Source organism: Pseudomonas sp. 10C3, assembly GCF_036346185.1.
Lineage (GTDB): Bacteria > Pseudomonadota > Gammaproteobacteria > Pseudomonadales > Pseudomonadaceae > Aquipseudomonas.
In genome coordinates, this window is the sequence record NZ_JASJVE010000019.1 from 1 (window position 1) to 57671 (window position 57671).

The window sequence follows — 57671 nt, forward strand, 5'->3', positions numbered from 1 at the left end:
AGATGTGTATAAGAGACAGGAACCAGGGGGCAGCAGGTCAGCTTTATCCAAAGCTTGGCACCGACCATTTGAGGCCCTGGCGATTTCAACGCCTCATTAGAGTCAAGGCGTACGAGGTTTTCCAGCGTCCTCACGTTTTTTGCGAACTTCACCGTCCTGGTTTCGAGAGCGTGGTTGGTCACCACCACCTTTCTTCGGAACGGTCACGTTTGGATTCAACGGTCTTCTATCGGTCATGCAATCCTCCTTGGAACCTAATGGCACGGCTGGATGTAGATAATGGCACTAGATTTAGAAAATGCCACTATTAGCCACAATTCCATGCTCGTGGTCGCTGCGCCGGATGCACCCTGGTAGCCGCCCGCGCCCGCACGTGCTGGGAATCAACAAGGCTGCTAAATGTAATCGTCCGGCAAACACACCTTAGCTACCGAAGCAAATCATGCACCTCGCGGTATGATGCCTCTTCACGAAATTTTGGTGCGGAGTTATCAATGAACCTGAGCGTTTTGTATGCGTTGGCGGCCGCTGCGTTATTTGGTGCCAGCACGCCGCTTGCCAAGCTGCTTGGTGTCAACGTTCCTCCTGTATTACTCGCAGGCCTCCTCTACTTGGGCAGCGGTTTAGGTCTGACAATTGTCCGTCTTGTGCGTGACCAAGGCTGGAAACAGGCCGGCCTCACGGCGTCTGAATGGCCTTGGCTTCTAGGCGCAATTATGTTCGGGGGAGTGCTCGGGCCCGTTGCGCTGATGTTCGGATTAACCAGGACGTCCGGCGCAACCGCTTCTTTGATGCTTAACCTAGAAGCTGTGCTTACGGCGTTATTAGCTTGGGTCGTGTTCAAGGAAAACGCTGATCGGCGCATCGTGTGGGGCATGATGGCGATCATTGCCGGCGGTATGGTTTTAACTTGGCCTCTGGAAACCATGCAGGCTCATGACTGGCTAGGGCCGTTGGCGGTCTCTTTAGCCTGTTTGTGCTGGGCCATCGATAACAACCTGACACGTAAGGTTTCTGCGTCAGACGCGCTTTTTGTGGCAGGTTTCAAAGGCTTGGTAGCTGGGTTGATCAATTGTTCGTTGGCGTTTCTTCTGGGATCCAGCCTGCCTGATTTTTCGGTGCTTGCGCCGACGCTAGTGCTTGGTTTTCTGGGATATGGCGTCAGTCTGGTGTTCTTTGTCTTGGCTCTGCGTGGCCTCGGTTCAGCGCGAACAGGGGCGTACTTTTCAACTGCGCCCTTCCTCGGAGCTGCCATCGCAATCTTAGCGATGGGCGAGCCTGTATCATTGTCGTTTTGGGCCGCCGCTGTCCTGATGGGAATTGGGGTATGGCTACACCTCACTGAAAGCCACGCGCACGAGCACCAGCACCTACCTCTGACGCATGGGCATCGCCACGTTCACGATGAGCATCACCAGCACGAACATTCGTTTGAGTGGAGCGGGACTGCTGCACATAGCCATGTTCATGGGCATGCGCAGATCCAGCATAGCCACCCACACTTTCCGGATATCCACCACAGGCATTCCCATTAAGGTAGGCGTCCTCCTGATTCGCCTTGCGAAAGTCAGGAAGGCACCCACAGATGCGGCAGCAATTGTCCGATTTCACTCGCCCGCTGCATCGGCAAACGCGTAAGGACGTCCTTCAAATAGGCATACGGATCATGCCCGTTTAGCCGAGCCGACTGGATCAATCTCATGATCGCCGCCGCACGTTTTCCGCTGCGCAGTGAGCCAGCGAATAGCCAGTTTTTGCGACCTAAAGCCCAAGGCCGGATCTGGTTGTCGGGTAGTCAGACGCGGTTACCCGCGTCCAACCCCCTAAGAACCGTGCATGCGAGTTTCCCAGCACACGGCTCAAGCCTCTGCAAAGGCACTGTTAGGCATGGTTTTCACCTCACGGTTCGGAGTAGACGAAAACACCGAAGGCGCTCAAGTGCTCAAGATGTTCGGTCGAATAGGCGCAAGGAAAAGTGAAGATGGCCAGCTTGAGTTATTGGCAACCGATTTCATGCAGGCCGCACCGGAACAGCGGAATTCGCTGACAGCGCTAGAGGCGTTTGCGGCGATGATTCGAGATGGGCTTTCGATCGAAGATGCAATGATCGAGGCAGCTAATCGCAATCCCGAACTTCTCCGGTAATTCTGGGGTGGACAGCTGCTCGCTTTATTCCTGAGCAACGTTGTCCAACCTCTCAGATTTGCTGCGTCAGAGAAATGCAGGCTGGCAAAGACGCGCATCACCTTTGCGGGTAGGACGGAAAATGCGCTTTACGCTTGACTGATCTATCAGACTAACGACTCACAGGGCCGTTGAGGGGTGAGCCTCCGGCTTTCAGGTCTGGCTGCCGAGCATTTCTTCGCTTGCATTGGTAGCCGGAATCAACTGCTTTGGGCGATCGATAGCCTGGAAGGCAGAAGGGTCGAGCGGTCTTTTTCGCAGAGTTCCTGATTGCTTGATAACGTGAAGACATCACTGGGAGTGGTACGCACCCAGAGAATTATCCGACCCCATTGGGGTTGGATATTTGTGAGTGGCGAAAGCTCGCAGCCTCACGACGAGACGGGAGGCCAATGTTAGCAGCGATCGTTGGGCGACAAGATTTACGTGTGGAGTACATGCAGCATGACGGGGTTAGGCATCGCCTTTACCCCTTCAATGGGCAATAGAATATACGCTTCAACCCTTAACGCACACACGATTGTCCCGAGGAAACCGGCTTTCCTGGGAGGCGTTGCAGCGTGGTCATCAGTGATCTAAGAATCTGGGCGCATCCCACGGTGCCTCCGATTTACCCCTTATGACGTACTGCAGGCGTTCAGTGGTCGCGTCGCGCTTGGGTACCTTCTACTGCCAGTAGGTGTAGTTGAAAAGAGCGTCGAGCTCAGTGAGATTTGCAAGACCGAGGAGCTTTTGCACGGTTATCGCATCTTCGCAATAGCGCGCGTACAGGTCACCGTCTACGTCGTTCTTGTCAGGCTTGGTGGGATATCCATTAAACCCGGCTAGCATCATTCCCGCCACCGCGTTTTGGTTCATCACTGCATAGCGCTTATTGTCGACCGCGTGCAGAATCTCGGTTAGCCCGTTCACCCCGGTATATTTGATCGCAAGAAAATGTTGTCGAAGCACGTCGTACGCGGCACCAGCCGACAAATCAACTCTTCCAACGATATCCCTGATTGCCGCGAGAAACTGATCCGAATTCTCCGCAATGCGAGTCTTGCCGCGATGCAGGCCGCCGGAGTGGAACTGATTTATGAGCGCTTCATACCGGGGCAAAAAATCCTGGGATGGAGGAGAGGCAGGTGACGCAAGCGAGCGGAGTTCGATCTTGGCTTGCACCAGATTATCCCGACGTTGCGCTTTTTGAGCCCGGAATCCGGTGTGAGATTTGTCTTCCTTCATCCGCGCTAAGTGGTCGGCCAGAAGGGCGATATCGTGCGTCTGATAGTGAATGACTTTATCAGCGCGGTGCTTCGCCATCTTGCGCCAGGCGTCGTGAAGAGCGTATTCCAGAGCGTATTTCTCGATTTGAGAGATGTCGGCTTGGATAAGCTTTCTAGCGTGAATCATTTCGTCGAAATGGGCTTCAACTGACGCAGCCAGAGTTTTGTCTTTGTCGTCAACAATGACTGACGCTTCAGAGTTGCCAGAAAGTCCTCCGGAGGTAAGGTTGGCTGAACCGATGATGACTTTGCTCTGCCGTTTCCTACGGATCACATAGATTTTTGGATGAAACGTCTCATCAGCGATGCTCAGAAAAAGGGACAGCGAGTGATGTTTACTCAATTCGAGCAGCGCGTAGAGCATCGAAGGCTCAGTCAAATGAAAGCTCAATCCGACGGCAATCCTTGCGGTCATACCGCGTTTAAGCGCGGCCTTCAAGGGTTTCAGGAGCGTTTTCAATGCCGACGACTTTGCGAATGCAACCATGCATTCGAGATGAGTTGCGTCGTCGAGCAATGCTACTAACGCATTTCCGTGCGATTGCTCTGCGGAGTTGAGCAACAATTCGACAGGCTTTTCTACTTTCAATTTCCGTTCATTCCGTTGGCAGGTTAAACGCACTTGAGCGCATATTGAGAGCACACATACTACGCGATTTCAGGGCGAATACTGGCCAATTGCTTTCAAGCGAATCGAGCTTGAACCTATTCGTAACGAGAAGGATCGCGAGCAGCAAGTATGGTCAATAAGGTGGTATCTCGCGTGATAAAGGGGGGCGGAAGGCAGTGCTATTGCCTGCGCCTATCTGAGGCAAGATGTTGATCGCAGCCCCTCTACAACTGGCTAAGTTGGACAGCTACAACACTCTGTTGAAGCAAACAGCTTCTCTTCCAAAACAGCCCCGCCTTACATATTCTTCGAATTTTCTTCCAAGATGGCCTCAGCAAACTCGATCAGACTTTTGAAATCTCCCACACCGATTCTATTAAGAAGAAAACCTCGCACGCCTGCTGCGCGTGCTCCGGCTTTATCGCATTTGGGCGAGTCACCAATCATTAGCACGCGATCCGAACCGAAATAGTCGTCAGCCCGGGCTCCCGCAAGCTCACAGGTGGCACGGTAGATACGCTTATCCGGCTTCATCATCCCCAATTGAAAACTGAAGCCGTACGCATCTAGGTTCGGATACAACCGCTTTATGGGCGCAGCGTATGGCGCCGCAAGGTTAGAGCAAACGGCCACTCGAACGCCTTCTCGCTGCAACATTTCCACAGCCCTCAGGCCATCCTCAAAAGCTTGGATGTTTTCTAATTCTGCGTCGAGTGCTTGCTGAATGCGTATTTCGGCCCACCGTGACCGGCCGTTTCGGTACATCGTGACCGACCATTTCGCTAACGCGTGACCGCTCATTTCGCTAACAACGTGACCGATTTTCCGCGTGTTCCGAAACAGCCGGTCACGCCCTTACCGAAATGAGCGGTCACGTTGTTAGCGAAATACCCTCCACTGCGTTGCGCATGACCAGACCCGCCGCCACCCTCAGTCCCATTTCGGGGAATCGAAGGATGGCGGCGCAGCGAGTGACCATGCGTAATATCAAAGAATGCCTGCGCCTCAAGTTCGAGGCCGACCTGTCCCACGAGAAGATCGCCCGCGCCTTGCAACTGTCCAAGGGCATCGTCAGCAAGTACATCAAGGCGGCGCGCGACACCGGCGTCGAGTGGCCCGCGCTGGCTCTACTGGATGAGGCGGCGCTTGGCGCCGCTCTGATGCCAGCCGCCAACGTCGTCCACACACGCGGCGACCGCGTGTTGCCCGACGTGATCACCTTGCACCGCGAACTACGTCGCAAAGGCGTGACGCTGCAACTGTTGTGGGAGGAGTACACCGCCGCTCATCCCGACCAGCCGACCTACCGCTACACCCAGTTCGTCGAGCATTACCGCAGCTACGCCCGGACGCTCAAGCGCTCGATGCGCCAGCAGCACCGCGCGGGCGAAAAGCTGTTCATCGACTACGCCGGGCCTACGTTGCCGGTGATCGACGCCGCCACCGGCGAGATCCGCCAGGCGCACATCTTCGTCGCCGCCCTTGGTGCCTCGAACTACACCTACGCGTGCGCCACGCCGAGCGAGACCCAAGTTGGACTGGCTGACGGCGTTGAGCCAGTCCCTCAGCTACTTCGGTGGCGTCCCCGAAATGATCGTCCCGGACAATCCGCGCGCCCTGGTTGCCCGGCCCGACCGTTACGAGCCGGGCCTGAACCGCGCCGCGCTGGAGTGCGCCCAGCATTACGGCGCCATCATGCTCCCGGCGCGACCGCGCAAGCCGCAGGACAAAGCCAAGGCAGAGGTCGCGGTGCAGGTGGTCGAGCGCTGGATCATGGCGCGGTTGCGGCATCAGCAGTTCTTCAGCCTGCATGCGCTCAATCAGGCCATCGCCGTCTTGCTGGAGGACTTGAACCGACGCCCGTTCAAAAAGCTCGACGGATGCCGACGGGACTGGTTCGAGCAACTCGACCAGCCGGCGCTGAAACCGTTGCCGGCGCATCCGTATGAGGTCGTGACCTTCAAGCGCTGCAAGGTCAACATCTTGTGTGGCCAAGCGATTTCTGTGGTTGACCACAGAACACATCGACTACCACGTCGAAATCGACGGCCATTACTACTCGGTGCCTTATCAGTTGGTGAAGCACCAACTTGAAGTGCGCCTGACGGCGCAAACGGTGGAGTGCTTCAACGCCAACCAGCGCGTGGCCAGCCATCTGCGCTCCCTGCACAAAGGCCGCCACACCACGCAAATCGAGCACATGCCCAAGAGCCACCGCGAGCACGCCGAATGGACGCCGCAACGGCTGATCCGCTGGGCGGAGCAAACCGGGCCAAACACCGCTGGCGTCATCGCCTACATCCTCGAACGGCGGATCCATCCGCAGCACGGATTTCGCGCCTGCCTCGGCATCCTGCGCTTGGGCAAACACTACGGCGAAGACCGGCTGGAAGCTGCGTGTCAGCGTGCTCTGGCGCTGGGCGCGTGCAGTTACAAAAGTCTTGAGTCGATCCTGCGCCAAGGTCTTGAACGGCTGCCACTGGGCCAACAGAACCTACCGCTGTTACCCGAAGAACACATCAACCTGCGCGGCCCCGGCTACTACCACTGACCTGAAGGAGCACCACAGTGTTACCCAATCCGACCCTCGACAAGCTGCAAACCCTGCGACTGCACGGCATGATCAAAGCGCTAGGTGAGCAACAGGCAACGCCCGATATTAACGATATCAGCTTCGATGAACGTCTTGGTCTGATGGTTGACCGCGAGTTGACCGAACGTGAGAACACTCGCCATAACGCTTGCCTGGAAGACATCGATTACCGCAGCCCCCGTGGCCTGGACAAGTCACTGATTTTGCAACTGGGCAGCGGCCAATGGCTACGAGACGGACTGAATTTAATCATCGGAGGCCCCACTGGCGTAGGCAAAACCTGGCTCGCTTGCGCACTGGCCCACAAGGCCTGCCGGGACGGTTACAGCGTGCGTTACCTACGTTTACCACGGCTGATGGAGGAACTGGGCATGGCTCACGGCGATGGTCGTTTCGCCAAACTAATGGCCAGCTACGCCAAGACAGACCTGCTGATCCTTGATGACTGGGGCTTGGCTCCGTTTACCGCCGCGCAACGGCGCGACATGCTGGAACTGCTCGACGACCGTTACGGCCATCGCTCCACGCTGGTGACCAGCCAGATGCCGGTGGACAAGTGGCACGAACTGATCGGTGATCCGACCTTGGCCGACGCGATCCTTGACCGGTTAGTACACAACGCTTACCGCCTCGAACTGAAGGGCGAATCGCTGCGCAGACGCTCGACGAAATTGACGACAGCGGGTACTTCAGACTAACAATGCAAACCTGCGTCGCTTCGCTCCGACTGCCCGGCCGGATGAGCGTGGAATAAGTGGCCGGATGTTAGTGGAATGGGTGGCCGAATGGCGTGGAATCCGCAGTGTAGCGCAGGATCTGTGAAACTTGACAATATCCAGCTACACCCTTTGGCTTTTGCCATAGGTGAATCTTTGATAGCGTGCCTGCGCTTTGCCATCTGATCAGTGATTGCAGAAGGATGAGAACATGTTGATGGCTAGGAAGTAAACTCCAAGCTTCGTAAGTCACAGTGAAGTCGTAGCCAAGCGATACGCGCGTCGTCTGGTATGGCCGGGGCGGCTCGGCTGCCTTCTGCTTTTACTTCCCTTAGCCCAGTGGGTGCCTGCTCTGATACGCATACGGGGTATACACGCTAGGCCTTCGAGAGGTAGCAGCTAGTCGTTCTAGACCCAGCCAAGCGTGACGTACAAGCGTGCCGCATGGTCATGACGGAAAGTGCGAGCAGTTCCATGATTCAACTGTTCCACAGCCCTGCAACCGTCGACTTCGCAATCTTCAGTTTGTCTGCCGTTTGACGTTGGGTCAGGCCAGCGGCCTTGCACGCCTGAATCTCAGTGCGCTCGACTCGCCATTGTCCCCGGCTCAACACTCGTTTTGCGAAACGAGCGTTCAGATGCAAAAGGGAAACGACCTCAACAAGCGGATCAGCCGTGGCCGGTCGCCTGACAATTTAAACAGCAGTTTGGACTACATAGAATCCGGCTTATGTTGCCTGTCTTGTCACCGTTTGCATGCGGAGTGTCCCTATGAAGACAATAATGATTACAGGCTGCTCGTCAGACTTACCGTATCAACTGCGCCATCGATAGTGTCCTATAGCTAGAAGTTGTCTAGTGGCGTCTGGACTGCCGGGAAGCTGCAGTCCAGCTGGTTAACCTGGTCTTTGGAGACCTCCTTGCCGTGAGCGTCTGGGCGTCCATGCTCGTTGATGTAATGGAGGTGGAACAACACCGCATCCTTCGTAAGCCCTTCAAAGATTCTTCCCAGGGTTTCCCAGTCCTTACTCAGCAGCTGGATAATCTCCAAGAAAAACAGCGGTGATTTGGTTCGATCTAACAGATCATTTAGAGCCGTACCCGCGAAGGTTACTCTTCGATGTCCTGGGAGAGCCGCTAGAACCCTTTCAGTCGCCTTTGCGGTGCCATGCACAGATTTCAGAACGGTTTTGAACGTGTCCCTGAGGTCTCGCTCCAGTTTGTTTCGCAACCCAGAGATATGGGAGACCTGCTGATCGTTCGTCTTCAGAAGCGAGATTTTTCGCTCCTTCTTGAGGACGTAATCTCGAAGGATTTCCAAATTGAACTCGTAGCCCTGCTGGCCGCGTTGGATCAGTCCATAGCCCATCAGATGCCTGACCAGCTCCGGATACTCCGCTGAAATCTCACTGAAGGTGTCGTAGTCGCCGCTGGCCAGGTAGACCAGCATTTCGTACTCCTCGTAGAAGCTTTCGCGCAGTACCCCTATCATCATTTCTAGGAACTCCTCAGCAAAGAGGGCGTACTCAGTCCCAGAGACTCGGTAGACCGATCTGTCGACTTCGACCGGCCGATCGCCTTTGATTTTCTCGTGGATATGACTGCACATCAATCGGATCAGGAAGGGGTGTCCTCCAAATTCAGAGGTCAGCCTGGCACAGATATCCGTCGAGAATCGAAGCCCCATGTAGGCTCCCAGGCCTCGAACCATCTCCGATACTTGGTCGACGTCGAAGCAGGGGATATACCTAGGTGGTATAGAGGCGAAAATTGGGTTTTCGTGGCCTAGAAGGCGAACCTCCTCTACGCTTTTCGGATTGGTGCCAACCACCAAGTAGGTGAGCACCTCAGTATGCAACTGGTAAAACGCTCGAAGCGTTTGCCAGAAATAGATGAAGTCTGGCTGGTCATTCCAGTGTGCGGACGCAGCTGTCCCTGGAGTAATTCGCTCTATTTCGTCGAAAATGAGCAGTGTGCGAATACGTTTTTTTGAGTTGTAGATTGCGAGCATATCCTGCGGGAAGCTCTCCGCAGCATTGGATTCCGTATAGCGGCCGGTGAAATCAATTTTGACGGTCGATTCGCGGACATCCTTATATTTCGAGACGACACGCTGCAGCAGTTCATACCAGCGAAGACCATGGGTCGCAGGTGTTTCACAGTCAAAGCCTACACTGATGAAGCCCTGATAGCTCAGTGCCCGTTCAATCGCGTATACGATCGACGTCTTCCCGCTCTTACGCAGCCCGAAGAGGCCGGAATGCTCGCCAGATTTGTGCCGATCGACAACGTCATTCACGATTTCTGAGCGACCGAAGAAAAATATCTCTTTCTTCAGTGGATTCCGATAGTCGAACAGGTTTCTGGAAAAATAACTCGTCCGGAATTTGTTGGAGATGACGTTCTCGTTGTAATTCTCGTACAGCTCTGTGTACGTGAACGGAATGACTAAAGGGCTCTCGGGGTCTTCGTCGACCACCTTGTCGACTTTCTCGGACACGTCCGGATCTTGGCTAACCAGAATATGGCAGACGTTTTCGAGCCGCGCGCCGCTGTGCATCGCATGGATTTGGTCAAAGACGTCTATGGTGCGTGGCTCGAACTGGGCGTACTCACTGAATACGCACAAGATTTCCCTGTCGATGTTGAACATCTCGGAGAACTCTTTCAGGGGCTTCATCAATAAATAGGAGTACCGGGCATTAGCCACCTTGATCTCGCCCCCGGAGCGGGTGAGGTACCAGTGCTGTGCCAGCTTCCTGAGGATGCCCTGTTCCGATTTCCGGAATTTTTCGATCTGAAAAGACTTATGAAATCCCGCCTGCACTTCGATGACCATTTTCAGCATCCATTCTGTTTCGGACAAATACTCGATTCTATTGCGCGTGACATCAATTAGCCAGCAACCCGTCCAGAGATCCCTACGCTTGTATACCCACAACTACTCCGGTGGCCGACCTCTAGCTCAACTTGCACGGATGTGACTCCCCAGGCGCCGAAACGTTGAGGACGTAATCTCGGTAGATCTCCTGCATTAATTTCAATACCAAATCCTTCCCGAGAATGTCCGCACTTCGAACGGCGTCCATGAGTATCTCAATCGTCACCTGATCCATCGCTTTCATGGAGAGTGGGCATAGCTGAGGTGCCGAGGTTCTTGATACACGCCCCCGTTATCACGCTGGTAAGGTCGGAAGAATCCATATTCAGCGATGTGACGGTCAAGCCACTGGTGTAGCGGGAAAAACAGTCCTCCGGGAGCTACCTCGTGCGGCAGCGATTGGGGCACATAACCAGGAGACAAAACAGCGCCGTCGACAACGTCAATTTCTGTGCCCCAATGGTGACGACTACCTCCAGGGAGAGCTGACCAATTGAGTATGCAGCTGATGATTTCGGACTCCGAAAGACGAGTGAAATCGCGAGCTTTTCCGTTGATGTCAAACAGCGGTTTTGCTCCGCAAAATTTTGAGTTCCAGATGCGTAGCTGTGTCCGGAAGTCCCGGAAGCTGCTGTATGGTGGTAAATCAACTCCAGAGCGACGTGCATCCGATTGCATGTCGAGAAATGCAGCCGCAACCTCCGGTTATGCAGCAAACCGCGGTTCGGAAAATTACGCGATATGGGTTCTGGATCGGCCTGTCAGCTCCAGATCGGTAAGCATAGGTTTACACGCTCATGGGCTCATGGGCTCATGGGCGAGTGGGCGACGGGCGAGCTGTCAGTTAAGCGCCAAGCGAAGGCTGAGCGTAGTGGCCGGGGCTCGCTCTGTCCAAGCCTATTCATAAGTTGAAGGTGCTGGGTCAGACGTGAAGCGGATCACCCCGAGCTCTACATCGAAGACCTAGCAGGCCTTGAAGACCCGGTAGTCCTCCAGCTCTCAACCCCGTCCAACCTAATCGCATTGTCGTGTTTCGACCTCTGGCATTTGGCCTCAATAGGAGGTACAGCCAGCTCACTGCCTTCGTACGCGTGTGGCGCGGTGAACAAGGCAAGTCTCTGCGTGCCTTTGTACCGCTGACGTTTGCACTCGGTGAGGCCTTCCAATTTGATTGGAGCGAAGAAGGTCTCCTGATTGGTGGCCTGTTTCGGCGCATCCAGGTCTCCCACATGAAGCTGTGCGCCAGTCGCGCATTTTGGTTGGTTGCGTATCCCAGCCAAGGCCACGAGATGTTGTTTGATGCCCATACCCGCTCGTTTGGCGCGTTAGGTGGGGTTCCGCGTCGCGGCATCTACGACAACATGAAGACCGCTGTCGACAAGGTCAACAAGGGTAAGGGCCGCACGGTCAATGCCCGGTTTGCCGTGATGTGTGCCCACTACCTGTTCGACCCGGACTTCTGCAACGTGGCCTCCGGCTGGGAAAAAGGCATCGTTGAAAAGAACGTCCAAGACAGCCGGCGACGCATCTGGCTCGATGCTCAAGACTGCATGTTCCACACCTTTGAAGAGCTGAATGCCTGGCTTGGCCAACGCTGTCGTGCACTCTGGAGTGAGCTGCTGCACCCGCAGTACAACGGACTGACGGTGGCAGAAGTCCTGGAGTTGGAACGAGTGGAGATGATGCCGATGCCCACCGCCTTTGACGGCTACGTCGAACGCACCGTGCGGGTCTCCAGCACCGGCCTGATCAGCGTGGCGAGAAATCGCTATTCGGTGCCGTGTGAGCGGGTCGGCCAGTGGGTCAGCAGCCGTCTGTATCCTTCACGGATTGTAGTCATCGCTGATGAAACGATGATTGCCAGTCACGAGCGCCTCTTTGATCGAGATCAGGTCAGTTTTGACTGGCAGCATTACATCCCGCTCATCGAACGCAAGCCCGGAGCGCTTCGTAATGGCGCTCCGTTTGCCGATCTGCCGAAGCCGCTGCTGCTTCTCAAGCGCGACCTGAGACGTCACACCCATGGTGATCGAGTCATGACGCAGGTACTGGCGGCTGTTCCCATCGCCGGGCTCGATGCCGTGTTGGTGGCTGTGGAGTTGGTACTTGAATCAGGCAGCTTGAGCGCCGACCACATCCTGAATGTCGTAGCTCGACTGACATCTACAGCAGCCCCTCCGTCCGCCGAGACCAGCCTTCAACTCAAGGTAGCGCCTGTTGCCAATACGGCACGCTACGACCGGCTTCGTACCACCGATGAGGAGACCCGCAATGCGTGATCTTATGGCGGAACTCAAAGAGCTGCGCTTGCATGGCATGGCCAACGCTTGGGACGAATTGGCTTCCCAAGGAGAAGCCTCGACCGCTTCGTCAAAATGGCTGCTTGAACATCTGCTCCAGCAGGAACAAGCAGATCGCGCCATACGCTCGGTTAACCATCAGATGAACATGGCCAAACTTCCCATGCATCGTGATCTGGCCGGCTTCGACTTCAGCTCTTCCAGCGCAGACGCCCGCCTGGTCAGGGATCTGTCCAACCTGGAGTTTACAGACACCGCGCAGAATGTCGTGTTCATCGGCGGGCCTGGAACAGGCAAGACACACCTGGCCACCGCCTTCGCCGTGTCCGGGATCACGACGCATAACAAACGCGTGCGCTTCTACTCCAGGGTTGATCTGGTCAATCTGCTGGAGCGCGAAAAATACGATGGTAAGGCAGGCCGAATCGCTCAAGGGCTGCTTCGGACAGACTTGGTGATACTCGATGAACTGGGGTATTTGCCCTTCAGCCAGAGCGGTGGAGCTCTGTTATTTCACCTGCTGTCCAAGCTGTATGAGCACACCAGCGTGGTGATCACGACCAACCTCAGCTTCTCGGAATGGTCGAGTGTGTTTGGCGACGCCAAGATGACCACTGCGTTGCTGGATCGGCTGACGCATCACTGCCACATCGTCGAAACGGGCAATGAGTCCTACCGCCTGCAACACAGCAGCTTAATTAATAAGACGAAGATCAAGTCACGTGAACGTAAGCGCAAGGACGATGATGGTACGGAGGCAGACGAGCCGTTTTGACTGGTGTTGAAGAAATACTCTGCTGCATAACTGCATGCGGCAGGTCTTCAACGGCTCATGTCGTCGGCAGGCTGCTGCTAAGGTTATCCACAATTGCTGATACAAAAATCAGCAATCCGCCCTGGGTCAAATTTCAATCGGCAGGGTGGGGGTCAGTTTTCAATCAGCGCCGACATTTGAGTATGGTACTCAAGGCCCAGATCACCAAAGTTCAATAATTGTAGGTGAATGCCCTTCAAGCCCGCTTTTTCTCGCCATGCATTTGCCTATTTGTACGAGTACTGGGCGACCATCGCCTTCTATATATAGGTTGATGGCGGTCTGACCGCAGCCTCGTGATGAAGCGAAAATCCGCGCACCATTAAGCACATCACTCAGGAGCAGCCGTGAGTCAAATAGGTCAGCCGGTTACGGTTTATCGATGCGAGCATGGGGATGGCAACGTCAAAAAAAGACAAGCCCATGTCGATGTGATAGCAATCTGATCTCATTCCCGTCATCATCCCTATATCAGCAAGATGGAACTGACGCAGCCGTATGTTGGGTCGACCACCTTGCAATGCGCAATGCCAGGGAACGGAACAGTGTCGTCATCGCCAGATACACTCAGTGCTGTCATAGACAAGCTTCTAGATGAATCGCCTCTCGACGACTTTGTCCGGTGCGTCCTCGATTTTTCCGGCCAACCGTCCGACATGGTTCCGAAGGTAGCTTTACTTCATGTCCGATTTCAGGAGGATATTCCTAACACGAGTTCACTAGCCGATTTTTTGAGTAACCAAGCGGTGAACTACGCCCTGAGCCGGAGGCGGCGGGATGCATATGTGGCGGAGCTGACTGCCGGAAAAAACGGCGACTTATCCCTTGTAACGCAGATCAGCAAGGCGGTGAGAGGTGCGTTCATTCAGTTTCGGAAGGAATATCCGTCACGGGCAAGCGAGGTAGGAGAGGTACTGGCGTACTGCGTAGCCGTTCATCATCTAAAAGCTGCTCAACTGGTCGCGAAGATGTCATTGAAGACAGCGGGGAACATGCCAGTCCATGGGCTTGATGGCATCCATGCTTCGGTCAAGGATGGTGTTCTAAACGTGTTCTTCCTAGAGTCCAAGCTAGCCGGAAGCGCGGCAAGTGGTACCGCTGATTACGCGGAATCAGTTTTGGGTTTTGGTAACAATAAAAAACAATATCTCCAAGAGTATGGGTTAGTAAGGGATCTGGGGAATCTTGATACTTTAAGTAGCTCGGATAGGGAGCATCTGATGGCGTACTTGGATGTTTATTCTAAACCGAACTCGCAAAGGAGGGAACGTTCAGTAGGTGTAATTTGTTATTCTGAAACAAAGCATTTCGCTAATAAGGTGCTGGTCGATGATGGGCCGCTGGATAAACATGAAGTGCACTTTGGTAAGTTGTTAACTGAAGACCATGGCCGGCATCATAAGAACGCGAGCAATCAGTTAGCAACGCAAGGTTTAGATGCCAGCAAATGCATGCTTTTTCTAGTGGCAGTGCCGGATGTTGATCAGTTGAGGGAAGAGTTCTATGAAGCGCTAGGGCTTCCACCTGCACCGCTGGACTCAACCTTAACTCAGACCACATCCAGTGAGGATGAATCAGAGTGAGCAGCTTTGCATCCGAACTGTCCGCGAGATTTCTCAAAAATTCGAGTTTTTTGAACGCACTTGATCATCTTCAGTCAGCCGGCGCCGCAAATACGTTGCCCAGCAAGCTGGAAAGGTCAACGCAGGATCCTGACGAGGAGGCTTTGGGCAAGCTTTTGTATTGCGCATCTGTTTTTGCTCAGTCAGAGGTGGAAGGTCATATAGGATTGGCCCAAGCTATTGCGTTCAATGCAATGCTGGTCAGCCAAAATCAAACTATCTTGGATCGCTGTACTACCATATTGACTGATTTGGGGAATTTCCCTGGTCTTAAGTATGCCGAGCTCACATTCAAATCGAAGATTAGCAGCTTGGTTGGAATGATTCAGCGAAACGTGGTAGAGCACCTTAATAGCATCTATGTTCATGGTCAGAAAATTGCGTTAACTGATTACCAAAAAACTGTGTGGGATTGGTTGGAAGGTGGCAGATCACTGGCAATCTCCGCGCCGACGTCGGCAGGTAAATCTTTCCTGGTTATCGAGCATCTTTGTCGCCGAGCTATCACGGGAAATGATTTTACTTTCGTATATATTGCTCCGACTCGTGCTTTGCTTTCCGAGGTTCACATTAAAATTAGGGAGCGGTTGGCCAGCGATCCTGAGATTCGCGTTACTGATATTCCAACCTTTGAAAAAGTTTCTAGGCAAATATTTGTTTTGACTCAGGAGAGATTGCAAGTATTGCTATCCACGACGTCGGTCAAGATTGATCTACTCGTCGTGGATGAAGCACAGAATCTGTCCGATGGTGCGAGGGGGATGATTCTTCAGGATTGCATCGAGCAATGTTTTGAACGCCACGCCCGTACCCACGTTGTTATGTTGGCACCTGGCGCCGAGGGCTTTAAGCAAGCCATAGAAAGCTTAGGATTGCCTGAGATTTCAGAAATATCTACGACCGTATCTCCAGTCCTGCAAAACAGGATCGTTGTGACGAAAACCACTAGCTTTAATAAGCTCGAATTCAAGCTCCTATCGAGTCACAAAGCGACGCCTGTAGGTTCTATGAGTTGTAATATCGGGCTGTCTTCACCGGAAAGCCGTCTCGCCGCTGTGGCTCTTGAACTAGGGAGTAGTGACGGTTCTTTAGTCTATGCTAAGACTCCGACAGAGGCTGCGAGCTTGGCCAGCACCATAGCGATTGGCGTCACTGATGAGAACGCGATAGGTAAGAATGACGAGCTAGTCACTTTTATAAAAGAGCATATCCACCCGGAATACCACTTGATTAATATGGTCTCGAAAGGGGTCGCGTTTCATTATGGGCAGATGCCATCACTCCTTCGTGAAGCGATAGAGTCAGCATTTCGTAACAGCACGATAAAATTCCTAGTTTGTACAACTACCTTATTCCAAGGTATTAATCTTCCTGCGAGAAACGTATTCATTAATACTCCCGCGCGAGGCAAGGGTGCAAAGCAAATCCTTGACCCTGCCTTGCTTTGGAATTTCGCGGGAAGAGCGGGGCGGATGGCTAAGGATATCGTGGGTAACGTATTTTTGGTCGATTATGATTCATGGAGCGACCAGCCCATGGATAAGTTTTCGAAATTCACGATCAAGTCTGCGTTGTCCGACGCCATCTCACAAAACGTGAGCGACGTGCTGAAGGTTCTCCACGGTAATGCACCTCCGGGAAAACCTCGGGACGATGCTAATCGAAATGCGATTGCCTCAGCCGGTATGTTGATCACGAAGGCTCGACAGGGAATAGTCCAAGACTTTCTAAATCGCGTGGCGCCTGATTTGGATGTTTTGGACTCTCGCCTGCTTCGGGACGCGTCCATGAGTGCGTCGGATAATATATCCTTGCCGTTGAACGTATTAAGCTCCAATTGGACACTTGACCTGTTTGCTCTCAATGAGCTGATGCTGTTTATCAATGCGCAGGTAGAGGCCGGATCTGTAGATGAACTCATTCCTAAAAATCCGGCTGATCTTGGGAAACGATCTTTTTCATATTATCGCGATATATTTAATATCCTATTCAAATATATTAAGGGCTATGGCGGAAATTATGGTGGATATGTATCCAGGATTGCCGTTAGATGGATGGAAGGCAAACCATACCCGTTCATCCTAAGGCGGGAGATTGAGTCTAAACAGGATGAAATTCAGAGAAAGCGCGATATCGAAAGTATGAATGTCCGTACGGTGCCGGGCTACAAGGCCAAAAAGATAGCGGCTCTCAATCCAAGCAAAGTGATCAAAGACACCTTCGATACTATTGAGGACGTTGTGCGTTTCCAGTTGGTACAAATGGGGAAGGCCTATATCGATATTTTGATTCATGTACTCGTACAGCAAGGGTTAAGTCACAGGGTACCTGAAATCTTTGATTTTTCTTTGGCGTTGGAATTGGGGGTCAGCACGCTAACCGGTCGTGCATTCCTTGAACTTGGCCTATCACGAATCGCGGCATCTGAGCTTCAGAAGGTATTTCCAGACAGCGATCTAGACGTCTCAGCCGCTCGAAAACTACTTTTAGATTTTGATCCTAGTCCTCATAAGTTGAGCCAAGTCATCGTTGATGAAATTAGCAGAGTGCAGGCTGCCATAGCCGGTGTAGAGCTGCTTGCCGGTTAGTGCTATACAGCCCATGAAGACTTGCTGGTATTGGCCTTAATAGATAAATACCAAGAATTCTGAATTGCCATGCTCAGCCGTGGCGAGTTCAACCGCCCATTCTAAACTATCATTCAACTGCTCGTATATTGCCCCATGGATCCGTTACCTACTTTGGATAGTTATACTATGCATTCGGATCGGAGCATGAGGAAAATTATTGAGTCGGGAAAAATGAGAGAGGAGGGTGGGGGCTAACGTCAGCCGGACTAGACTACATCCCATGTTGGAAAATTAGGTTGGGAGTAAATACGGAAGTTATCAGCGGCCCGAACTGCAGATGCTCTTGACTAGCACTTATCTGTCAGTCATGTGAAATATTTCTGATTTTAAAGAGCTGCCGTGCAGACCATCAAAGTCGGGAGTTTAATATAGGCTAAAGGTCTAATATTTACGTGTCCTTGGTGGCAGTAGATCAGGATTTAGCAGATTTGTTGGATTGCTGCAATAGTCTTCGTGTTTTTTATTTCGTATGCCGTATTTAGATCAAAATAATGGCACGCCAAATCTGTTCTTCGTTTGATAGACTTGTCTCGCGTCTTGGCACAAGCCGAGCGTCACTGGTTCGCCAGTGTTCCTTTAATCGTAAGAAGGGTGACCTTATGACGAGACCTAACTTGAACGGAGTACAAAAGAATGGGCACAAGCGACGAAGACCATAAACACATCGAACAACTAATTCACGGGCTGCATAAGGACGGCAAACTTCCAGTGAAGGTAATCCCAGCGGGCTCAGTCGCTTTTAGAGTGCAAGAGACCGGATACAAGGGTGCTGCTTACTTCGGATGTCCTAAAAAGCCCCAAGAATTGGGAAGGTATAATGATCCTGGGGAGCTTTTCCAGGTCTGGTACGGAGCGGAGCACCCCAGTGGTGCGTTGGCTGAGACCTTTGGGCGGCTGCGACCACCCGACATGAAAGGGTTGGGTATCGTCTTAAGCACGACGGATCTCGAAATGCGCGATATGTGCACAGTCGAGGTGGTGAGAGACCTGAAATTACTAGATCTCAAGCCCTGCCTTTCAAAGCTGCACCGCACTGTAGATGAGGTGACCGGCCCTGAATACACGCTGACGCAAGCAATTGTGAGTTTTGTGGCTAGGCTGACACCAGAGTCTTTTGACGGCATTGCATACGAGTCACGCCATCACCCAGACGGGCGTAGTTGTTATGCGCTTTGGGTGGCACCGGATGGGAGCCCTACGGTGTCAACGGTTGAGATGACAAAGCTTTCGGAATTCGAGCATTACGGCGAAACCCCGGATTACTTTGATGGCGATGTAATGGATGCTGAAGAGATCCTGACAGAAATCTTGGGATATAGGGTAACGGCTCCATAAGCTTCAACATTCAGACAGCGCCCCACTATTGGGTGCGCTGTTTTTAGCTGGGTACACCAGTCATGAAAAGCGCAGCTTCGCGTTTGATAGCGCTTAACTCTTCCTTATCTGCTCCCTTTTTTAGGAGCCTGTACGGCATCTCATACTTGCCTTCCGTGACGGTAATGGGGTTAAGAAAGAACGTGCAGATGCTCTCCGGGCTAGAGCCCTTCAATATCCCCAGAATCTCTTCCAGATGCGGTAGCTTTGCCTTCTCAACGAACTGGAAGCCTGGAAAACAGTAGTCCTTGCCTTCCTGTATAGCGATTAGCGTCCCTTTTGATACATGAGTGCTCACGGTTTGCCGAGTGACTCTCAAAATCTCTGTGACTTTTTTGCTCTTGTAGAGCCCACCGAACTCTTCAAGCTTCTCGAAGAACTCGATTTTTGCTTCGGCGCGACGAATGAGCTTTCGCGTTTCTCGGGTGTTGAGCGCGCCTACCACGGCACTGCTGACGGTAAGCGCGCGAAGCAGCTCTCCGTCCGTGAGTGAGCCAATGTCATCGGCGGTTTTGTTTTCTTTCCAATGATCCAGCACTTGGGAAATGACTTTGACGATCCGCACGGGGATCCCGCCTGCGCCGGGAATGTTGGCAAGGTCGGACTCAAGTTTTTCGATGGCTTGATGGAGTGGTGTAATCGAACTCATGATCTACCTCGTTACGTGATTGACAATTTACGTTAAATTAATTCTGGTAAATTGTCAATGTTTTTGACGTGACGCATGCTTTGCCCGCCCCCCCGGCGAGTTCGTCGGGCCGCGATATGAGAAGCAGGTTTCGGGGAAGGGAAAAATTTGCCAGAGAACGTGGGCGCTTCTCGGCTTCAGGTACAAGAGGCCTCAATTTGAGCGCGACATTCCAGCGAGATTGGCAAGTCAAGATCGAACCTGGCGTCGCCTAAGGTCATCATCCTCATGAGGAATTGGGAGGTGACGAGCATTTGTTGCATGAAGGGTCGGGATCGCTCATACGCGCAAGTGCCTAGAGACAGAATGTTATCCACAGGGTAGTATTCGCTATCAGACTGAGCATGAGTGTTATATGTGTTCGGAATAAAAAGTGAATCAGTTCGGATAATCATAAAATGAAGCCAGAAGAAACAAAACCAAAGCTCACAACGAGCATCAGGCTGGATCCTCCGATCCGTGCAGCCTACACCCGCTTGATCGAGGGAGCAGATCTCTCTGTGAGTGAAGATTTGCGCAGCCTTGTGGGACGGTCGGTAACGGCCTCTGAGCAAGTTGATCTCAAGGGGTTTAAGGTCGACTGCTCATTTCACTGGCAAGAGCCAGTAGATCGTTTTCCGGAGCATGTCGGTAATATGCTCGTTACCGTTACGCCCCCCGAAAGTATCCCTACAAATGTCTTCCAGCGGATGGTTTTCGTCATCCCGGAATTTTGGAGTGAGAACAACGGGCTCAAATTCGAACCCTTTCGGATTGACTCGGCTTACTTCCACCGTGTCACAGCTGCTGAAAATCTTCGGACAAGCCCCAAGATAAATCGCAACGTCTTGAGCTTTTATTTGATTGAGGGGCAGTGGCGGGCTGCGATGTTCAAATACAGTACTGGGGTTGAGGTACAGTCGATGGAGGCCCAGATTCGTGAGGCGATTACTCACCACGTGACTAGTACTGTGGTCTGCTATCTGATAGGGCATTTACCGCCGTCGCGATTGATTTCGCAGGAGTTACTAACGCAGTACCAGGAGTCGCTCACTCCAGAGACGCGGTCTTTGATTCAGACAATCTGAGGCTATTTCTAGAATGCGTCATCACAGGGATCCCCCCAGAGGTTGTTTTTGAAACTGGGGGGTACCTCTTGTAAAGCGTGTACGGGGCGTATATCTGCAGCCACGTATGCGAACCCGATAATCGCATCACTGCCGGCCTAGCTAAATACGGCTTCGAGTCAACAGATAGGGCACATCTAGGATCACGATTTCTTCCAGAGATCATTCACCGTCGACCTCGGAATCCCGAGCTTCTCGATCGTGGCTTTCTGGCTCAGCCCTTGGCGTTTGCACTCTTGAACCGCAGCAAGTTTGTGCGCTCTCTCTTCCGCGCGCGAACTCTGCCCATCGCCCTCGAAGTTGCGTAGCAGCTTCTCGATGCCTCCCAACTGCTCGAACTCATCGATCTCCCTTTGCGCCCGGACAAGCGCGTCAGCCGGCGAAATTCTGTCTCGGGCAGCAACGCAGAGCGCGAGAAGCGTAACCGGGTCGAGCTTGAGGGCGCGGGACAGCTCATCAAACTTGTTCAGGGTCGGTGAAGATTTCGCGTTTTCCATTAGCCAGAGGTGCTTACGATCACCTGCGTTCCCGAGATCTTGCTGAGAAAGGGCTCTGACCGATCGCGCAGCTTTTAGCGCCGCTGCTAAACCTTTGCTCAGTGACATCAGCATCCCTCGGAAAAGCGAGGATAGAGCCATGTTGATCAATCCGGAGCGACGGTATATATTCCCCATCCGGATTGTTCTGGGTCGGCGATCAATTTACTTGTGCTAGGTGACGCGCCCCCATGGATGACCGCGTTTCTCAGCGGCATGCCAATCAATATAGGTCTAAATCGAAGCTTAGCGGGGGGCCATGAAACTCTATATTTTGTCGGACTTGCATAATGAGTTTTCCCAGTTCACCCCACTCCCAACGGACGCCGACTTAGTCATCCTGGCCGGTGACATCGACATTCACGCCAGAGGGGTGACATGGGCGAACCAGACATTTTCGTGCCCTTTAATTTACGTATGTGGAAACCACGAATTTTACAAAGGTCACATCGACAAAACGCTGAAAAAAATGAAAGACGCAGCCGCGCCCCATGTCCACATACTTGAAAACGACGTTTTTGTTTGGCAGCAAATTCGTTTTCTGGGCACGACCGCGTGGACTGATTTTTCTACGACGGGAGACATGGTCGCTGCGAGCACTCTAGCCCGAGATTGCATGAACGATTTTCGAGTTATCAGGGCCGATGCTTCTTATCGTCGTTTGCGCCCGGATGACCCGGTCTCTCGAAACAAGGTGGCACGTGGCTGGTTAACTCAAGAGCTGGAAAAGCCTTTTCCCGGGCGAACGATCGTCGTGACTCATCATGCTCCAACGCCTGCTGTCATCGGCGACAAGCATGACGGCCATCTAAGTGCTGCATACGCAAATCATTGGCCTGAGCTCATCGAGAAGGCGGATCTTTGGGTTTTTGGTCATACGCATAGAGCAGTCGACGTTGAGCTCTTAGGGTGCAGAGTGATCTCAAATCCGAGGGGTTATCACCAAAACGGCGCATTAGGCCCATTTCATAAAGTGCATTGATGATGAAAAACAGAAGGAGGCTGCTTGCCAGTCGAGTAATCACAAATGCAGATGATCCTGTTGGAATTCCGAGCGTCGTGACGGAAGCCCTAAAGGTTGATTTTGGGACTCTAATCACAGGGTATCTATGCTGCGCGGCTTTTGAGAGAAACTACGCAATTGGCATCATATTCGGAGATTTGTTCGGCAGGTTTGAGAACGGCAAGGGTATCCACACGTCGAGCGTCCTGAGCCAAGCCGTGGTGAAAGGGTATGTCCTTGTTGAGACGCTCAACAGTCTTTATGTCATTTGCAGCTGGGCTCATGACGAATCTGGCCTTCGTTTCACGGGCCAGTTGCACTGACCCGCTCTGTGATGACCAGGAAAGTAGCAGGTATGAATTTTTGGTACCGGAGAGCGACGCCCATGAGCCTCGACGAGTAGGCAATCCCGTTACGCAGAAATGGGTTCCGATCAGACTATAGATTGACTGAAGTACCTGATCCCTAGGGAGCATTCGTATGACTGATATTTTGCAGGAAGTCGCAGCTCTGTTCGATCGCAGCGGCGAGCCTGTTGAGGGCTTTGATATGGGGCATGTCGAAGCCGAGGCCGAGGCGATTATGAGCTTTACTGGTCGCCCATATTGCTTGGTTCGAGCCTGGAGCATCATCGAAGTTGATGTCTCCGAAGATTATAAGGTCTCGCTAGCAACAGATGGATTATCGCCTTACGTGCTCTATGCCTCGGATGTTGTTCTGCACAGCGGTGGCAAGCGTCGACCAGGTGATTGGGTGCGGAGCACATTTCAGCGCTCATTCACTCAAGGCTTCTTGTTTGAAACGAAAAATACGACCTATCTGTTGATGGGCCCGGGCCTTCGGAAAAAGGCGAGCGTTGAAGCGATCTTGGCAATCGTTAGCTGAGACTAAAACCGTGAGCAACACGAGGGGCCACGAGAGTGTGCTCCCGCATTATTGACTAGGTAAGGCAGATTTTTTTGGACATTGAAATACTGGGTGATCTTCTCTACGGCCCAGCTCGCGTATTGTACGGATCAAGGCTCTCAGACGAAAACCTATTGGAGGCCACGCACGAAACCTTCGGGGCCCAGGCGGTTTGCATCGTCAGAAACTGGATGCTTATCGACGTCAAGTTGACTGGCCGCCATGAACAATTGGTAAAGACCAATGGACTGCAGCCTACGCTGCTTTATGCGAACAAAGTCGTTAGCGCGAATGCCACAGAGAATCTGTCACAAGGCGTGTTATCTGGCTTTCAGTATCGCTACGAAGACTGTTTTTTTGCATCTGAGGACATGCTCTACGTGCTTGGGGGGCGAGGATCGCGCAAATCTGCTGAGGTACCTGCAGTATTCGCGTTATCAGAGCAGTGCGGAGGCGGATTCCGGGTCGACGATGGACGATGATTTCCTGGTGGTTTTGCCTGCCCGACATCGTCTGATTCTTGATGATCAGGTCATACGTGAAATTGCTTGCATGCCGGGCTGGTGGTCGTTGCTGGGCAAACTCTGTCAGACGCTCCAAGGCATCTCTGGATGCGCATTACGACGTTCCAGCGATCATCATCGTACGGGTAAAGTGGGGCGGACTGCGGATTTATTACCGAGGTGGTGATGAGGTCTGCTGGGAAATGGTGGACAAGGCGATGGAGACTTCCCTGACAATTTGCGAGATATGCGGCGGCAAGCGAAAGCGGATAGGAAAACGGCGGTATAGCGTGCGCTGCCCAGCTCACTCCGCCTGGTCAACGGCTCCTGTTTTGAAAGCAAAAACACGCTGTATACACTCGCCAGCCGAGGTGCCAGAAAGCTTATGGGCATGCCTGAGTTAGCCGCGCTGAGAGATCCACAGATTACCGTCTATTCAGCTTAGCCAAACACCGGCGACAAGCAAAATGCAACGACCACCGCCAGCTCCTGGCCCAGGCTGTGTGAAAACTCACTCACGAACTTTAGGTCTGCGTTGCTAACAGGAGAGATCATGAGCGCGTTGTCAGCCCTTTCACCGCAAGTGCGCCAGCACCTGTTGGTGACCGGCAATTACTTGGCCTTTACCCTCAATGTCGTGCGATAGCAGGAGAGTGCGCCAGCACTTCCTCTCGGTAAGCCGGGAGTGCAACGACTGCTTCGACTGCGCGCACTACCTGCGCCATGCGATCCAAGTGGGCCGGTGCGATGAAGACCGGATGGGCTGCGAATAGATGAGGGCAGCGTTGCTGCACAAGCTCAAGCAAACCTGGCTCACCGAGCGTCGACTCCAGAGTCTCGCGCAGAGCATCTTTATCCAGGCTGATGCAAAATCACTGGTTGTTGAGGCTTTCTATAGGCCCCCTGCTAGAGCCGCCGCCGCGAGTGCCGCCGAAAGAAACGCCGCGTTATTGTCGGACAAGGGCATGGCCAACTTAGGCATCGCTATTTCTCCTAGGGCTCTGAGACTTGACGGGCCGAGTCCCTAGCCCGAAGCCTGTAATTTTTTGAGGCGGGCACAGTTGGGCCTCTCAACACAGAGTGTGGCTGGACGTCCAGAGGCTGCCTATCTAAGCGCTGAGCCACTGTTCGACTTTGTCACGGGTCGGGATGCCCCCTGAGTGAACCACCTTTCCATCAATCACGACGCTGGGCGTGGACATTACCCCGTAGCTGACGATCTGTTGCATGTCTTCGATTTTTTCCAGCTTTACGGGGACGCCTTTCGCACTCGCCACCTGTTCGATGATAGATACTGTCGATTTGCATTTTGCACAACCGGTGCCCAGAACCTTGATATCTTTCATAAAAACCTCGGTAGGTGGATTACAAAGCGAAGTTGAAGACGTAACCAACGATGAGAATGCCGACGGCGACGACCCCAATGAAGGTGGCTATCAGGCGAACTTTCAGCACCTTGCGCAAGATCACCATCTCCGGAAGGGATAGAGCGATGACACTCATCATGAAGGCCAGTACGGTGCCCAGCGCCGCCCCCTTTGCGAGCAGTGCCTGCACAATAGGAATGATGCCTGCCGCATTGGTATACATGGGGATGCCGATAAGAACCGCGAGCGGAACCGACCACCAGGCTTCTTTGCCCATAAAACTGGCCATGAAATCCTCAGGCACATACCCGTGAATGCCTGCGCCAATAGCGATACCGGCAAGGATGTAAGGCCATACTTTCCCAACGATTTCACGCACGCTACTAAGCCCGGCATTTGTTCGCTCATGCAGCGGCATACTCGTGTCCCCAACAGTTGCCTGGATCTTGGGCATATTACGAACCCAGTCTTCCAGATAGGCCTCCATTTTCAGGCGCCCAATGACCCAACCAGCAACAATCGCAATAAACAAACCCAAACTGAGGTACAGCAACGCAACTTTCCAGCCGAATAGGCCAAGCAGCAGTGTCAGCGCTACCTCATTCACCATGGGCGCAGAAATGAGAAAAGAGAAAGTCACCCCTAGTGGCACCCCGGCTTGAACAAAACCTATAAATAGAGGAACGGCTGAGCAGGAGCAAAATGGGGTAAACACACCGAGAGAGGCCGCCATGACATTGGCCATCCCTTCGCTTCGCCCTGCCAACATTGCGCGGGTGCGCTCAGGTGTGAAGTGGGAGTTGAGCATGCCCATCAAGAACACGATGCCGGTCAACAGCATCAGCACTTTGGGCGTGTCGTAGAAAAAAAACTGTAAGGCGCCTCCAAGGTGGCTATTACGATCAACAGGAAGCGCTGCGACCAAAGCCTCTGAAACAGGAATCAGGGCTTCATACAATCCGAACCAGACAAGCGCTGCTACCGCTAAAAACATGCGGGGATTCCGCTCAGGCCAGCGCACGATCATTTCGTTCATGTCCACTGCTCCTAAGGTATAGACGCACTAGGCAACGGACTGCTCGGCGAGAAAGGCTGCGATCTCATTGACTGTGCTGCGTGCTGTGCGTGTTACACCGATCAAGGTGGCAGAAGCCGAACCTGTCCACTCGCCATAGCCGACCAGCCATAGTCTAGGCTCTTGGATCGAGTGAGAGCCTTCGACCTCAACGCGGCCTTCGGTGTTGATCACCCCCAGCGTATCCAGATGCTGAAGTGCTGGCCTGAATCCGGTACACCAAATTACCGCGTCCACTGCAGATTCGGAACCATCGGCCCAAATCACGCCATCGCGAGTGAAATGTTCAAAAGGGCGTACAGACTTGAGAACTTCACGCTCACGGGCTTCTACAACTGGCGGCACCATGACAATGTCTCCCAACCCGCCGACGGGCTGGTCAATGACACGCCCCTCCTGCTGAGCTTTCAAGCGCTGAGTGGCGCGCTCAAATAGTACCCGTCCATCCACTTCGTCAGGCAAAAAGACCGGCTCAGTAGGGGTTACCCAAGTGGTATCGGCGACCTTGGATACTTCTGCCAAAATCTGCGCTCCTGAATTACCACCACCCACCACCAAAACCTTCTTGCCAGCAAACGCTTGTGCTTCGACATAGTTCGCGGAGTGCAATTGCCGCCCGGCGAATTGCTCGGCATTCGGGTAATGAGGGATGTAGGGATTGCTCCAGGTGCCGGTAGCGCTAATTACAACCTTGGCATCCCAATACCTGTCGTCAGAACGTACTCGTAAGCCAGACTTTATACGTTCCACAGAAACGACCCGAACCGGGCGCTCAACCGGAAATTGGTAGCGCTGCTCATATTGGTTGAGGTAATCGACCACATGATTTCGTGTGGGGTAACCCTCTTGCGCGGGCGGCATCATCCAGCCGGGGATCGAACTCCAAGTGGACGGGGAGAATAAACGCAGCGAGTTCCAGCCATGCCGCCAGGCACCACCGGGCTCTTCCTCCGCATCGAGGATGACGAATGAAAGTTGAGCTCGGCGTAGGAAATACGCTACTGCCAAGGCTGACTGCCCCCCGCCGATAATGACTACGTCTAGCTGGTCACTCAGTGAATGAGTCATGTGGGGGAAACCTTAGATCGGTGCTGGGCGTTAGTAAGTTTATCGACTCAGCTTTGACTCTTACTGATCTAGCGCATATTGAGAGGGAATTGACTGTCACCGTTTCAATGCTTCGAGTGGCTCCTTTGGCTGATTTTGTTGAAAAACTTTTCGATGGTCTCGACTACAAAAAAAGCTCGCACGAGATGAAATCTGAACTTGGTATAGAAGAAAGCCAGCTCAAATTTCACGTAGCAACGCGTAAAGTAGACGTTTTTCAAGCTCAGTGCAGATTGAGCCAAGCCGCTCGGACTTTTTCAACAGAATTGAGCCATAGCTGCCAGGTGTCACTTTCTTTTTTTGATAGTTCGGAAAAATTGGATTTGGGCCGGGTAGTGCTTCTGCGGTCACACGATCAATGCCAGTCGCGTAGACATAGCATGCACTGCCTCGTTTTCCGTGTCCTCAATTGGTCTCCGTAGGTCAGGGTTTGATAGTCAAATGATTGCCTTCGACTTTAAGACACCCATCGTTCTGCATGCGCCTCAAAGCCCTGTATAGAGCTTCGTGAGTCAAGCCCAGATCTTTTGCCCAAGACTTGCGCGACTGACTGAGCGTAACGGCGCCATCGCTGCCTTCGGATTCAATGTAATGGGTGATACGGTCAGTTGCGCTATGCAGGCACAGCCTTTCGCATTGAGCGCGTAGCTTTTGGATTTCCTTGGATAGTTCTGATTGCCAGGCTCTGCGAAATGCAGGCACATCATCCAAGGCCGCGCGAAACGCTACGACCGGAAACAACAGCAAAGTAGTGGATTCGGTAGCTATAGCGTCACAGTGGTAGGCGCGGCTGTCGATACTGGCTTCCGCAATGAAGCCTCCACGTGAGTGTTGCAAGACCACTTCGAGGCCATTACGGCCTAGCCGAACCAGGCGCGCTTCGCCCGAGATCACAAGATAAACATGACGAATCGGATCTCCAATCAGAAAGAGTATCTCGCGAGTATCGGTATCCACCTGCCTGGCCGACACACGCAGTGTCTCTGGGATGAGGGCCGCTGATGGTTGGGCGGCGATCAAAGCCGGCCAGTCCAATGCATCATTTACATTCTTCATATGATTAGGATCATACCCATGGAAGGTCGTCACATCATAAGATTGATGTAACGTCAATTTCGGAAAAAAATCATGCGCATAATCGCTATTACTTTGGGCGTTATTGTTGCTTTCGCCGGAAGCGCTGATGCCCAAATTATGGATCACTCTGAAATGAACCATGCCGCTCATATGACGGCGATGGCCGACGCGCAGCGTAAATCAGAAGTATCCCAACGCGGCGAAGAGGTAATGCCATTTAGCCTAGCAGCAACGACCCACATCTTTACAAAAAACGCCGAAGGTGGGGTGCAGCAAGTTGTGGCCAAGAAGTCCACTGACGCCGACCAAGTGAAGTTAATTCGCCAGCACCTGCAAGAGATCCGCAAGCAGTTTCTGGATGGCGACTTCTCAGGCCCTTCCCGAATCCATGGTGACGACATGCCAGGCCTCGCCGATCTAAAAAACGCCAAACCAGGACAAATCTCCATCGTTTACCAGGATGTTGAAAGCGGCGCAGAGCTGATCTACAAAACGTCGGATGCCAGCTTGGTGTCGGCATTGCACAAGTGGTTTGACGCCCAACTCTCCGACCATGGTAAGGATGCTATGGAAGGACATTCCAAGTAGACGATAAAGCCCGACGGAATTTAAAAGACCGTCAAAGCACGACACTCAGCAGCCATCCGGCTACACCACCGACCACAACCAACCATGGCGGTTGCTTCCAAAACATCAGAGCGACTAGGCACTAATATCCTCGACGCCGAGTTAGGTTTGAACACCTACGACCTGTGGCACGACAGGGCGGTATTCCATTTTCTAACCAGCGCACAAGAACGCCGAGCTTACGTCCGGGCTGTACTTCAGGCGGTCAAGCCTGGCGGTCTGGTTATAGTGGCAACTTTCGCGGAGGACGGGCCCAGCAAATGCAGCGGGTTACCGGTTATGCGCTACGACGCAAAGGAGCTTCACGCGGAGTTTGGTGAGCCGGTTGTACTGCTTGGACATGAAAAGGAGTCGCACCATACGCCTTGTGGCACAGAAGTTCGTTTACTGTTTTTACCGCAAGCTAGCCTGATGACCATGCGGTTTGGATGATCGTTTTATGATGAGGAAGATGGTCTCATAGCCAGCGGCGAACCTTCGCTTGATAGGCCAAGAAGTCAGCTCCAAACAAGGCGGTCAACGCACGCTCCTCGGGGGTGATCTGGAACCGGTTCATGTACAAGATAAATCCCAGTACCCCGAGCAACAAAAGCGGCGATGCAAGATAAAAGGCCCAGGCAGTGAGAAACATAGCAAAGCCGACGTACATCGGGTTGCGTGAATATCGATAGATCCCTGTGCTTACGAGCGCTGATGCTGTTTCAGGCTTCAACGGATTGACAGTTGTCTTCGCTCGCCGAAAAGACACCGCTCCTGAAAGATCAAAGAAGCCTCCCGTACAGAACACGAGCAAAGCCAACATCACTCGCATCGAATGTGCCACGTCGATGCTTGGAAGATAGGCTGAACCACCCCACATCAGCACCCCAAACAGGACTGCAACAATGGGCGGAGGAATCTTGTTTTCCAATGTACTCATAGAAACCACCTTAAATTTGCAGGAGTAAGCTGAGCATACAGGTTACGACCTAGAGACAAGCAAGGCAGCAAATGTGACCTTGATTTATTCGGGGGGCTTAAGCGTTGGGGTCAGGAAGGGGTGTTGCCCGGACGGTTACTGTAATCGCATCCAAGGCATCAGATTAGATGGCTATTTAGGTGTCAAATGCGACAATATGCATGCCATATACGACAATATGCGCTCGCCCCCCTTAATAAAAAACTTTTGAGACGGAGTTCTTATATTTGAGACCAAAGAAAAAGCGAGGTAAGCAGTCGCTCCGTTTTCTTGAGCGATACCACCGATTCTGTCTTCGCTTTTTGTCTTTGATTCTGCTTCGCCTCTGACGATTTTCAGCGCGGATACGGTGTTGGAAACACCCGTAGGACACAGGGAAGTCGCGCATTCGGTCGCCAGACCGCTGCTTCTCACTTTGGCTTCAAAAAGCGAGCTCTTAAAGTTTAAAAAATCTGTCGCCTAGCACAGCGCCAATCATTGGGATTGGTACGTCTGAAATTTGAGGTGGCAGCGTGGATTATTCACTTGAAGTAAAAATTTGGTCGTTGGCGCAGGCGGTCTATTCAGATGAGGATTTTGCTGAACTGATCATCGACGTGGCCAAGATATACAAGCGGCGACCTGGGTATTTTGACGTGGAGCGAATATATGCATCGACTATCGGGGCTCAAGGCGTCTTAGCGCTACGCACCGCCCTTGAGCAGCCCGTGGAGCAAGTATACGGTTTCGCCGCGTCGAGCTTTGTGCTTGTGAGAGCTCCCTTACGCCAGCATCTTTACGAGCAGTTACAGCGAAGACTGATCGAGTCTGGATACTCTTGCGACGCGGTGCTGGAGGATCGGATGGCGCGGGACTTAGGGCTTTAAGAAAGTGGAGCGGGGGGGCATTTACGTATTCGCATCAGGCGCGTTTGATCGTTGTGCATTCGTAGATCACTCGGCTGTCGCTTTCACCTGGTAATGCCGCTGCGCTTTTGCTCTGTTCCCGCACGTAGCCATGGAGCACCACCGTCTCCGGTGATTCTTGGACGTATCGATAAACAGCCAAGTACACCCCTCACACTGCTTGATTTTTGCAACCAAATCGCTGGCAAGCAGCTCATGCAGCCCCAGGGCGAGTCTCTGTGGGATGGTTGTCAAATCGGTTATGGCTGGAGGTGTTTTCCAGGATGTAGCACCGACTTTATCTCGGGATAGAAGGGCGCTAGAAATTGCTTTCTTAATCGAAGTCTCGACTATTTTCCAATCGTTTGCAGGCGGCTCTTTATTATTGCAGATGGCCATAAAGACTCTATATACCGTCTCGCGCCACTGCACCAGGCCGACCAGTGCTCGCTCTGAATACGCTGGAGTGCTAGAGGCTGCGACCACGATGCTCTGGGATTGCGCAGCGTCTATCACTCCTGCCGCCAAGCTCCAAGCCAAAACTGACGCGTAGCTCGTCAGTCGATTTTGGTCAGCTGACCGCCCTTGAGCATCAACGGTGTTGAGGAAGTCGAGTACCGCGTTACCCGCGACGAATGCTGATATTGGCCATTTGTGTGGAAACATATAACCTTCATCTATTGCTTTTCCGGTTAACTCAGACTATAGACAGTTTCTAACTGTTAAAAGCATTTATGGTGGTTTTAAATGTTTCTGCACTACCACTGCCTGATGTCTTTCGGTTTGGTTATACGAAAGTCCGCTTCCGAGGCTTGGTTAAAAACACCGCGCAGCAGACCACGCTGTTTGCCTTGTCGAACCTGTGGATGATGCGAAAACGGCTGTTGAATGCAGGCGAGGTGCGTCTGTGATACGGACAATGAGCCCTGAAAATGGGCTATTCAGCAAAAAAACAGCGAACTGAGGGGAGGAAAGGTCTGATTTTCGATTGAGTCGGCGTTTTTTTGAACCTGAAACCGCGAGACCGTTAAAAACGGCCGCTTACTTCAGACCTTCCTTAACTCTTTTAAACCAGACCGAAACACATAATCCGCTCTTGTTCATCTCATCCGAAAAACTCAATCGGATGTGCACCCCCGCACGATCAGCTATCGCCTTTACAATCGATAAACCCAGACCGGAGCCTGCTTCATCGGTTCCCAAGCTGCGGTAGAACGGCTCGAACACCAGCATTTGCTCTTCTGCGCTGATGCCTGGGCCTGAGTCCTTGACTTGAAGGATCACTGCTTCCTGCGCCAACTCGACCGTCAGGTCGACTCGTCCGCCAACGGGGGTATAGCGGATAGCATTATCCACCAGATTCTTGACCAGGATTAACAGATCCATTGCGTTGATATTGACCTGTACGTCTTCAATGCTTTCAACACCGATATCGATGCGCTTGCGCTCTGCCAGCGACAGTAAGTCCTCTAGTACCCGTCGATAGACTTCATGGACTGAAACTGATGTCTGTGATCGATCCGAGCTTGATTGTGCTGCCGCCAGGGCCAGCAGTTGATCGATCAATTTTCTGCTGCGTTCAATTCCCCGAGACAATGGCAACAAACGTTCATAGGCCGCCGCCGACATTTCTATGGCCGACAGTCGCTCGGCTTGTAGTGACAGGGCCGTCATCGGGGAACGCAGTTCGTGGGCTGCGTCGGCGATGAAGCGACGCTGGGCTTCCATGGACTGCGCAACGCGCGTCAACAATCGATTGATGGCCACGACGAAAGGTCGGATCTCGGTTGGCAGGTGGTTATCGTCGATAGGATGCAACGCCTGTTCGTCGCGCTGATCGATTTCGTCCGAGAGGGTTGCTATAGGACGGAACAGTTTGCGTACCAGATCGCTTACCACCAGCAACAGCACCGGAAACAGAATGAGAAACGGCAACAGACTACGCCAAGCGCTCTTTCGCGCCTCTTTTTCACGCACATCAGCTTCTTGGGCGACAACGATGCGTTCGCCACCGACCATTGTTCTAACCAGCACGCGAAAATTTTCGCCTGCCACGCTCAAGGTCGACAAGCCATCGGCTAGTCTTGCCGGGAAGGGCAACGGTGTTGTTGCGTCATCACTGCCGGTCGCTTTACTGCTGTCGGTCAGGTATTGGACGATAACCCTGGACTCTTCGTCGTCGCCAACTACCTGTTCAACCACAGGATAGTGAAAGGTCATCTTTTGCCGATCAAAAAGGATGGCCACTTGACGCAAGGTCTCGTCCTGCATTTCGTGCGTCTCGTTAATCGCAGAGACAAAAGCGAAAAAACCTGCCAGTACCGCCACGATCAGGATGGCCAGCGACAGCGTTACAGACAAACGCACCTGTACCGAGTCATTCAAGCGTTTTTTGAAACCATCCATCCCATTCCCCTGACATTCTTGATGACATGGTTCCCAAGTTTTCGCCGCAGTGCATGAATCAGAAACTCCACCGCATTGCTTTCCACTTCATTACCCCAGCCGTAAATACGGTCTTCCAGCTCACTGCGCGAGAGAATGGCACCAGGTCGTATTAATAGGGCCTGTAACAGGGCGAACTCGCGGCTGGAGAGTTGAATGTCGGGGGTTTCGGCGGTAGCCGCTTGTTTGGATAGCAGATCCAGCGACACTACACCGTTGTCCAGCACTGACTGGGCACTGCCGCCTTTGCGGCGTAAAACGGCGCGCATACGTGCCAGTAACTCTGCCATGGCGAAGGGTTTGAGCAAGAAGTCGTCCGCGCCGCCGTCGAGGCCGCGCAGGCGATCATCGAGTCCATCCCTTGCGGTGATGATCAGCAACGGCACCGGGTTGTTGCGTCCACGAATGCCATCGAGCACATCGAGCCCGTCTTTGCCGGGTAAGCCGAGATCCAGCAGTACCATGTCATAAGCTTGTGTTTCCAGTGCTGCAAGGGCGGTGAGTCCGTTTTTTACCCAGTCTGCGGCGTAGCTAGCATCGTTCAGCGCGCCTTGAATGGCATCCCCAATCATAGGGTCATCTTCGACCAGCAATATCCGCATTTATCACTCCAGAAAAAGGCGCGCCGATCATGACCGTCGCGCCTGTATTGAAGCATCTGAGCCGGCGTTTGTCCGTCGCCGGATCAACGCAATGTGCGGCTGTCGGTCACTGCTTGCCCTTCATCGAGTCGAAGGCTTTCAACAGATCATCCATCGCAGCCTTGCAATCGCCCTGCTTCGGTGTGCTGGCGCGCAGGGCGTCGAGTGCCCGGTCAATGGCTTTGTCCAGCACATGCCAGTCACTTGCAGCCCGGGGTTTGATGCCAGCTTCGGCGGAGTCCCAGGACGTTTCCAGATCCTTGATGCGGGTTTTCGCCCCCGGCAGGTCGTTATTATCGACGAGCGCGGCGACATCGGCGGCGATGGTGCGGAACTCGGACAGATCACCCAGTTTTGAACCGGACTGGGCGGATGCGCTCACCGAGGTTGTCGGCGTGCCAGCACTAGGTTTGTCCGCAGTTTTCGAGCAGCCGGCGGCGATGCTGAGCAAAAAGATCGACGAGACGATGGCAACGTGGCGAATGACATTTTGAAGTGGACGCATGACGATTCCTTGATGGGCTTTTTGACAGGTTATGGATTGACGGGTTTACGGTTGCCAACACTGATTTGCGCGGCCGCGACCAAAAGAACAATGACGCACAGGAAGATGGCACTCGTCCAAGCAGCTCCCATGCCGAGGCCACCATAGGTTTTAGCTTGGGTCAGCAAATCACCGAGAGAGGCGCCAAATGGACGGGTCAGGATGTAGGCGATCCAAAAGGTCAGCACCACATTGCCGCCTAAGCGCCAAGCCAGCAGAGTCGTGGCGATAAGCGCACCGAAAATCACGACGCCAAGGGTGAAACCCAGGCCCAGCGCTTCGGTGGCCAGGTCGCCCGCAGCTGTACCGAGTGCAAAGGTGCAAAGCACGGTTGTCCAGTAGAAAAGCTCCCGTCGCGGGGTGACGATTTCGCGGATCGACAGGTTGTGCTCCATCCGGTACCAGACCAGGAAATTGATCGTCAGCAGAACGGCAAAGACCGCCGTGCTGGTGTATAGGCTGATGTCGAGCATGTCGGTCATGATGTCCGTGATCTGTGTCCCGACGATGCTTACCAGCACCACGGTTAACCAGTAGATCCGGGGTGAATAGGCTTTGGTACGCAGTTGAAAACACAACGCGAGCGCTAGCAATATGGCCATGCCGATGCTCGTCCAACCAGCGCCAAAGCCGGCATCCACGGCTAGAAAGTCCGCGCCGGTTTCACCCACCGTCGTGGACAGAATCTTGATCACCCAGAATGACAGCGTCACCTCGGGTACTTTGTTGAGCCATCCGGATTTTTCGGGATTCATGTGCGGGTAGCCTCTCCTGAGCGGCGCTGAACTTGCGCAGGGGAGAAGATACTTCGCGAAACTTAGCTGAGACTGAGGGACGGTAATACGATATCCGCAGTTCTTTTGCCGGCTAGATCGCTGAAGGCATTACTCCGGATTTGGGAACGTTACATATTACTTCCGCAGCCTATTCTGGAGGCTGGCATGCGCAATTATCTAAAACGGAACCGATTCGCCGTTCTCTGCCTGTCGTCACCGTCAGCATCGCGCAGTTCTCGCTGATCATGGTTACGAATCCGCTTGCACTTTGATTCATAGGCGCACATGAGGCAGGCTTTCCGGGGTTCCTTACGCATTTTCGACACTGATGGTTTTCTGTAGGATCCACCCACATCTACAGGAACGAATCATGTCTGCGGATCAACACCTGGCGAGATTTGCTTGCCACAAAAGTCCTGTCACCACCCACTGCCATGTCGACACAGACCTGACTATGAAGGACATGCGCTTGTCTCCATCGACCCATTAGGAGCCCCACACGCAACTACCCGACTGACGCCCTGCTCAAGCTTCTGAAAAGTCTCTGAAATTATGCAAAGCCGACATCGTAGACTGCGAGGTGCACCAACCTCCGGTGCCGGATACCTGACATAATTTCCGACTTCGCATAATTGCGCTGATGCCGAGCTTGGCATCAGCGCAAGAACAGGCTCTTCGCCGGGTCGTTGCGCAGCGGTAAGTGTACGGCTGCACTGATGAGATCCAGTCGTCCAAGCTCAATGCGCATGATTTGTACGAGTATTTGAAGTGCGTACTGACGTGGCTGCCGACGCAGCGGGCGAGTGAGACTGCCGAACTGTTGTAGGTGACGCAACCTGTAATGCCCATCAGCTTCAGTCACAACCATGGGAGCTGGCGTATAGTCAAAAAAAGTCGCAGGTGAATTGCCTGATGAACTCCCAGAAACCCCGGCGTGACTTGCTCAAACGCTTGAGAAGGATATTCATGATGAGGCCCCTAAGAAAGGAGTCCGCTGCTTGTCCGACGCCTATAAACGCACCTGACATCGCCAGTGCAACGGTTCCTCAAACGCTTGCGGCTCTCCATGTGAACCCAGATGCCGGGCTCACGCATTCGGAGGTCGACTCACAGCGCAAGGAGCACGGCTACAACGAAGTCACCGAAAAGAGAGGGCATCCGGGCCTGAGATTCCTGCGAAAATTCTGGGGTATCTCGGCATGGATGCTCGAGCTGATCATGATTTTATCCGCTGTACTCGGAAACTATACCGACCTTGCGGTTGTGGGTGCGCTACTGGTTGTCAACGCTGTACTGAGTTTTACTCAGGAACAGCGCGCCGCTGGCGTCGTCAAAACTCTGCAAAAGCGCTTGCAGGTTAACACCCGAGTGCTGCGCGACTCGAAGTGGCAGGTGATTCCCGCCCGAGAGCTGGTACCTGGCGACATTATCCGCGTGCGCCCAGGTGACATCATCCCAGCGGATCTAAAACTCCTCTCCGGCGCCATGAGCCTGGATCAATCCGCGCTGACCGGCGAGTCGAAAGAGTCTGATAAAGCGCCCGGCGAAGTCCTCTCATCGGGGTCTATCGTACGGCGCGGGGAAGGCAATGGCGTGGTGATCTTAACGGGCGCGCAAACCTATTTCGGCCGTACTACAGAACTCGTGCAGCAGGCGCGTCCGAAACTTCATATCGAAGCGGTCGTGACCAAGATCGTGCGCTGGCTGTTTGTCATTGTAGGCGTACTGCTCGGCGTGGTGCTCGCGCTATCGCTGATTCGCGGCGTACCGCTGCTCGAAATGATCCCTCTCCTGCTTGTCCTCTTGATGAGTGCGGTGCCGGTCGCCCTTCCAGTCATGTTCACGGTTAGCATGGCTTTCGGATCGAAGGAGCTGGCCCAGCGTGGAGTGCTGGTCACCCGGTTGAGTGCTACGGAAGATGCCGCCACGATGGACGTCCTTTGCGTGGACAAGACAGGCACAATCACGATGAATCAACTGGCTGTCACGGGCGTTATCCCGTTGAAACATGCGACGGAAGCCGATGTTTTGGTCTCGGGCGCGCTTGCGTCACAAGAATCCAACCAAGATCCTATCGATCTCGCCTTTCTCGCAGCAGCTAAAGCGCATCATGTGTTCGACGGCCTTGTTGCTGGATCGCCCGTATCCTTTTCTCCATTCGATGCGAAAACTCGTCGGACGGAAGCCATTGTTGAGCAGAATGGACAGCGGGTGCGCGTAATGAAAGGCGCCGTGCGCACCATCGCAGAAGCCTGTGGACTCCAGCCGCCCGAGATCGAGACGTTGGACGCGCGCGTCAGTGTGTCAGCCGCAAAAGGCTTTCGCACGCTAGCGGTAGCGCGCGGCGCCGAGGATGGCGTCCCTGTCCTGCTTGGATTAGTGGAGTTGTACGATCCTCCGCGACCGGACGCCAGGCAGCTCATCGCGACTCTTCATGATCTGGGAGTGCAGGTCAAGATGCTGACAGGGGACGCGCTCCCGGTGGCACTCGAGATCGGCCAAGGCGTCGGACTCACCCAGATCAGGCGTGTCGCGGATTTAAAGGCTGCGAGCGCACAAACCGGAGCCGTAGACGACCTTTTCGCCGGTGCTGACGGCTTGGCCGAAGTGTTCCCGGAAGACAAATATATCGTGGTAAAGCATCTTCAGGCCGCAGGCCACGTAACCGGAATGACGGGCGATGGCGTCAACGACGCTCCAGCTCTCCGTCAAGCTGAGGTTGGAATAGCTGTCAGCACGGCGACCGATGTCGCCAAGAGCGCCGCGAGCGTTGTTCTGACCGAGGCGGGGTTGATCAACATTGTCACGTTGGTAGAGCAGGGACGGACGATTTATCAACGTATCCTTACATGGATCATCAACAAGATCAGCCGTACGATCCTGAAGGCCGCGTTTGTGGCCATCGCATTCGTTGTGACAGGTAAGTTTGTGGTCTCCGCCTTTGCGATGCTGCTGCTGGTGTTTTTGACGGATTTCGCGAAAGTTTCCCTCTCCACGGACAACGTTAAGCCATCGAAGAGCCCCGAGACGTGGAACATCGGCGGCTTCATCACCGTGTCGGTCGTTCTTGGCGTCGCGATGGTTGCCGAAACGCTTTTTCTATTGTGGGTTTGCTGGACGAGATTCAATTTGGCAAGCAACAACGACACTCTCTACACGTTCAGCTTTCTTATGCTTCTCTACTTTGCCATATTCTCAGTCGTGTCGGCACGGGAGCGCAGTTGGTTTTGGGCTACCCTGCCGAGTAAGACCTTTATGTCAGCTTTAACAGCGGACGCCGTTGTGGGCACAGTCCTGACGTTCGTAGGACTCAAGGGGCTCGCTCCTTTGCCCGGATGGCAGATGCTCGCGATATTCGGTTATGCGCTAGTCTCTTGTCTAATTCTGAACGACGCTTTGAAGGTCGCGATGATCAGATGGCGAGTTCCCAATGCAGCTTCAAGGCAACCTGCAATCGCGCTGGCGGCACCGAAAGGCGGAATATAAAAATCAATTCGGCGGATTTTAGAATTCAGGAAAGGCAACGGCGTCAATTTCCGCAAGTGGCCGACAAACTGGAATCTTTCTACAAGTCAAAACAGCAATATCGCAAGGTCTTAAGAGCGCTTGTTGCGCAATTGAGCACGCCCATGCCAACGATATCTGTAAGCGCTTCACCTATCGTGAGGTCACCACGGGACAGATCATCATGTTCGGCTTGACGGGTGAGCTCATTCCTTGCCCAGCGGCCATCACCGTTCTGCTGCTCCGCATTCAGGTCAAAGAACTCGCCTTGGGTGGCATGCACGTCCTGTGCTTCAGCATAGGTCTGGCGTTCACACTGGTCACCGTCGGTGTAGCGGCAGCTATTGGCGCCAAGCAGGCCTAGAACCGCTGGCCTTGGATGGGCACCGTTGCTCGTCGTGCACCTTATCTGTCCAGCAGGCTGATTATCGCAGTCGATCTCTACGTCGGCATCCTGGATCAGTCTGAACGCATAAGGCGACTCTTGAGTGTTTGAACTCACCAGCTACGTTGGTCTGTTCCTGGCGGCATTCGGTGCCGCCACGCCGCTTCGAATGCAGTCTGAAGCGGTGTTGGTCGGGATGTTGATACCCGAAGTGCCTAGTTTTAGCATCTGTAGCAGTAACCCTGATCTTGCCATCACAAAGCCAAATGCAATACCAGCCTATGGTCAAATCTTCCTAGATGTCACTTATCCACTGGAAAGTGAGCGTTCCCAGTGCAGCCATAGCAAGCACGCCTACGACATGAAGCGAGATAGCCCCAATTGCGGAAATGAACCGTTCCTTTTGGTTTAATGAGGCTGATCCTGCTGACGCTATTGAGAAAATAGCAAGTCCTATGCAAAAACTGGTGATGATTGCAATGTGCCATCGCGGGAAGAGAAGCGGCGAATCCGCCCAGAAGCCGATGGACAGGCCAATGAAGTACCCGCTGGCCAAATTCGCTACGAGCGTTCCTGCGGGCATGCTTGGAAACAAGCTCTTGAGCTTTGCCCCCAAAACACTGCGTAACCAGCCTCCTAGCGATGCGCTTATGGCGATGGCCATTATTGTTCTCACCACAGCTACCTAACTCCTTGCAGCTCTAGGGGCTGAGAGCTTACGTATGTAATGAATGAAGGAATAAGCAGGCAGGTTATCTACATGCCCCCGAAGTGAATAGGAAAGCACAGCATGCCTCCTTTCCAGGACTCATGCCTGCACCTCCGGTGAGGATGTGAGTCCGCCTCTGGGTTACATTCTATAGGGGGGGCGGGATGCTTCAAGTGAGAGCCTCTCTGGACAGGGAAACTCCGAGCAACTTGAGCAGTTTGGAGTCTTGAGCCGTGGCGACAGCCATTTTCGGCGAAAAACGGCTCATAAATACCGAACCCTTGGGCTCTTCAGTCCGGCTTACCTTACTACGAGCGCACCTCACCCAGGCCCAACAAGTGTTTTCGTACCATCACAAATTCGGCAGTGCAAACGGCGTGGTCAGATGAGCAGTATTTTTCATCAGCTCACGAAGTCGCACTTTCACATAACCTAACTGACGTTTGACCACCCGTAAGGGGGCTCGACTGTAGCAGGGATTTGGGCTTTGCAATACTCGATCTTGCGCTTGGCCTTGTAGAGCTGGCTTCCCCTATTCCGTTTGTAATAGGTGCTCCGCCGCGCGGTAATTTGCCAGATTACTTGACGATTTTCGTGCTCTTCACGCTTCTCAACGCCGATGTATCCCGCGTCGGCGTACATCGTGTTTTCGTTGCAAGGCAGCAGTTCGGCCCTAGGTGACCTCGGCCACGTTCGCGGCCCTACCGTGAACGTGATGAGCCAGGCGCGACTGCACATCGGCGCCGATATGCGCCTTCATTTCGAAGAAGTATTGGTTACCCTTTGTTGTCTTGTGCATATCTGGATCACGCTTGCCATCCTCGTTTTTAGTCGAGCGGGGCGCATGAGTAATCATGGCGTCGATGCTTGTGGGGTATGCTTTAAGATATAATTAGCGAAACACAGCTCTTCCATTACGCATACGCACCATTACTCAGCGAAATAGTTATCCAAATCGGCCAGATATGTAGTCTTCCGTTTGCTTGATTTTTGGCTTGGTGAAAATAATGTCGGTCAAATCATGTTCAATCAATTCACCCATAAACATAAAGGCGGTGTAGTCTGATACTCGTGCGGCTTGCTGCATGTTGTGAGTCACGATGATGACGGTGTATTGCTGTTTCAACTCCGTAATCAACTGTTCTATGCGTCCGGTAGAAATCGGGTCGAGAGCGGAAGTCGGTTCATCTAGGAGCAATACCTGTGGCCGTAAAGCAATGGTGCGCGCTATACACAGACGCTGCTGTTGACCACCAGACAGACCCTGTGCGCTTTGTTTGAGTTTATCCTTTACTTCGTCCCAAAGTGCGGCTCCATTTAAGGCTTGTTCGACACGTGCATCCATCTCATGACGGGATAGCGACTCATGGTGACGTACTGCATAGGCAACGTTGTCGTAGATTGACATCGGAAACGGTACCGGTTTTTGGAATACCATGCCGACATGGCTGCGTAGGCGATTCATCGAGTAACCAGAAGCGAGAATGTTCTCCCCGTTGAGTAGTACCTCGCCGCGCGCTTCCTGCTTTGGGTACATGGAGTAGATACGGTTAAATACCCGCAGCAGTGTCGACTTCCCACAACCTGAAGGCCCGATGATTGCAGTGATGCGCTTCTCTGGAATATCCATGTCGATGGACTTCAGGGAACGTTGGTTATTGTAAAAAAACTCTAGGCCACGAACGCGAATTTTAGTTCTTTCGTTGGTAAGGTCAAGGCTATTCATCAGGTCAACCTATTGCGCAAAAGTATCAAGCGGGACAGAAGACTTAGTATCAATACAAACAATGTCAGCACTAATGCTCCAGCCCAAGCCAGAGAGTGCCAGTCCTCGAATGGGCTCATGGCGTACTGGAAAATTACCACCGGCACGCTGGCAATCGGTTTAAGAAGATTGCTGCTCCAAAACTGGTTGCCGAATGCTGTAAACAGTAGCGGCGCCGTTTCACCAGTGATCCTGGCTAGCGCGAGAAGTACCCCGGTAACCACACCCGCTTTCGCCGCTCGCAATACGATTTGCAACGTCAACTTCCATTGCGGGACGCCTAATGCTAGCGCCGCTTCTCGCATTGTTGATGGTTGCAACTGAAGCATCTCGTCAGTTGTTCTTACCACTACCGGAATCACCAATAGCGCCAATGCCAGAGCCCCGGCGATGGCAGAAAAACCGACTTGGTGGTTTGTCAGCATGTTCAGCGGCAGGATGACGCCGGTGTAGATGAATAACCCCAGCACAATGGAGGGCGCCGAGAGCAGAATGTCGTTGATAAATCGGACTATAGTGCCTAGGCGCGAATGTCGTGCGAACTCCGCTAGCCAGATCCCTGCCATGAGGCCAATGGGTGTGCCAATCAGCAACGCGATGGCCGACATCAGAGCACTGCCGTAGAACGCATTTGCTAAACCGCCTTCCGTACCAGGTGGCGGCGTCATCTCAGTAAAGAGGCGGAAATTAAGCGCCTGAAATCCATTGACCACCGTAGTCAGCATAATCCAGACCAACCAAATCAAACCGAAGGCTGTGGCACCACAACTCAGCACCATCGCAAGCCGATTCTTGAATGTACGAATTTTGTAAAGACGTTCATTGCCAATCATAGGCCCTCCTTGCGAGACAGTCGCATAAGCATGAGTCGCGCTAAGGCCAAGATGATAAAGGTGACAATAAACAGCAGGAAACCCAGAGCGATTAATGCCGATCGGTGCAGATCGGTATAGGCCTCGCTGAACTCGTTGGCTATTACCGAAGCTATGGAGCTGCTCGGCATCAGTAATGAGGCCGAGAACTGATTGGCATTACCTAGCACGAAGGTCACCGCCATTGTCTCGCCCAAGGCCCGTCCTAACCCCAGAAAAACACCACCAACAACCGCAGACCGTGTGTAGGGAAGAACGATGTCCCAGACCACCTCCCAAGTGGTACTGCCTAATGCGTACGCAGACTCCTTGAGGGTTGTCGGGACACTGCGAAACACCTCATGCATTACTGAAGTGATGAATGGCATGATCATGATGGCTAGAACAATACCGGCAGTCAGCATGCCTATCCCTAATGGAGGGCCCTGAAATAGCGAACCAACCAAAGGTAACTCACCCAGATAGTCGTTGATCCAGGGCGATAGATGTTCTGCCATGAATGGCCCAAAAACAAACAGGCCCCACATGCCATAGATAATTGACGGGATTCCCGCCAACAATTCGATGGATGAGGCAATTGGCATGCGCAGCCAAGGCGGCGCGACTTCAGTAAGAAACATCGCAATGCCAAAACTGATAGGCACCGCTATAAGCAATGCCAGAAAAGACGTCATGAGAGTGCCGTAAATCGGCACCAAAGCGCCGAAGTGGTTATTGACAGCATCCCATTCCGTGCTGGTAAGAAAATCGAGGCCGAAGGTTCTTAGTGCAAGACTACCGCCCCACAGTGTCGAAGCCGCGATGCTTGCCAGCAGTAACAGCACCAACAGTGCAGCTCCCAGCATTGAACGTCTAAACCAAAGATCATGACGCTGATCGCGAGCGGCACGCGTATCAGTCGTCGCGTCGCTAATGTGAATGGTCATGGCCAGAGGTTGGACTGTGTCGTTCATCATATGTCTGCTCATAAACAAACCCCTTCGCCAGGCAAAAATTTGCTTGAAGAAGGGGTGTTTTAGGTGTTGCTGAATCAATGGGCGAAGTCAGATTTCCAATAACCTTCGATCCGCTTAACCAGGGAATCAGGCAAGGCTACGTAGTCCAGCGCCGAGGCCTGTTGCTGACCGTTCTCCAATGACCATTTGAAGAAGTTGAAGGCTGCTTGGCTTTGCTCGGCATTTTTTGGCTGTTTGTACATAATGATCCAAGTGGTCGCAGTGATCGGCCATGCGCTATCGCCGGGTGCGTTGGTCATGATCAGGCTGAAGTCCTTAGCGTTAGCCCAATCCGCAGTATCGGCAGCCGCTTGGAAGGCTTTGGAATTGGGTTGAATGAACTTCCCTGCAGCGTTCTTCAGCTGCGCGTGAGTCATCTTGTTTTGAAGGGCATAGGCGTACTCAACATAACCGATTGAGTTTTTGATTTGCTTTACGTAGGCGGAGACACCTTCGTTGCCTTTGCCGCCCACACCGACCGGCCAAGGCACAGTGGTACCGAAACCGACTTTAGATTTCCAACCATCACTCACTTTGGTCAGGTAGTTGGTGAAGTTATAAGAGGTGCCAGAGCCGTCAGAACGGTGAACGACGGTGATTTTACCGCCGGGTAGTTTCATACCTGGATTCAGTGCGACGATGGCCGGGTCGTTCCAAACAGTAATCTCACCAAGGAAGATTTTCGCCAGGGTCTCACCGTCCAGCTTCAATTGGCCTGCGGCGATACCATCAATGTTCATCACCGGCACGATGCCGCCAATGACACTGGGAAATTGGCCTAGGCCGCTGGCCTTGAGGTCATCAGCAGACAATGGGGCGTCGGAGGCACCAAAATCTACTGTTGCCGCCTTGATCTGAGCGATACCTCCACCCGAGCCAATCGACTGGTAATTGATGCGGTTGCTGGAGCTTTTGCTGTAGTCCTGCGACCACTTGGACAGTACCGGATAGACAAAACTGGAGCCCGCACCGGTAACATCGGTCGCATGAGCAACGCTACTCAGGCAGAGGGCAGCCAGCAAGACAGACAGGCTTTTTTTAGTCAGCAACATCACGACAACACCTCAATGGAAGGGTTTAAGTGGATTGACCCACCTAGTCAGAGAAGTGACGATTTAACTCCTTAAATATTTCTGTCTGATGACGATTGGGGTGTTGTTAGCAATATTTTGAAATAAATTTTAACAATTCGCATTCGCTTGCCTGAGCGCTGAAAAGCAGGCGGCACTGGGGTTCTAAGCCCAAACCGACGGAATTTGTCCATCTCGTCAAAATTGGCAACTACTCCCAGTCAATCCCAGCCAAAATGGCCTCCAGGTCAATCGGTTACCGCTTGTCGCGGAATGCAAGCTTGAACGCATGGTAGTGGGGCGCACGTAGATTCGGAAAAATCGTACGCTAAGACTTCGGTAGTCACATGACGTAAACAACCCGCGTGTAGGTGAGGCAGGAGAAAATCTGGCCCTACCCGCAACACCCGTGCTGCGTCTGAATCGGAGGGCATTTCGTAGAACCGAAGGAACAGAACACACAGCAGTCGCCGGGGTTGGGACGCAGCAGCGTGTTGCAGTTGCGGCACTCGTAGTAAAACTGGCAGGCGTCAGTCGGCATGGTTTCCTGCCGGGAAAATCCACAGCGCGGGCACGTCAACACGGACTCCAAGACAATAATGTTCAATGCTTACTTGTCCCCGGTTGCACGGATGCTCAGAGCCGCCTTGCCCGTGCTGGCAAGATGCGCGATAAGATGAATCGCGCTTTCCTCAGTGATCTTCAGCGAAGCGGCCAGGGTCGAAACATCCATCTGGCCCTTGCCTTCCATTGCCGTGAGCGCCTCGCGCTCCAGACTTTCCATCCACTCGCCGAATAGGGTATGGAGTTCCGGTGTGGTGAAGGCCGCCATTGAGGTGGTTTTATGCATGGCGGTTAACATCTCCGCGCACATTCCCATGCACATACCCATCATATTCTGCATGGGGTTACCTGCTTCGCCTTCCTTATGGCTACCCATCTGCCCCATCATCTTTTGCATCATAGCCATGGGGCCTTCGCCACCCTGGCCCATTGATGACATCATCTTTTTCATCTTGCCCATCATCGGGTTAGAGCCGTTGTCTTGCCCCGACTCGGATTCACTGCTCTCTTTGGTGTCTTGGTTTTTCGATTCCATCTCAAATCTCCTTTGCGTTGGATTACGTGAAATAAGGGAACGGCGTCAGGTTTTCTTGAAAATTGCCCCGTAGTGGTAGGGCGGCAGCTTGACCAGCCCTTCCAGTTGGAAGCCAGCCGGTTCAGCTACCGCGCGGGTCTCCTCTGTGGACATGCGAAGTTCCGTGCGTGGCCCGCGCGGCTGGCCCAGCACAGGCGTGTCTTCGCGTGCGATGGGATACCAATTGACGATTGCGAAGCGACCGGCGGGCTGGAGAGCGGCGGCGACTTCCTTGGACAGTGCGGTTTTGTCTGGCACGCCATGGAAAGTATTTGCGATCAAGACAAAGTCTACTGGGCTGGCTATCAGCCGGCTTAATTCCATCGCATCGCCGAGTAGCCAGTCACAGTTCGACATCCCGTCACAAGCGGCTTCCGCTTGCTCCAGCATCGCCGGGTCGAGGTCGAGGTCGAGGTCGAGACCGATGACGCGGCCTGGGCCAACCCGGCGGGCGATGGCTGCGGTGAAATAGCCGTCGCCGCAACCCAAATCGACAACGGTCATCCCGGATTCGATACGCAATTCCTTGACGATGCCATCGGGGTCGGGCCATAAGGCATGCCACCAGTTTTTGTCCGGCATCCCCGTAGCTTGAAACAATCGGTCTTGAAGCATCATTTGAGAATTCCTTGGCTATTCGAGATCTTTTTTCATCTGTTGATATTCCTCGCGGTTGATCTCTCCACGGGCATAACGCCGGTCGAGAAGTTCTCGCGCGCTTTCTTCTCTTTTTTCGTGTGTTTTATGGCCGCCGCACATGGGCAAACAGCCGCTCCGGAAGAGGAAGATCAGCATCACGATGAGAAAGATCAGTGGAAATATCCACATCCACGGAAACATGCCCCACGGTTCATAGTTCCACATAATTACGCTACCTCCTTGGTTTTTACCGCCGCCGAATTGTGTCTACCTGGGCGGCTACGCTGTTTGACCTCGCTTGTGACCATCGCATGGTGTGTGTCCAGCCACCGTTTCAAGTCCTGCAGGATGCGCAACAGTTCAGTGTAGGCGAGGCAGTAATAGATGAACGTCCCGCGACGCTCGGCACGGACGAAGCCAGCTTCACGCAACACACGCAAGTGGAACGAGAAGTTGGTTTGTCCCAAGCCCGTTGCATTTACAACGCTATCGTCAGGATCACTTGTTCATGGGCATTGCCATCATGCTCGACTGCTGATCCATCATTTTCATCATCATATTCATCATGCCCGTGCCGTCTTTGTTGCCGGACATGCCCATGCCATTACAGTTTTTCTGCATCATGCCCAGGCTGTCTTTCATCGTCTTCATGTTTTCCTGCATGGCGGCTTGACGCTCGGCAGGGGTTTTGGCGGCCGCTGCTTTGTCATGAGCAGCCTGCATTTTTTGCATTTGCGCAGTCATGGCTTTGTTCTGCATGGGCATTTCGCTTGTTTGAGCTGCCGTGGTCGACGACGACTCTGGCTGTGGTTCATCGGCGGCCGAGGCCATGAGTGGGCTGCTGACGAGAAGGGCAGCGAGGATCAGTTTCAATGACGTATGCATGGCAATCTCCAAAGGGTAAGGGCAACACAGGTAATACAAAGCCGCGCCAGAGTGGCGCAGCCAAGAAGTGCGGCCGGAATTCGGCGCGCAGAAGGTCGGTCTAAATGTTGAAGCGGACGAAAATCAGGCGAGCGGGCGGTCTGGCGGGCGCAGGGTGCCGCAATGCAAGAAAGGCAAAAGCAGAAGGGGTGGCGGGGTAAAAAATCAGCAGCGCAGGGATCAGTAACAGGAACGTCCAAATGGACAGGTCAGACAGTTGAAGATGCGGCGAGGGACTCACGGCAATCGCCGCATCGGCGCAGTGTTGGATACAGCCAAGGGTGTGGGCGTCGTGGCTATCGTCATCTTGCGCGGTGTTGAGCGAGACATGGGTTGTCGCGGGAGTGTGGCTTGGCTGTGTCAGGCATCCCTGGGTCGCGGCCATACCAAACGCTAACACCCACAGCACGATGGCGAGGCGTATGAACACTGGTTGGTGGTGGCGAAACCAGAACATGCAGCGTCTCCAACACTGATTGACGGGTGCTAATCTTTTAAAAATATCAGCACCTCGGAGCGCCGCGATTGATCCACATCAACGCATGCAACCGGATGTCGGTTCTTGTGGTGTGGCCAAATCGTAAGGTCAACGTCGACCTTTCGAGTTTTTACCCTTCTTTGCCGTTCCTTGCTATCAGTTTTTTGGGCGCAACTCTTTCATCGTCCATGTGTATTAAGGGGGCATTGAGTGCAAAGTGGTCACAGTGACGTGTTAATCAGCTGTTGAGTGAGCCTCCTGGGCGGAGTCACTCACCGCGCGGCCATGTGCTGCGGTCAAGACCGTTTGTAGGCGTTGGCCACGCCATGGCCACCCTTGAGGGTGGCAAGCGCGACAACAGTTTTACTGTTGTGCGGATAGACAACTGAAACCTGATTATCCGGCTCAGAGCGACGTCCGCTCGTCGATTTCTTACCTGGCCTCGTTGGCTTCTATCCCGAGTACAGGAACTGCTTGCCATATAATATATAAGATAATATATTGTTGTTATCTTAACTGAATACTGTGTCATGACTACCACCAAAGACGCTCTCAATATCCCGCAGCTGCGCGCGAATGCCGATGCTGCTGGTCAGCTACTCAAGGCTCTTGCCAACCCAGATCGACTGCTTCTGCTCTGTCAGTTATCGCAGGGAGAGCGCAACGTCAGCGACTTGGAGGCTTTGCTTGGCATCCAGCAACCGACGCTGTCTCAGCAACTCGCAGTATTGCGTCGGGAAGGTCTAGTGGAGACGCGTCGCGATGGCAAGCAGATCTACTACCGTATCAACAGCCCGGCAGCACTTGCCGTGATCAATACCCTTTACCAACTATTTTGTGCGGGAGACGCGACATGAGCATCGACTGGCTTAACTTCACTCCCTGGTCAGCCCTGTCCGGGGGTGCGTTGATCGGGCTGGCGGCCAGTGTGTTTGTTCTCGCCAATGGCCGTATTACTGGAATCAGTGGATTGCTCGGCAGCGTACTCCAATGGGGTAGTGATGGCTGGGGAGAGAAAGCGTTGTTTCTACTTGGCCTGTTGTTGGCGCCCTTGCTCTGGACGCTGTTTGCTGCCTTCCCGACGATCCAGTTCCAGACGGGCTGGGTTGGTTTGGTGCTGGCCGGTCTTCTAGTAGGTGTCGGCACCCGCTATGGCTCCGGTTGTACCAGTGGCCATGGCGTGTGCGGTATATCGCGCTTATCCCCGCGCTCCATCGCTGCAACGTTGTGTTTTATGTCTACGGGATTTGCCACGGTGTATGTCGTTCGTCATGTGTTGGGAGTCTGAGCATGGTCAAATTAACTGCTTTTTTTGCCGGGTTGATCTTCGGGCTTGGCCTGCTACTGGGTGGCATGGCGAACCCCGCCAAAGTGCTAGGCTTTCTTGACTTGGCGGGTGCTTGGGATCCCTCTCTGGGGCTTGTCATGGCTGGCGCTATCGCAGTGGCGATCCTGCCGTTCAATTGGGCCCGCAAACAGAAGCAATCCTTGCTTGGATCACCCATGCAGCTACCCGTCAAACGTGAACTGGACTCTCGACTCATTGTAGGCAGTCTTTTATTCGGTGTTGGCTGGGGCATCGCAGGCATCTGCCCTGGGCCGGCGGTGGCGATTTTGCTCACCGGACACTGGCAAATCATCGTGTTTGTGCTGGCCATGCTGGCCGGTATGTTGCTGTTCTCTGTGCTCGAAAACCGTCGAACGGATAGATAAGGAAATAGCCATGAAAGCAAATGTTGGAACCATCGACCGCATTCTGCGCGTTGTCGCAGGCGTAATTCTGATCGGTCTGAGCCTGGCTGGGGTCATTGGCTGGTGGGGCTGGCTTGGTGTTGTGCCATTGGCTACCGGCATCTTTCGCTTCTGTCCGGGCTATTCGCTTATTGGGGTCAATACCTGCAAGCGTTCTTAGCTCAGGGCTGTTACGGCGCTTGGGGACTGAGCGGTTATTAACGTTCTTGGCGAGCCCCATATTTAGTTAAACACGCTTCGGCGGGAAAATGCCAAGCGTGGACTTTGACTGGGTCAGGTGAGTGTAGGCGTTAGCCCTGTTTCAAGTTGTAACCTTCCAGCGGCAGAGGTCGCTAATGGATCGACTCAGCCGGTTGAGTTTCCTCGAATGACTCGGGGCACGATAGTTCGAACGACCGAGTTGCCCTAAGGCTTCTCAGGCTCTATTCACCCTTCAAAGGAATATCGCGGACATGACTATGAAAACTATTAGCGCCCATGGCACCCTCGGTTCAGGCTTTGCAGTCGAGGTGACTTGCGGTGAGCATCACGTCATCATGGATCAGCCCAAGCATGCGGCTGGACAGGATACCGGGCCTACTCCGCTGGAACTGATTCTCGCCGCGATTGCCGGATGCTTTGGCACCATTGGCCGCTTTCTTGCCCATCAGCGCAAAATTGAACTGCGCGGCATGCGCTTTGAAATTCAGGCTGATTACGACCCTGCCGGATTACTCGGGCGGGATCTTTCTGTTCGACCAGGATTTCAGGCCTTGCGAGTGTTGGTAGAGATTGATGCCGATCTAAGCCTTGAAGAAAAGCAGGCGTTTTTGCAAGAAGTAGAGCGTCGCTGCCCACTGGCTGATAATTTGACCCATGGCACTCAGCTATACAGTCAACTCGTAGATCGCGAATCGCCACAGACTTTGTAGGCGTGCACTACACCTCCCTGTTCCGCAAAGACAGCTCAGAGGAATCACTATGCAATCCAAGGAGCACTGGGAAAACGTCTACACGACCAAAGCCGCTGATGAGGTGAGTTGGTTTCAAGAGCATGCCGCACTCTCGCTCAAGTTCATTCGAGAGGCGGGTGTACCGCTTACAGCTTCGATCATTGATGTTGGCGGCGGCGCATCAACACTGGTTGATGATCTCTTGGCTAACGGTTATGAAAACGTCACGGTTCTTGACCTTTCCGGAAAAGCTCTTGCTACGGCAAAAGCCAGGCTCGGCACGCTAGCTTCGAAGGTACAGTGGCTAGAAGCGAATATCATCGAAACCAAGCTTGATTCGAACGCCTACGATGTGTGGCATGACAGGGCCGTATTTCATTTTTTAACCACTGCAGAAGAGCGGCATGCGTATGTCCAAGCTGTGCTTAGGGCGGTTAAACCAGGCGGTCTGGTCATCGTGGCAACCTTTGCAGAGGATGGGCCAAGCAAGTGCAGTGGCTTGTCTGTCATGCGTTACGATGCCAATGAGCTTCATGCTGAATTCGGTGAGCCGTTTATCATGCTTGGACATGAAAAAGAGTCTCACCATACGCCAGGGGGCAATGAGCAGAAGTTTGTTTACTGTTTTTGTCGCAAGGTCATCTGAGTCGTGAATCGCCCTTGCTCGCACTAGGTGGCGGATTCAACGGGTGTTAACTGAGCTGGAAACTCTTCGACGCGCTTTTCAAAGCGTCCAAAATGCAACGCCAAAGTTGGTAACACCAAGAGGTTGAGAGCTGTTGAGGTCACTAATCCTCCCAAGATAACGATAGCCATAGGCCCTTCAATTTCATTGCCGGCAGCGCCACTGGCGAGCGCCAAAGGTAGCAGTCCCAACGCGGTCACCACGGCTGTCATCAGAATCGGTACAAGTCGCTCGGCGGCACCCCTTCGAGCTGTTTCCGGGCCCCATGTCATGCCTTCTTCATTCACCAGGTGTGAGTAATGGGAGATGAGCATGATGGAGTTGCGCAGCGTGATACCAAACAGGGTGACAAACCCGACCAGTGTTCCCAATGACAAGTTTCCACCGCATACCAACACAGTCAATACACCGCCTACCAAGGCAAAGGGCAGGTTCACGAGTACTAAGACCAACGCACGCATGCTTTTGAGGGCGAGGAACAGAAGCAGCATGATCCCAATGATGGCAACCGCTGTGTAAACCAGTAAGTCCTGTTGCGATTGCACACGTGCTTGTTCCTCTCCAGCAAACAAGACGTAGGTTCCCTTGGGTAAAGTGACCTCCTTGTTAATTCGCCGTTGAGCCTCCTGAACGAAGTCACTCACCGCACGGCCATGTACTGCGGTCGAGACTGTTTGCAGGCGTTGACCACCGCTGTGCATGATTTGGTAACGGCTGGTGGTTTGAGTGATCACGGCCAGTTGATTGAGCGGCACCGTGGTTCCGGTTTTGTTGCGTAGCAGCAGTGAACCGACAGCCGCGATGCTGTGGTGGGTTGCGGGACTCAACGAGACGGTGACGTCATACGTCTGGTTGCCCTGATAGATCTGGTTGGCGGTCACTCCGTCGTAGGCCACCTGGATCGCCTCCATCACATCAACCGGCTCGAACCCCCAGTGTGTCAATTGCTCAGGCCGCAGCCTGATGGTTAATTGCGGCACATGCTGGGCGGACTCGACTCTCAAGCCGATGGTGCCGGGGATTCGACCGATCACCTGTGCAATTTCCTGGGCTTTGCTGTCCAGCACATCCAGGTCAGGGCCAAAGACATTGATAACGACCGGCGCGGTGACGCCGGAGATGCTTTCGTCCACCCGCTCAGTCACGAACGTGTTCACCGACGTCGTTAGCCCCGGGAAGCTGGCCAGCACGTGTTGAATACGCGCTACGGCCTGGGTTTCCTCTGCGGCGGACAAGCTATTTAAATCCACTTCGAACTCACTGACATGGACGCCAGTCGGGTCGACTACTTCACTGGCTCGCCCTGCGCGTTGCGCTACCAGCCGCACGCCGGAGACTGTACTCAGCTCCTGCGCTACACGGTCGCCCACGCGCATGGACTCGGTCAAAGAGGAGCCTGGGGCCAACGCCATATGGATGAGGTAATGCCCCTCCTTCAATTCCGGTATGAAGTTACCGCCAAAGAACGGGAGCGCGCTGGCCGCCACGGTGCAGAGAATGACGATCATCCAGACGATTGAACGAGAGTGCGACTCGATGCTGGCGAGTAGTTTCAGATAACGAGCCTTCAGTCGCTGCACCAGCTTGGGCTCTTCCGATTGAAGTGGCTTGGTTGTCAACAACATAAACGCCAGCGCTGGCGTGACCGTCAGGGCCACCACAAGGGACGCCAAAATCGCCAGGATATAGGCGAGCCCCAAGGGCGCGAACAGTTCCCCGGCAATCCCTGACAGTGCCAGAACAGGCAGGAAAATCAGTGCAACAACCAAGGTGGCATACACCACTGCACTACGGACTTCGAACGAGGCGCGCAATACCACCAAGGCCGGTGAGATGGGATGCTCCAGCGCTTGATTTTGGCGCAGCCGACGGAAGATGTTCTCCACGTCGACCACGGCATCGTCCACGACCTCTCCCAGGGCAATGGCCAAGCCGCCCAAGGTCATGGTGTTGAGACTTACGCCGAAGTGATGGAGCACGATCACCGCCGTTAACAGGGAAAGCGGAATCGCCGTAGCCGAGATGATCGCAGTGCGGATATTGAGCAAGAACAGAAACAGCACCAGGACAACCAGCACACTGCCCAGCAGCAGTGCCGTTTGCAGGTGACCCATCGCGGTTTCAATAAATTTGGCGGGGCGGAAGATGTCCGGATGCAGACTCACTTGTTCCGCTTCGAGCGCTGGTTTCAAGCTGTTCAGGGCGCTTTCCACACTACTGGAAACGCTCATCATGTCGGCGCCGTATTGGCTTTCCACCATCAGCGACACCGCTGGCTTACCCTCGATTGCCGCCGCACCGACTGCGGGAGCTGGCCCATAGGTCACCGTGGCGACATCGCCCAAGCGTACGGCGATACCACTCTGGTAGTTGAGCACTGTTTGCGCCAACTGCTCCGGTGTAGCGGTTTGCCCCTCGGTATTCAAGACGATGCGCTGGTTAGCGGTCTCCAGAAAACCTGCGCCTCTAACCCCCGTTGCACGCTGGGCAGCGCTCAATACGTCTTGCAGAGCGAAACCGTATTGCACCAGCTTTTTGGGATCTGCCTGAATCTGAAACTGCTTTAGATCACCGCCGAATACGATTACGTCTGCCACGCCTGGCACGCGTAATAATTGCGGTTTGATCGTCCACTCCGCCAGTGTGCGCATCTCCATCAGCGAGCGGGTGTCAGAGGTAATACCTGCGACCAGAGTGACGCTGGTCGATGACGTTAATGGCAATAGCGCAGGTGTTTTGACCCCGTGCGGGAGAATACCGGTGAGCGTACTGAGTCGCTCCGCAGCCAGTTGTCTGGCTCGGTATAGGTCAGCCCCATCCTTGAAGGTCAGCGTCACCATTGACAGCCCCGGCAACGATTTGGATCGCATGCTCGCAAGTCCCAGGGTGCCACCCATGGCATTTTCGACCGGCTGGGTAACAAGCATTTCAACCTGCTCGGACGATAACCCTGGAGCTTCGGTCTGAATCACCGCCAGCGGTGGAGCGAACTCGGGGAAAACATCTTGCCGGGCCTGAGTCAGGGTATAGATGCCATAACCTGCCAGCAGACACGCGAGGGCGATAACCACCCCTCGGAAGCGCACAGCGAAGCGGATAATTGAATTCAACATGATGTATTCGCTGCCGTCTGGTTAGTCGTCACATTCGGGGTCTTTGCAAGCCGATGCGGTGATGGGCGGACGCTGCTCTTCGGACAACAGCAGTTGCGCACCACGTACCACGACACGATCACCGGACTCAAACCCTGTGTTGACCAGGTACCCATTGTTGTAGGGGGTTTGGTCTGCGACAGGACGGCGGGTAAACCGGTCTTTGGCAATTTGCACATACGCCCACGGCTGCCCGCCAAACCATAGGATGGCCGCCTCAGGTATGACGAGACTGGTGCTGGTGGGTGTGGGTAATGGCAAATAGGCAACTACTTTGCTACCGACAGGAAGGGTAGCCGCCGCTCGGTAAAGGTAGGCACGGCCTTCTGTCGAAGCATCGACTTGAGGTGAGACCGAAATCAGGTGCGCCGTTTCCCGATGATGTTCGCTGGACTCAATCGTGATCTGTTCAGGCGCGGCCAAATCAACGCCGAGGGGGAGGGCAACGCGCAACAGCATGTCTTCGCGGTTCAACAGCCTACGCAATAGAGGGGCATCTTGCGCTCCGATCATGCCGGCCAAGGGCGCACCAAACTGTTGGAGCGCGCTATTGCGTACCGACTGCTGGTTGGCACTCGCGGCTTGCAGCTTGGTCTTGTCGGTACTCCATGTGACTTGCGAGGCTTGCAGCACCTTCAAGGCCACGCTCTGGTTGGCCTTGAACAGCGCGGCGTTGCGCTCATATTCCTGGCTAGAAGCCGAAGCGGCAGACTGTGCCGCTGAAGAGTCTGCTTGAGCCATCGCGTAACGAGTGCTCAGATCATTCAGCCCTTGCACATCGAGCACACTGCCGTAAGCAAGATGTTCCACTTGATGCCTGGACGCAGTGATCGATTCACTCTGAATTCCACTGATTGTCTGGGTCGTTTCATCCAGCGTGACGATGGTCAAACCTCCTTCGGTGGTGACCCGTGTTGGACGGGGGGCGACCGGAGTTGTAAGCACAGCCTGCATGGCTTGATAAGAAAAAAAGCCTAAAGGGCCTAATCCGACGACGGCTACCACCGCCAAGGTGATCAGTGGGATTTTGCTACGAAAGGGTGTGTTCATTTTCGAATGACCGCCTCGGTTGACTGGGCGTGCAATGGGATTCCATCGAGCGGTTGCTGGATGGCATTTTCAAGTTGGGTGATGGCTTGCTGGACTTGAACCACTGCATCCACGTGGGTCAGTGCATCGACATTCACAGCACGGCGTGAGCGTGATAGCGCCAGTCGGTCTATCGCGCCCAAGTCAAAAGAACGTTGGTCGGATTGAAAGGCGGCTGTTCGAGTCGCATCCTGAGTTTCGATGAGCGCCAGGTTCTGCGTGGCCATGCGATAGTGTTGTAGAGCGCTGTCGGTCTGATTGATCGCTTGGTCTTGAAGTGCTTCGACGTGAACGGCGGCTTCCTTACGATGCGCTTCGGCCTCCGCGATAGGCCCTTCATTGCGGTTGAACAGGGGGAGGGTGATGCCTGCCGGTGTAACGCTGTACTTGTTCACCCCTTGGTCGAATGAGTATCCAAGCCCGAGTGACAGGTTCGGATATTGCCGTGCAACTTCCAATTGGAGAGCGGCTTGGGTCGCTTCGTACTCGGCGAGGGCACCCAGGATGTCAGTGCGGTTCAGAACGGTTTGACGACGGGCAGCGCTATCAGGGATCTGCGGGGTCAGGCTCTCGAATTCACTCAGGTCTAGCTTGATGGATTCAAGAGCCCTGAGAGGAATACCAATGGTTTGAGCGATCAGTGCTTTGGCGTCCAGCATCAGCTTTTCGCTATTAGCCAAGTCACTACGATCACGCTCCAGAATGAACTGCTCCTGGCTCAACTCGAACGTAGAGGTCGACCCCAACGAAAGCTGTGTCTCCAGCATGGTGACTATGTTCTGCTGGGTTTCGACCTGGCGCTCGATAATCGCGTGGTGCTGGCTGGCGGCGTAAAGGTCGAGCAACGCGCTGCGGAGACGACTCCTTATCTGCCAAGCGGTTTGACCGATATTGAGACGGGCAGCGTCTGAGAGTTGTTGCGCTTGTGCCACTCGAAACCCACGTTTACCGGCAGTCTCAATTGGGATGTCGAGGGCCAGTCCGTACGTCCACGGTTTTATCGGCTGATCGGCGTATTGCAGTGGCAACGACAAGGACGGATTGGGTCGTTGATTCGCCGTTTCTGTCGCCGCTTCACCGCTAGTAAATTTGGCGCGTACCGCGTCCAGATCAGGACTGTAGTAATAGGCCGCTAGAGTTAATTTGCTCAGCCCCCAGGCGCTAGTGGTTTTGGGGAGGCTCGCTGTTATGAAGCGCTGAAGCTCTGGGTTAGTCAGAGAGCGCTCTTCATAAGCAGCCATCATTTTCTGAGGTGCCAGGGGTTGTGGTTGATAACTCGCACAGCCGGTAAGCAGCGTCATCACGATGAAAAGGTAGGGTTTGCGCATTAGAATTTTCTTTGAGGACAAAATGGTAGAGCACGATGAACTTCGTGAATAAAGCACGCATCTCCTCCTACAGCTGAGCGTTACGTCGAGCGGTTTCTGGAAAAACTCGTTGATATAGACACTCAAGAGCGTCGAGAAAACGCTCGTCGAGATGCCTCCAGCTCAGCACCTGTGGTACCAACCACGCGCTTATCAACGAGATCAGCAGCGACCCGGCAATATCGAATGGGAAATGCACGCCTAAATAGATACGCGCCCAGCCAACCGACATACCCAGCAGCAGCATCAACACGCCAAGTTCGCGTAGCGATGCCAGCATCAGAGCCATGGCCAACGTGAACATCACAGTGGCGTGATCGCTGGGGAAAGAGGACTCCGGGGTGTGTGCCAGGAGGTTTTGTCCTAGCCCCAGCATGAAGGGTCGTGGATGGAACCAAAGGCTACTGATCAGCAGATTGCACCCAAGCGCGAACACGATGCTGAGCGTGGCGGTTACCGCAGCGGCTCGATGCTGGCGTGTCCCCCGCAGCCACAATCCGATCAGCAACAGTGGTACGCCGGTGATGAGCCACTGCGCCAGAAAAGTCGCAAATAGCTGCATTTCCGCCGAGGAGTGCACGCTGGCGTTGATAGCCAAAAACAGGGTGCGATTGAACTCTTCCATGGGAGACCCGTTCAGGAGGCTAGGAAGCACCACGTTGTGATCGCGGTGCGATTGATACGCACCATAGTGGTTGTTTCCTTAAATCCACCTTAAGGCTGAATCTAAGAGTCGCATCAATCAAAAAATACCCGAGCGAACTCAGTCCGGAGTCCGCAACACTTCAACTTCTGAATGGCCATTCCTGAGCCTCGCTCCAGCGTATTTCGCTGAAAAAAACGTAGCCTCGAAGCCTGAAATCCTTCTGCTAATCTGACTGAACTGTCTTTAGCCTGGAATCGAATCGGATGTCATTCGTAGACTTGTTCGTCGCCCAAATCCTGTCCTTGGAAGTAGGGCTGTTCCATGCACATGCTCG

The 57671-nt window shown here is 53.5% G+C and carries 51 protein-coding genes and 10 pseudogenes (1 of these 61 running past the window's edge); 27 read left to right on the plus strand and 34 right to left on the minus strand.

Annotated features, from left to right (window positions below; all coding sequences use genetic code 11):
- Positions 1–494 precede the first annotated feature (494 nt).
- Positions 495–1535: an EamA family transporter gene (locus tag QN399_RS18740; protein ID WP_330201396.1), complete on the plus strand. Its 1041-nt coding sequence runs from the start codon at positions 495–497 to the stop codon at positions 1533–1535.
- Positions 1536–1567: 32 nt separating this feature from the next.
- Here the strand turns inward: QN399_RS18740 and QN399_RS18745 are convergent.
- Positions 1568–1789: pseudogene (locus QN399_RS18745) on the minus strand (transposase domain-containing protein); the annotation flags it as partial.
- A gap of 47 nt (positions 1790–1836) precedes the next feature.
- On the opposite strand from QN399_RS18745, the gene QN399_RS18750 reads away from it, so the two are divergent.
- Positions 1837–2145 carry a hypothetical protein gene (locus tag QN399_RS18750; protein WP_330201397.1) on the plus strand — a complete coding sequence of 103 codons (309 nt, stop codon included), beginning with the start codon at positions 1837–1839 and terminating at the stop codon, positions 2143–2145.
- 705 nt (positions 2146–2850) lie between these two features.
- Here QN399_RS18750 and QN399_RS18755 read toward each other — a convergent pair.
- Together QN399_RS18755 and QN399_RS18760 are read right to left on the minus strand one after the other, a co-directional pair.
- Positions 2851–4041, minus strand: coding sequence for a phospholipase D-like domain-containing protein (locus tag QN399_RS18755; RefSeq protein WP_330201398.1), 1191 nt, complete (start codon positions 4039–4041; stop codon positions 2851–2853).
- 318 nt (positions 4042–4359) lie between these two features.
- The gene (locus QN399_RS18760; RefSeq protein WP_330201399.1) at positions 4360–4863 is read right to left on the minus strand and encodes an HAD-IA family hydrolase; all 504 of its coding nucleotides are present in this window, start codon (positions 4861–4863) and stop codon (positions 4360–4362) included.
- Positions 4864–5039: 176 nt separating this feature from the next.
- On the opposite strand from QN399_RS18760, the pseudogene istA (QN399_RS18765) reads away from it, so the two are divergent.
- Positions 5040–6613: pseudogene (istA, locus tag QN399_RS18765) on the plus strand (IS21 family transposase).
- A 17-nt stretch (positions 6614–6630) separates the two neighbouring features.
- The gene (istB, locus tag QN399_RS18770; RefSeq protein WP_330201400.1) at positions 6631–7353 is read left to right on the plus strand and encodes an IS21-like element helper ATPase IstB; all 723 of its coding nucleotides are present in this window, start codon (positions 6631–6633) and stop codon (positions 7351–7353) included.
- A gap of 862 nt (positions 7354–8215) precedes the next feature.
- On the opposite strand, the gene QN399_RS18775 is transcribed toward istB (QN399_RS18770), so the two are convergent.
- Complete coding sequence (locus tag QN399_RS18775) at positions 8216–10210, minus strand: ATP-binding protein (protein WP_330201401.1); 1995 nt, start codon at positions 10208–10210, stop codon at positions 8216–8218.
- 282 nt (positions 10211–10492) lie between these two features.
- A pseudogene (locus QN399_RS26850) lies at positions 10493–10942 on the minus strand (M15 family metallopeptidase); the annotation flags it as partial.
- A gap of 374 nt (positions 10943–11316) precedes the next feature.
- On the opposite strand from QN399_RS26850, the pseudogene istA (QN399_RS18780) reads away from it, so the two are divergent.
- The 5 genes and pseudogenes from istA (QN399_RS18780) to QN399_RS18800 form a co-directional block, all read left to right on the plus strand.
- A pseudogene (gene istA, locus QN399_RS18780) lies at positions 11317–12531 on the plus strand (IS21 family transposase); the annotation flags it as partial.
- Positions 12524–13327 carry an IS21-like element helper ATPase IstB gene (istB, locus tag QN399_RS18785; protein ID WP_330201402.1) on the plus strand — a complete coding sequence of 268 codons (804 nt, stop codon included), beginning with the start codon at positions 12524–12526 and terminating at the stop codon, positions 13325–13327. The pseudogene istA (QN399_RS18780) and the gene istB (QN399_RS18785), both read left to right, overlap by 8 nt.
- Before the next feature lie 695 nt (positions 13328–14022).
- Positions 14023–14949 carry a DUF1837 domain-containing protein gene (locus tag QN399_RS18790; protein ID WP_330201438.1) on the plus strand — a complete coding sequence of 309 codons (927 nt, stop codon included), beginning with the start codon at positions 14023–14025 and terminating at the stop codon, positions 14947–14949.
- Positions 14946–17576 (plus strand): DEAD/DEAH box helicase, encoded by a 2631-nt coding sequence (locus QN399_RS18795; protein WP_330201403.1) that lies wholly within the window; start codon positions 14946–14948, stop codon positions 17574–17576. Before QN399_RS18790 ends, QN399_RS18795 begins: the two co-directional genes overlap by 4 nt.
- A gap of 675 nt (positions 17577–18251) precedes the next feature.
- Positions 18252–18953, plus strand: coding sequence for an RES family NAD+ phosphorylase (locus tag QN399_RS18800; RefSeq protein ID WP_330201404.1), 702 nt, complete (start codon positions 18252–18254; stop codon positions 18951–18953).
- 43 nt (positions 18954–18996) lie between these two features.
- Here QN399_RS18800 and QN399_RS18805 read toward each other — a convergent pair whose 3' ends face one another.
- On the minus strand, positions 18997–19641 hold the full coding sequence (locus QN399_RS18805) for a hypothetical protein (RefSeq protein ID WP_330201405.1): 645 nt from the start codon (positions 19639–19641) through the stop codon (positions 18997–18999).
- A gap of 437 nt (positions 19642–20078) precedes the next feature.
- On the opposite strand from QN399_RS18805, the gene QN399_RS18810 reads away from it, so the two are divergent.
- A complete protein-coding gene (locus QN399_RS18810; RefSeq protein ID WP_330201406.1) occupies positions 20079–20747 on the plus strand; it encodes a hypothetical protein in 669 nt (222 codons plus the stop codon).
- 182 nt (positions 20748–20929) lie between these two features.
- On the opposite strand, the gene QN399_RS18815 is transcribed toward QN399_RS18810, so the two are convergent.
- The gene (locus tag QN399_RS18815) at positions 20930–21424 is read right to left on the minus strand and encodes an XRE family transcriptional regulator (RefSeq protein WP_330201407.1); all 495 of its coding nucleotides are present in this window, start codon (positions 21422–21424) and stop codon (positions 20930–20932) included.
- A gap of 157 nt (positions 21425–21581) precedes the next feature.
- On the opposite strand from QN399_RS18815, the gene QN399_RS18820 reads away from it, so the two are divergent.
- Entirely contained in the window at positions 21582–22304 is a 723-nt protein-coding gene (locus tag QN399_RS18820; RefSeq protein ID WP_330201408.1) for a metallophosphoesterase, read from the plus strand.
- Positions 22305–22805: 501 nt separating this feature from the next.
- Entirely contained in the window at positions 22806–23210 is a 405-nt protein-coding gene (locus QN399_RS18825; RefSeq protein ID WP_330201409.1) for a hypothetical protein, read from the plus strand.
- Between the two features lie 1633 nt (positions 23211–24843).
- Here QN399_RS18825 and QN399_RS18830 read toward each other — a convergent pair.
- The 4 genes from QN399_RS18830 to QN399_RS18845 all read right to left on the minus strand — a co-directional run bounded on the left by QN399_RS18830 (position 24844) and on the right by QN399_RS18845 (position 28501).
- A complete protein-coding gene (locus QN399_RS18830) occupies positions 24844–25080 on the minus strand; it encodes a thioredoxin family protein (RefSeq protein ID WP_330201410.1) in 237 nt (78 codons plus the stop codon).
- Positions 25081–25099: 19 nt separating this feature from the next.
- Positions 25100–26137 (minus strand): permease, encoded by a 1038-nt coding sequence (locus tag QN399_RS18835; protein ID WP_322216265.1) that lies wholly within the window; start codon positions 26135–26137, stop codon positions 25100–25102.
- A gap of 27 nt (positions 26138–26164) precedes the next feature.
- Positions 26165–27244, minus strand: coding sequence for an ArsO family NAD(P)H-dependent flavin-containing monooxygenase (locus QN399_RS18840; protein WP_330201411.1), 1080 nt, complete (start codon positions 27242–27244; stop codon positions 26165–26167).
- Between the two features lie 462 nt (positions 27245–27706).
- A complete protein-coding gene (locus tag QN399_RS18845) occupies positions 27707–28501 on the minus strand; it encodes a Crp/Fnr family transcriptional regulator (protein WP_330201412.1) in 795 nt (264 codons plus the stop codon).
- On the opposite strand from QN399_RS18845, the gene QN399_RS18850 reads away from it, so the two are divergent.
- Positions 28493–28948: an aspartate carbamoyltransferase gene (locus QN399_RS18850; protein WP_322178448.1), complete on the plus strand. Its 456-nt coding sequence runs from the start codon at positions 28493–28495 to the stop codon at positions 28946–28948. The two genes, QN399_RS18845 and QN399_RS18850, sit on opposite strands and share 9 nt — an antisense overlap.
- 153 nt (positions 28949–29101) lie before the next feature.
- Positions 29102–29399, plus strand: a pseudogene (locus QN399_RS18855) (SAM-dependent methyltransferase); the annotation flags it as partial.
- 45 nt (positions 29400–29444) lie between these two features.
- Here the strand turns inward: QN399_RS18855 and QN399_RS18860 are convergent.
- A complete protein-coding gene (locus tag QN399_RS18860) occupies positions 29445–29906 on the minus strand; it encodes an isoprenylcysteine carboxylmethyltransferase family protein (RefSeq protein WP_322178449.1) in 462 nt (153 codons plus the stop codon).
- 551 nt (positions 29907–30457) lie between these two features.
- Between QN399_RS18860 and QN399_RS18865 the strand changes: the two genes are divergently transcribed.
- Positions 30458–30811 (plus strand): hypothetical protein, encoded by a 354-nt coding sequence (locus QN399_RS18865; protein WP_330201413.1) that lies wholly within the window; start codon positions 30458–30460, stop codon positions 30809–30811.
- A 66-nt stretch (positions 30812–30877) separates the two neighbouring features.
- On the opposite strand, the gene QN399_RS26855 is transcribed toward QN399_RS18865, so the two are convergent.
- Positions 30878–31495, minus strand: a complete 618-nt coding sequence (locus QN399_RS26855) for a CGNR zinc finger domain-containing protein (RefSeq protein WP_369125137.1) — start codon at positions 31493–31495, stop codon at positions 30878–30880.
- Positions 31496–31602: 107 nt separating this feature from the next.
- On the opposite strand from QN399_RS26855, the pseudogene QN399_RS18870 reads away from it, so the two are divergent.
- Positions 31603–31740, plus strand: a pseudogene (locus QN399_RS18870) (IS5/IS1182 family transposase); the annotation flags it as partial.
- A 130-nt stretch (positions 31741–31870) separates the two neighbouring features.
- Here the strand turns inward: QN399_RS18870 and QN399_RS18875 are convergent.
- The 4 genes from QN399_RS18875 to QN399_RS18890 form a co-directional block, all read right to left on the minus strand.
- Positions 31871–33235: an ATP-binding protein gene (locus tag QN399_RS18875; protein WP_330201414.1), complete on the minus strand. Its 1365-nt coding sequence runs from the start codon at positions 33233–33235 to the stop codon at positions 31871–31873.
- Positions 33211–33876, minus strand: coding sequence for a response regulator (locus QN399_RS18880; RefSeq protein WP_330201415.1), 666 nt, complete (start codon positions 33874–33876; stop codon positions 33211–33213). The genes QN399_RS18875 and QN399_RS18880 overlap by 25 nt, the downstream gene beginning before the upstream one ends.
- 106 nt (positions 33877–33982) lie before the next feature.
- A complete protein-coding gene (locus QN399_RS18885; protein ID WP_330201416.1) occupies positions 33983–34420 on the minus strand; it encodes a hypothetical protein in 438 nt (145 codons plus the stop codon).
- Between the two features lie 29 nt (positions 34421–34449).
- Positions 34450–35214: a hypothetical protein gene (locus tag QN399_RS18890; RefSeq protein ID WP_330201417.1), complete on the minus strand. Its 765-nt coding sequence runs from the start codon at positions 35212–35214 to the stop codon at positions 34450–34452.
- Positions 35215–35894: 680 nt separating this feature from the next.
- On the opposite strand from QN399_RS18890, the pseudogene QN399_RS18895 reads away from it, so the two are divergent.
- From QN399_RS18895 to QN399_RS18910, 4 genes and pseudogenes are all read left to right on the plus strand, one after another.
- A pseudogene (locus QN399_RS18895) lies at positions 35895–36061 on the plus strand (IS66 family transposase); the annotation flags it as partial.
- Positions 36062–36147: 86 nt separating this feature from the next.
- The gene (locus QN399_RS18900) at positions 36148–38721 is read left to right on the plus strand and encodes a plasma-membrane proton-efflux P-type ATPase (RefSeq protein WP_330201418.1); all 2574 of its coding nucleotides are present in this window, start codon (positions 36148–36150) and stop codon (positions 38719–38721) included.
- A 139-nt stretch (positions 38722–38860) separates the two neighbouring features.
- A pseudogene (locus tag QN399_RS18905) lies at positions 38861–39215 on the plus strand (sulfite exporter TauE/SafE family protein); the annotation flags it as partial.
- A 12-nt stretch (positions 39216–39227) separates the two neighbouring features.
- Positions 39228–39335, plus strand: a pseudogene (locus QN399_RS18910) (DedA family protein); the annotation flags it as partial.
- Positions 39336–39419: 84 nt separating this feature from the next.
- Here the strand turns inward: QN399_RS18910 and QN399_RS18915 are convergent.
- From QN399_RS18915 to QN399_RS18975, 13 genes and pseudogenes are all read right to left on the minus strand, one after another.
- The gene (locus tag QN399_RS18915) at positions 39420–39803 is read right to left on the minus strand and encodes a CrcB family protein (protein ID WP_330201419.1); all 384 of its coding nucleotides are present in this window, start codon (positions 39801–39803) and stop codon (positions 39420–39422) included.
- A 338-nt stretch (positions 39804–40141) separates the two neighbouring features.
- Positions 40142–40704 (minus strand): annotated as a pseudogene (locus QN399_RS18920) (IS5 family transposase); the annotation flags it as partial.
- A gap of 75 nt (positions 40705–40779) precedes the next feature.
- Positions 40780–41559, minus strand: a complete 780-nt coding sequence (gene pstB / locus QN399_RS18925) for a phosphate ABC transporter ATP-binding protein PstB (protein ID WP_322178454.1) — start codon at positions 41557–41559, stop codon at positions 40780–40782.
- Positions 41559–42431 (minus strand): phosphate ABC transporter permease PstA, encoded by an 873-nt coding sequence (gene pstA / locus QN399_RS18930; protein WP_322178455.1) that lies wholly within the window; start codon positions 42429–42431, stop codon positions 41559–41561. Before pstA ends, pstB begins: the two co-directional genes overlap by 1 nt.
- Complete coding sequence (gene pstC / locus QN399_RS18935; protein ID WP_322183081.1) at positions 42428–43423, minus strand: phosphate ABC transporter permease subunit PstC; 996 nt, start codon at positions 43421–43423, stop codon at positions 42428–42430. Before pstC ends, pstA begins: the two co-directional genes overlap by 4 nt.
- Before the next feature lie 77 nt (positions 43424–43500).
- Complete coding sequence (pstS, locus tag QN399_RS18940; protein ID WP_330201420.1) at positions 43501–44517, minus strand: phosphate ABC transporter substrate-binding protein PstS; 1017 nt, start codon at positions 44515–44517, stop codon at positions 43501–43503.
- A 412-nt stretch (positions 44518–44929) separates the two neighbouring features.
- The gene (locus QN399_RS18945; RefSeq protein ID WP_322178457.1) at positions 44930–45142 is read right to left on the minus strand and encodes a GDCCVxC domain-containing (seleno)protein; all 213 of its coding nucleotides are present in this window, start codon (positions 45140–45142) and stop codon (positions 44930–44932) included.
- A 3-nt stretch (positions 45143–45145) separates the two neighbouring features.
- Positions 45146–45634 (minus strand): hypothetical protein, encoded by a 489-nt coding sequence (locus tag QN399_RS18950; protein ID WP_322178458.1) that lies wholly within the window; start codon positions 45632–45634, stop codon positions 45146–45148.
- A gap of 45 nt (positions 45635–45679) precedes the next feature.
- Positions 45680–46291 (minus strand): methyltransferase domain-containing protein, encoded by a 612-nt coding sequence (locus QN399_RS18955; RefSeq protein WP_322178459.1) that lies wholly within the window; start codon positions 46289–46291, stop codon positions 45680–45682.
- Positions 46292–46306: 15 nt separating this feature from the next.
- On the minus strand, positions 46307–46537 hold the full coding sequence (locus QN399_RS18960; protein WP_322178460.1) for an SHOCT domain-containing protein: 231 nt from the start codon (positions 46535–46537) through the stop codon (positions 46307–46309).
- 2 nt (positions 46538–46539) lie between these two features.
- Positions 46540–46779 carry a hypothetical protein gene (locus tag QN399_RS18965; RefSeq protein ID WP_322178461.1) on the minus strand — a complete coding sequence of 80 codons (240 nt, stop codon included), beginning with the start codon at positions 46777–46779 and terminating at the stop codon, positions 46540–46542.
- Between the two features lie 31 nt (positions 46780–46810).
- On the minus strand, positions 46811–47197 hold the full coding sequence (locus QN399_RS18970; RefSeq protein ID WP_322178462.1) for a hypothetical protein: 387 nt from the start codon (positions 47195–47197) through the stop codon (positions 46811–46813).
- A gap of 100 nt (positions 47198–47297) precedes the next feature.
- Positions 47298–47693: a hypothetical protein gene (locus QN399_RS18975; RefSeq protein WP_322178463.1), complete on the minus strand. Its 396-nt coding sequence runs from the start codon at positions 47691–47693 to the stop codon at positions 47298–47300.
- Positions 47694–48244: 551 nt separating this feature from the next.
- Here QN399_RS18975 and QN399_RS18980 point away from each other — a divergent pair.
- From QN399_RS18980 to QN399_RS19005, 6 genes are all read left to right on the plus strand, one after another.
- Positions 48245–48571 carry a metalloregulator ArsR/SmtB family transcription factor gene (locus QN399_RS18980; RefSeq protein WP_322178464.1) on the plus strand — a complete coding sequence of 109 codons (327 nt, stop codon included), beginning with the start codon at positions 48245–48247 and terminating at the stop codon, positions 48569–48571.
- Positions 48568–49002 carry a YeeE/YedE family protein gene (locus QN399_RS18985; RefSeq protein WP_322178465.1) on the plus strand — a complete coding sequence of 145 codons (435 nt, stop codon included), beginning with the start codon at positions 48568–48570 and terminating at the stop codon, positions 49000–49002. The genes QN399_RS18980 and QN399_RS18985 overlap by 4 nt, the downstream gene beginning before the upstream one ends.
- Positions 49003–49004: 2 nt before the next feature.
- Positions 49005–49427 carry a DUF6691 family protein gene (locus QN399_RS18990; RefSeq protein WP_322178466.1) on the plus strand — a complete coding sequence of 141 codons (423 nt, stop codon included), beginning with the start codon at positions 49005–49007 and terminating at the stop codon, positions 49425–49427.
- 10 nt (positions 49428–49437) lie between these two features.
- A complete protein-coding gene (locus tag QN399_RS18995) occupies positions 49438–49626 on the plus strand; it encodes a DUF2892 domain-containing protein (protein ID WP_322178467.1) in 189 nt (62 codons plus the stop codon).
- A gap of 292 nt (positions 49627–49918) precedes the next feature.
- Positions 49919–50377 carry an OsmC family protein gene (locus QN399_RS19000; protein WP_322178468.1) on the plus strand — a complete coding sequence of 153 codons (459 nt, stop codon included), beginning with the start codon at positions 49919–49921 and terminating at the stop codon, positions 50375–50377.
- Positions 50378–50426: 49 nt separating this feature from the next.
- A complete protein-coding gene (locus QN399_RS19005) occupies positions 50427–51044 on the plus strand; it encodes a class I SAM-dependent methyltransferase (RefSeq protein WP_330201421.1) in 618 nt (205 codons plus the stop codon).
- 23 nt (positions 51045–51067) lie between these two features.
- Here the strand turns inward: QN399_RS19005 and QN399_RS19010 are convergent, their stop codons facing one another.
- The 4 genes from QN399_RS19010 to QN399_RS19025 form a co-directional block, all read right to left on the minus strand.
- On the minus strand, positions 51068–54196 hold the full coding sequence (locus tag QN399_RS19010) for an efflux RND transporter permease subunit (protein ID WP_322178470.1): 3129 nt from the start codon (positions 54194–54196) through the stop codon (positions 51068–51070).
- Between the two features lie 21 nt (positions 54197–54217).
- Positions 54218–55285, minus strand: a complete 1068-nt coding sequence (locus QN399_RS19015; protein ID WP_330201422.1) for an efflux RND transporter periplasmic adaptor subunit — start codon at positions 55283–55285, stop codon at positions 54218–54220.
- Complete coding sequence (locus QN399_RS19020; protein WP_322178472.1) at positions 55282–56652, minus strand: TolC family protein; 1371 nt, start codon at positions 56650–56652, stop codon at positions 55282–55284. The genes QN399_RS19015 and QN399_RS19020 overlap by 4 nt, the downstream gene beginning before the upstream one ends.
- Before the next feature lie 67 nt (positions 56653–56719).
- Positions 56720–57316 carry an undecaprenyl-diphosphatase gene (locus tag QN399_RS19025; protein WP_330201423.1) on the minus strand — a complete coding sequence of 199 codons (597 nt, stop codon included), beginning with the start codon at positions 57314–57316 and terminating at the stop codon, positions 56720–56722.
- Between the two features lie 284 nt (positions 57317–57600).
- Between QN399_RS19025 and QN399_RS19030 the strand changes: the two genes are divergently transcribed.
- Positions 57601–57671, plus strand: partial view of a CHAD domain-containing protein gene (locus QN399_RS19030; protein ID WP_322178475.1) — the 5' end (the start) only. Its footprint extends 694 nt past the window's final position; only the first 71 of its 765 coding nucleotides appear in the window; it begins with the start codon at positions 57601–57603; the stop codon falls past the right edge of the window.

Excerpts from the sequence above, each read along its gene's own strand:
- QN399_RS18800 (WP_330201404.1), top strand. The coding sequence starts at position 18,252 with ATGGGCACAAGCGACGAAGACCATAAACACATCGAACAACTAATTCAC.
- QN399_RS18840 (WP_330201411.1), bottom strand. The coding sequence starts at position 27,244 with ATGACTCATTCACTGAGTGACCAGCTAGACGTAGTCATTATCGGCGGG.
- QN399_RS18810 (WP_330201406.1), top strand. The coding sequence starts at position 20,079 with ATGAAGCCAGAAGAAACAAAACCAAAGCTCACAACGAGCATCAGGCTG.
- QN399_RS18975 (WP_322178463.1), bottom strand. The coding sequence starts at position 47,693 with ATGTTCTGGTTTCGCCACCACCAACCAGTGTTCATACGCCTCGCCATC.
- QN399_RS18860 (WP_322178449.1), bottom strand. The coding sequence starts at position 29,906 with ATGAGTACATTGGAAAACAAGATTCCTCCGCCCATTGTTGCAGTCCTG.
- QN399_RS19020 (WP_322178472.1), bottom strand. The coding sequence starts at position 56,652 with ATGCGCAAACCCTACCTTTTCATCGTGATGACGCTGCTTACCGGCTGT.
- QN399_RS18900 (WP_330201418.1), top strand. The coding sequence starts at position 36,148 with ATGAACTCCCAGAAACCCCGGCGTGACTTGCTCAAACGCTTGAGAAGG.
- QN399_RS18760 (WP_330201399.1), bottom strand. The coding sequence starts at position 4,863 with ATGAGCGGTCACGCGTTAGCGAAATGGTCGGTCACGATGTACCGAAAC.
- QN399_RS18850 (WP_322178448.1), top strand. The coding sequence starts at position 28,493 with ATGAACCATGCCGCTCATATGACGGCGATGGCCGACGCGCAGCGTAAA.
- pstB (WP_322178454.1), bottom strand. The coding sequence starts at position 41,559 with ATGAATAGCCTTGACCTTACCAACGAAAGAACTAAAATTCGCGTTCGT.
- QN399_RS19000 (WP_322178468.1), top strand. The coding sequence starts at position 49,919 with ATGACTATGAAAACTATTAGCGCCCATGGCACCCTCGGTTCAGGCTTT.
- pstS (WP_330201420.1), bottom strand. The coding sequence starts at position 44,517 with ATGTTGCTGACTAAAAAAAGCCTGTCTGTCTTGCTGGCTGCCCTCTGC.
- QN399_RS26855 (WP_369125137.1), bottom strand. The coding sequence starts at position 31,495 with ATGTTTCCACACAAATGGCCAATATCAGCATTCGTCGCGGGTAACGCG.
- QN399_RS18890 (WP_330201417.1), bottom strand. The coding sequence starts at position 35,214 with ATGAATCCCGAAAAATCCGGATGGCTCAACAAAGTACCCGAGGTGACG.
- QN399_RS18750 (WP_330201397.1), top strand. The coding sequence starts at position 1,837 with ATGCGAGTTTCCCAGCACACGGCTCAAGCCTCTGCAAAGGCACTGTTA.
- QN399_RS18825 (WP_330201409.1), top strand. The coding sequence starts at position 22,806 with ATGACTGATATTTTGCAGGAAGTCGCAGCTCTGTTCGATCGCAGCGGC.
- QN399_RS18960 (WP_322178460.1), bottom strand. The coding sequence starts at position 46,537 with ATGTGGAACTATGAACCGTGGGGCATGTTTCCGTGGATGTGGATATTT.
- QN399_RS19010 (WP_322178470.1), bottom strand. The coding sequence starts at position 54,196 with ATGTTGAATTCAATTATCCGCTTCGCTGTGCGCTTCCGAGGGGTGGTT.
- QN399_RS18835 (WP_322216265.1), bottom strand. The coding sequence starts at position 26,137 with ATGAACGAAATGATCGTGCGCTGGCCTGAGCGGAATCCCCGCATGTTT.
- QN399_RS18885 (WP_330201416.1), bottom strand. The coding sequence starts at position 34,420 with ATGCGTCCACTTCAAAATGTCATTCGCCACGTTGCCATCGTCTCGTCG.
- QN399_RS18980 (WP_322178464.1), top strand. The coding sequence starts at position 48,245 with ATGACTACCACCAAAGACGCTCTCAATATCCCGCAGCTGCGCGCGAAT.
- QN399_RS18970 (WP_322178462.1), bottom strand. The coding sequence starts at position 47,197 with ATGCATACGTCATTGAAACTGATCCTCGCTGCCCTTCTCGTCAGCAGC.
- QN399_RS18995 (WP_322178467.1), top strand. The coding sequence starts at position 49,438 with ATGAAAGCAAATGTTGGAACCATCGACCGCATTCTGCGCGTTGTCGCA.
- QN399_RS18775 (WP_330201401.1), bottom strand. The coding sequence starts at position 10,210 with ATGGTCATCGAAGTGCAGGCGGGATTTCATAAGTCTTTTCAGATCGAA.
- QN399_RS18805 (WP_330201405.1), bottom strand. The coding sequence starts at position 19,641 with ATGAGTTCGATTACACCACTCCATCAAGCCATCGAAAAACTTGAGTCC.
- QN399_RS19005 (WP_330201421.1), top strand. The coding sequence starts at position 50,427 with ATGCAATCCAAGGAGCACTGGGAAAACGTCTACACGACCAAAGCCGCT.
- QN399_RS18740 (WP_330201396.1), top strand. The coding sequence starts at position 495 with ATGAACCTGAGCGTTTTGTATGCGTTGGCGGCCGCTGCGTTATTTGGT.
- QN399_RS18875 (WP_330201414.1), bottom strand. The coding sequence starts at position 33,235 with ATGGATGGTTTCAAAAAACGCTTGAATGACTCGGTACAGGTGCGTTTG.
- QN399_RS18950 (WP_322178458.1), bottom strand. The coding sequence starts at position 45,634 with ATGGAATCGAAAAACCAAGACACCAAAGAGAGCAGTGAATCCGAGTCG.
- pstC (WP_322183081.1), bottom strand. The coding sequence starts at position 43,423 with ATGAACGACACAGTCCAACCTCTGGCCATGACCATTCACATTAGCGAC.
- QN399_RS18830 (WP_330201410.1), bottom strand. The coding sequence starts at position 25,080 with ATGAAAGATATCAAGGTTCTGGGCACCGGTTGTGCAAAATGCAAATCG.
- QN399_RS18815 (WP_330201407.1), bottom strand. The coding sequence starts at position 21,424 with ATGGCTCTATCCTCGCTTTTCCGAGGGATGCTGATGTCACTGAGCAAA.
- pstA (WP_322178455.1), bottom strand. The coding sequence starts at position 42,431 with ATGATTGGCAATGAACGTCTTTACAAAATTCGTACATTCAAGAATCGG.
- QN399_RS18845 (WP_330201412.1), bottom strand. The coding sequence starts at position 28,501 with ATGGTTCATTTCAGAGTGATCCATAATTTGGGCATCAGCGCTTCCGGC.
- QN399_RS18985 (WP_322178465.1), top strand. The coding sequence starts at position 48,568 with ATGAGCATCGACTGGCTTAACTTCACTCCCTGGTCAGCCCTGTCCGGG.
- QN399_RS19025 (WP_330201423.1), bottom strand. The coding sequence starts at position 57,316 with ATGGAAGAGTTCAATCGCACCCTGTTTTTGGCTATCAACGCCAGCGTG.
- QN399_RS18820 (WP_330201408.1), top strand. The coding sequence starts at position 21,582 with ATGAAACTCTATATTTTGTCGGACTTGCATAATGAGTTTTCCCAGTTC.
- QN399_RS18790 (WP_330201438.1), top strand. The coding sequence starts at position 14,023 with ATGGTTCCGAAGGTAGCTTTACTTCATGTCCGATTTCAGGAGGATATT.
- QN399_RS18880 (WP_330201415.1), bottom strand. The coding sequence starts at position 33,876 with ATGCGGATATTGCTGGTCGAAGATGACCCTATGATTGGGGATGCCATT.
- QN399_RS18955 (WP_322178459.1), bottom strand. The coding sequence starts at position 46,291 with ATGATGCTTCAAGACCGATTGTTTCAAGCTACGGGGATGCCGGACAAA.
- istB (WP_330201402.1), top strand. The coding sequence starts at position 12,524 with ATGCGTGATCTTATGGCGGAACTCAAAGAGCTGCGCTTGCATGGCATG.
- QN399_RS19015 (WP_330201422.1), bottom strand. The coding sequence starts at position 55,285 with ATGAACACACCCTTTCGTAGCAAAATCCCACTGATCACCTTGGCGGTG.
- QN399_RS18990 (WP_322178466.1), top strand. The coding sequence starts at position 49,005 with ATGGTCAAATTAACTGCTTTTTTTGCCGGGTTGATCTTCGGGCTTGGC.